We start from the raw sequence: 56267 nt of genomic DNA on the forward strand, positions 1-56267 counted from the left end.
CCGCGGCCGCGCGGGCCGGGCTGCCGCTGGCCCCCCACACCGTGCGGCGGCTCGCGGCCGCCGGGCCGCTGCCCGTGCCGTGGCCCGCCGAGGCGCGCGAGCGGCTCGTCACCCTGCTCGGCGCCGGCGAGCACACCGTCGCTGCCTGGGAGGCGCTGGAGTCGGAGGGCGTCGTCTCCCGGCTCCTGCCCGAGTGGGAGCGGGTCCGCCACCGTCCGCAGCGCAACGCCGTCCACCGCTGGACCGTCGACCGGCACCTCGTCGAGACCTGCGTCCGGGCCGCGGCCCTCGCGCGCCGCGTCGCCCGGCCGGATCTGCTGCTCGTCGCGGCGCTGCTGCACGACATCGGCAAGGGGAGCGACGGCGATCACTCGGTCGAGGGCGAGGCCGTCGCCCGGGACGTGGCCCTGCGGATCGGCTTCGCCGCCGAGGACGCGTCCGTCGTCGCCACCCTCGTCCGCCACCATCTGCTCCTCGTCGAGACCGCGACCAGGCGCGACCTCGACGACCCGGCGACGGTCCGCGCGGTCACCGACGCGGTCGCGGACACCGGGACGCTGGAGCTGCTCCACGCCCTCACCGAGGCCGACGCGCTGGCCACCGGGCCGGCGGCGTGGAGCGTCTGGCGGGCGTCGCTCGTGGACGGCCTCGTCCGGCGGGCCGGGGCGGTGCTCGCGGGCGAGCCGGTCGTGGAGCGGGCGGACGCGGCGCCGCCGATGGACGGCCGGCTGCGGCCGGCGGCGGCGGAGGCGCGGGCGTCCGGCGGGCCGGTGGTGAGGCTGTCCGCCCACGAGGACGGTGCCGAGCTGCTGCTCGCCGTGCCGGACCAGCCGGGCGTGCTCCCGGCCGCGGCCGGGGTTCTCGCGCTGCACCGGCTGACGGTGCGCGCGGCCGACGTACGGGCCGTGGACGGCGTTCTGCTGCTGCGGTGGCGGGTCGCGACGGAGTACGGCGAGCTGCCGGAGGCTTCCCGGCTGCGGAGCGATCTGGTCCGGGCGCTGGACGGCTCGCTGGACGTCGAGGCCCGGCTGGCGGAGCGCGAGGCCGCGTACGCGGGCCGCCGCCGGGGTGCCGTGCCCCCGCCCTCGGTGACCGTCGCGGAGGGCGGCTCGCGGTCGGCGACGGTGCTGGAGGTCCGGGCGGAGGACGCCCCCGGTCTGCTGTACCGGATCGGGCGGGCGTTGGAGGGGGCGGGGGTGTGGGTGCGGGGTGCGTATGTGTCGACGTTGGGTGGGAGTGTGGTGGATGCGTTCTATGTGACGGGGGCGGGTGGGGACCCGCTCGGGGAGCGGGAGGCGGTCGCTGTGGCGGGGGCGGTGGAGCGGGTGCTGGGGTGAGGGGGGTGTGCCCCGGTCCCGCCCTTTCACCGTTTCTTCCGGGGCTACGCCCCGGGCCCCGTATCGCGGCTTCGCCGCTTGTCCTCAAGTGCCGGACGGGCTGAATCAGCCCGTCCGGCACTTGAGGACACTGCCCGAAGGGCAGTTGGGGTCCGGGGTCTCCCCGGGGAAACGGTGAAAGGGCGGGACCGGGGCTCCCTCCATCCCGGGTGCGGATACCCTGGAGGGCGATTCCCACCCGCCCCCGACCCCGAGGACCGACGAGCGCCGTGTTCGATACCCTCTCCGACCGCCTGAGTGCGACGTTCAAATCCCTGCGCGGCAAGGGGCGGCTGTCCGAGGCGGACATCGACGCCACCGCCCGCGAGATCCGCATCGCCCTGCTCGAGGCCGATGTCGCCCTGCCGGTGGTCCGGGCCTTCATCAAGCAGGTGAAGGAGCGGGCGGGCGGCGAAGAGGTCTCCAAGGCCCTCAACCCGGCCCAGCAGGTCGTCAAGATCGTCAACGACGAGCTCGTCGGCATCCTCGGCGGCGAGACCCGCCGCCTCCGCTTCGCCAAGACCGCCCCCACCGTCATCATGCTCGCCGGTCTCCAGGGCGCCGGTAAGACCACCCTCGCCGGAAAGCTCGGTCTCTGGCTGAAGAAGCAGGGGCACAGCCCGCTGCTCGTCGCCTGTGACCTCCAGCGCCCCAACGCCGTCAACCAGCTGAGCGTCGTCGCCGAGCGCGCCGGCGTCGCGGTCTACGCGCCGCAGCCGGGCAACGGCGTGGGCGACCCGGTCCAGGTCGCCAAGGACTCGATCGAGTACGCCAAGTCCAAGGTCCACGACATCGTGATCGTGGACACCGCCGGCCGTCTCGGCATCGACACCGAGATGATGCAGCAGGCCGCGGACATCAAGGCCGTCGTCACCCCGGACGAGACGCTGTTCGTCGTCGACGCCATGATCGGTCAGGACGCGGTCAACACCGCCGAGGCCTTCCGCGACGGCGTGGGCTTCGACGGCGTCGTGCTCTCCAAGCTCGACGGCGACGCCCGCGGTGGTGCCGCGCTCTCCATCGCGCACGTCACCGGCAAGCAGATCATGTTCGCCTCCAACGGCGAGAAGCTGGACGACTTCGACGCGTTCCACCCGGACCGCATGGCGTCCCGCATCCTCGACATGGGCGACATGCTCACCCTGATCGAGAAGGCCGAGCAGACCTTCAGCCAGGCCGAGGCCGAGAAGATGGCGGCCAAGCTGGCGAAGGGCCCCAAGGAGTTCACGCTCGACGACTTCCTGGCGCAGATGGAGCAGGTCCGGAAGATGGGCAGCATCTCCAAGCTGCTCGGGATGCTGCCGGGCATGGGCCAGATCAAGGACCAGATCAACAACCTCGACGAGCGCGACGTCGACCGCACCGCCGCGATCATCAAGTCGATGACCCCGGCCGAGCGCCAGGACCCGACGATCATCAACGGCTCGCGCCGGGCCCGTATCGCCAAGGGTTCGGGCGTGGACGTCAGCGCCGTCAAGCAGTTGGTGGAGCGGTTCTTCGACGCGCGCAAGATGATGTCGCGCATGGCCCAGGGCGGCGGCATGCCGGGAATGCCGGGCCTGCCCGGCATGGGCGGCGGCGCGGGCAAGAAGAAGAAGCAGCAGAAGCAGGCCAAGGGCAAGCGCCAGAGCGGCAACCCGATGAAGCGCAAGGCCGAGGAGGCGGCGGCCGCCGCCCGCCGGGAAGAGGCCGCGGCCAACCCGCTGGGCCTGCCCTCTGGCGATGACGCCAAGAAGTTCGAACTCCCCGACGAATTCAAGAAGTTCATGGGCTGAGGTTCATGGAAAGAAAGCCCCCGGCCCGCCGCCGGGGGCTTTTCGCTGCCCGGCGCTACATCACGCGGGCGATGAGATAGCGGAACACATTCGGCATCCACACCGTTCCGTCCCCCCGCAGATAGGGGTGGACGGCCTCGGTGAGTTCCTTGGACACCTGCTCCTGGTCGGTGGTGCGCGCCGCCGCGTCGAACGCCCCCGTGGACAGCAGGCCGCGGACCGCGCTGGCCAGGTCGGCGTAGCCGTACGGGCAGGCCACCCGCCCCGAGCCGTCCGGCCTGAGGCCCGCCAGCCGGGCCAGGTCCTCCAGGTCGTCCCGGCCGTTGGGGCGCCAGTGCGCCGCGGTGGACATGGGGTCGGCGAGCCGGGCCGCGACCCGCAGGGCGCCCGAGGCGGCGCAGCGCTCGGGAGGGCCCCAGCCGGCCAGGACGACGGGCGCGCCGCGCCGGGCCCGGGCAGCGGCCCGGGCGAGGGCGGCCGCCATGTCGTGCGCGGTGCCGTCCGCGCAGTAGAGCGGGTCGAAGGCGGTGACCAGGGTGAACGGCGGATCGCCGGGGCCGGTGACGTCCTCGGGGGCGGTGCCGAGGCGGGCCGTCGCGGCGGCCGGGTGCGCCGCCAGCCGCTCGCGGGCGAGGTCGAGCCGGCGCTCGTCGGTGTCGATGCCGCAGACGCGGGCGCCGCGGGCGGCCGCCATCAGCAGGGCGAGGCCCGAGCCGCAGCCCAGGCTCAGCAGCCGGGTGGCCGTGCCGACTTCCAGTCGCTCGTGGACCGCTTCGTAGAGCGGAACGAGCATGCGTTCCTGGATTTCCGCCCAGTCGCGGGCCCGCGACCGGGGCGGCGACGGGGACGGCCGTTGCCGTCGCACGAGCGTAGGTGTCATCGCATGCGCCCCAATCCGCCGAAATTCGGTGTCCTGGCCGAAGTGCCGCCCCCCACGTGCTGTCGTGCGCGCTGCCGAACATCCCCCGGAGCCAGGGAACCCCGCATCCGCCCGCGAGTCCAGGGGCCAGGCGCGGATACGTTCCCGTCCGCCCGCGATGGCATGTGCCGCCGCACACCGCATGAGAGGAATACCCAGCCGCAAACCCTGAACGGGCCGGGAACGCGGGGTTGCGCGCAGGACGATTCACACTCGGCAGTGCGGGGCCCGTACCATTCGCACCATGGCAAAGGCTCCCATTCTCACTCCGCAGGCGGAAGACTTCCCGCGCTGGTACCAGGACCTGATCAACAAGGCCGAACTGGCTGACAACGGCCCGGTGCGCGGCACCATGGTCATCCGCCCGTACGGCTACGGGCTGTGGGAGCGCATGCAGCAGGAGATGGACGCCCGGATCAAGGACTCGGGCGCCTCCAACGCGTACTTCCCGATGTTCATCCCGCAGTCGTACCTGACGCGGGAGGCCGAGCACGTCGAGGGTTTCGCCCCGGAGCTCGCGGTCGTCACCCACGGCGGCGGCAAGGAGCTGGACGAGCCGGTCGTCGTGCGGCCGACCTCCGAGACCATCATCAACGAGTACTTCTCCAAGTGGGTGCAGAGCTACCGCGACCTGCCCCTGCTGATCAACCAGTGGGCCAACGTGGTGCGTTGGGAGATGCGTCCGCGCGTCTTCCTGCGGACCACCGAGTTCCTCTGGCAGGAGGGCCACACGGCGCACGCCACCTACGAGGACGCGCGCGACTACGCGGCGCGCATCCACCGCGACGTGTACTACGACTTCATGGTCAACGTGCTCGGCATCGACGTGGTGCTCGGCCGCAAGACGCCCAAGGAGCGCTTCGCGGGCGCGATCAACACCCTCACCCTCGAAGGGATGATGGGCGACGGCAAGGCGCTGCAGCTGGGCACCAGCCACGAGCTGGGCCAGAACTTCGCCAAGGCGTTCAACACCTCGTACCTGTCGAAGGACGGGCAGCAGGAGCTGGTCTGGCAGACCTCCTGGGGCGTCTCGACCCGCATGGTCGGCGGTCTGATCATGTCGCACGGCGACGACAGCGGTCTGCGCGTCCCGCCGCGCCTCGCGCCGGTCCAGGCCGTCGTCCTGGCGATCAAGGGCGACGAGGCCGTGCTCGCCAAGGTCCGCGAGATCGGTGACGTCCTCAAGGCCGCGGGCATCCGCGTCCAGGTCGACGACCGCACCGACACCCCGTTCGGCCGCCGCGCGGTGGACTGGGAGCTCAAGGGCGTCCCGGTGCGCATCGAGATCGGCCCGCGCGACCTGGAGAACGGCACCGCGATGCTGGCCCGCCGCATCCCCGGTGGAAAGGAGCCGGTGCGCATCGACGAGCTGGCCGCGCTGCTGCCCAAGGTCCTGGAGGAGGACCAGGCGCTGCTGCTGCGCCAGTCCCGCGAGCGCCGCGAGTCCCGCACCTCGGACGTGTCGACGCTGGAGCAGGCCGCCGAGGCCGCGCTCGCCGGCGGCTGGGCGCGTATCCCGTGGGCGACGCTGGGCGCCGAGGGCGAGGCGAAGCTGGCCGAGCAGGCGGTGACGGTGCGCTGCCTGGTCTCCGAGGACGGCGGCGTGCCGGACGCGGACGACGAGCCGGGCGCGATCGCGATCGTCGGCCGCGCGTACTGAGCCGGGGCGGGCCCGGGGGCGTCCCGGGCCCGTTGCTGACCCATGGGTCAGGTTCGCCCCGGGTTGGCGGGAGCGTACGGGTGGGTCTGCATAGAGCAGGATACTGACTGGTACGTGCAAAATATTTGGGATGGCCCGGTATCGGAACACCGGGCCGCCCCCACTCGTTGTCACGACGTGAGCACGACACCACCTGTTCTCGCCGCAGAGCTGGCGCAGGCGTGGGCCGACATTCAGCGGTTCCACCCCGAGCTGCCGGATCTCGCCGCGCCCGAATCGTTGATCGGGGAGTCGTCGTCCGCGTGCGGCGCCGAGCTCTCCTTCGAAAGGCTGCTGCACGAGGCAGTGCACGGCATCGCGGCCGCCCGCGGTGTCCGGGACACCTCACGTGCCGGCCGCTACCACAATCGCCGGTTCCTGGCGATCGCCGAGGAACTGGGGCTCGACCACAGCGACGAGCCGCATCCCAGCAGCGGCTTCTCCCTGGTCGTGCTCACCCCGGAGGCGCGCAAGCGCTACCGCCCGACCATGGACAGACTCCAACGGGCGCTCAAGGCGCACACGGTGGCCACCGCGGCCGACACCTCGCGCTCCTTCCGCGGCCCGGCCGCCCGGCACGGGTCCTCCGGCGGCGGGGTGCGGGTGAAGGCCGTGTGCGAATGCGGGCGCAACGTCCGCGTCGTGCCGTCCGTGCTCGCCCAGGCGCCGATCATGTGCGGCGGCTGCGGCCAGCCGTTCCGCATCCCCGAGGTGATGTCCGTGGGCTAGGGCCCGTGCCGACCCATCGGACACGCCCTGGGGCCGTGGCCCGGCCGTCCCGCGGGCGGCCGGACCCGGGTCGGCAGGGCCGGGAGCGTGTGGCACAATAGGGGGCTGTACTCGACAGTCGCACAGGACCCCTCTCTCCTCCGGCTGACGCGTCCATCGGGCACCCGAGTACCGCAACCCCACGTGGCATCTTGTTGTGCCCAACCACGTCAAGACCAGGAGACACCACTCCAGTGGCAGTCAAGATCAAGCTGAAGCGTCTGGGCAAGATCCGTTCGCCTCACTACCGCATCGTCGTCGCCGACTCCCGCACCCGCCGTGACGGCCGGGCCATCGAGGAGATCGGCCTGTACCACCCGGTGCAGAACCCCTCGCGCATCGAGGTCGACTCCGAGCGTGCCCAGTACTGGCTGAGCGTCGGCGCCCAGCCGACCGAGCCCGTCCTGGCCATCCTGAAGGTCACCGGCGACTGGCAGAAGTTCAAGGGTCTGCCGGCCCCGGCCCCGATGCTCGTGGCCGAGCCGAAGGACAAGCGCGCCGCGTTCGAGGCGTTCACCAAGGCCCTCGAGGCCAACGAGGCGAAGGGTGAGGCCATCACCCCGAAGGCCAAGAAGTCGGAGAAGAAGGACGAGGCCGCGGCCGAGTCCGCCGAGTCGACCGAGGCCTGAGCATGCTTGAGGAGGCCCTTGAGCACTTGGTCAAGGGCATCGTCGACAACCCCGACGAGGTGCAGGTGGCCTCGCGCAACCTGCGCCGCGGACGCGTGCTGGAGGTCCGGGTCCACCCGGACGACCTCGGCAAGGTGATCGGCCGTAACGGCCGCACCGCCCGCGCGCTGCGCACCGTCGTGGGCGCCATCGGCGGCCGTGGCATCCGCGTCGACCTCGTCGACGTGGACCAGGTCCGCTGACGAGCGGCAGAGCACCGGCACGGGCCGGGAAGGGATCTCCTTCCCGGCCCGTTGTCGTCTGTACAGAGACAGTGAGAAGGAACGAATCGTGCAGCTCGTAGTGGGCAGGATCGGCCGCGCCCATGGCATCAAGGGCGAGGTCACCGTTGAGGTGCGGACGGACGAGCCGGAGCTGAGGCTGGGGCCCGGGGCCGTGCTGCTGACCGATCCCGCGGCCAGGGGTCCCCTGACCGTCGAGAGCGGCCGGGTGCACAGCGGACGGCTGCTGCTCCGGTTCACCGGCGTCGCCGACCGCAACGCGGCCGAGGCGCTGCGCAACACCGTCCTGATCGCCGACGTGGACCCGGACGAGACGCCCGAGGACCCCGAGGAGTTCTACGACCACCAGCTCGTCGACCTGGACGTCGTCACCCTCGACGGTACGCCGGTCGGGCGGATCACCGAGATCGCGCACCTGCCGTCCCAGGACCTGTTCATCGTGGAGCGGCCGGACGGCGGCGAGGTGATGATCCCCTTCGTCGAGGAGATCGTCACGGAGATCGACCTGGACGAGCAGCGCGCGGTCGTGGACCCGCCGCCCGGGCTGCTCGACGCCGAGCGGGCCGAGGTGGCCGGGACCCGGGACGACGAGGGCGGCAAGTGATGCGGCTCGACGTCGTCACCATCTTCCCCGAGTACCTCGAACCGCTGAACGTCTCGCTCGTCGGCAAGGCCCGCGCCCGTGGGCAGCTCGATGTGCGCATCCACGACCTGCGGGAATGGACGCACGACAAGCACAACACCGTCGACGACACCCCCTACGGCGGCGGCCCCGGCATGGTCATGAAGCCCGAGCCCTGGGGCGAGGCGCTGGACGAGATCATCGCCTCGGGCCCGGAGGACGAGCGGCCCGTGCTGGTCGTCCCCACGCCCAGCGGCCGGCCGTTCACCCAGGAGCTGGCCGTCGAGCTCTCCGGCAAGCCGTGGCTGGTCTTCACCCCGGCCCGCTACGAGGGCATCGACCGCCGGGTCATCGAGGAGTACGGCGAGCGGCTCGACGTCCGCGAGGTCTCCATCGGCGACTATGTGCTCGCCGGCGGCGAGGCGCCGGTCCTCGTCATGGTCGAGGCCATCGCCCGGCTGCTGCCCGGCGTGCTGGGCAACGCCGAGTCGCACCGCGACGACTCCTTCGCGCCCGGTGCCATGGCGGACCTGCTGGAGGGGCCCGTCTACACCAAGCCGCCGGAGTGGCGCGGCCGGGGCATCCCGGACGTACTGCTCAGCGGCCACCACGGCAAGATCGCCCGGTGGTGCCGGGACGAGGCGTTCCGGCGCACGGACCGCAACCGGCCCGACCTGATCGAGCGCGCCGACCCGGCGTCCTTCGACAAGAAGGACCGCGAGATGCTCTCGATCCTGGGCTGGGCCCCGGGACCGGACGGCCGATTTGGGCGTACCGGTCCGGCCGTGGAAGAATGAGCCGTTGCCCTGCGCCCGGCGCGCGCCCCTGCCACAGGGGGACCGACGTCCGCCGGGGGTGACGGGCACCCCCTCGTTTTCCGTACGAATTCCGTCGATGACCTGTGGCATCGGCGAGGAAGGGACTCCCATGTCCTCCCTGCTCGACAACGTCAACTCCGCGTCGCTGCGCACCGACGTCCCGGCCTTCCGCCCGGGTGACACCGTCAACGTCCACGTCCGCGTGATCGAGGGCAACCGCTCCCGTATCCAGCAGTTCAAGGGCGTCGTCATCCGCCGCCAGGGCGCGGGCGTCAGCGAGACCTTCACGGTCCGCAAGGTCTCGTTCTCCGTGGGCGTCGAGCGCACCTTCCCGGTCCACAGCCCGATCTTCGAGAAGATCGAGCTCGTGACCCGTGGTGACGTCCGTCGCGCCAAGCTGTACTACCTCCGTGAGCTGCGCGGCAAGGCCGCGAAGATCAAGGAGAAGCGCGACAACTGAAGTTCCGTCCGGGGTCCCGGCCGGGCCGGATAGGCTCTCGGCCCGATGGACACCGACGTACAGCTTCCGGAGCGCGACCGCTCGCCCGACCCCGTACCGGGGGAGGGCGGGGGGTCGCGCTCCTCGCGCTTTCCGCAGCGTTTTCTGCGCCGGGCGTGGGGTTGGCTCGCGGGCGGCGGGCCGCTGCGCCGGACCGGGGTGCTGCTGGCCGGCTGCCTGGTCTGCGTGATGCTCGTCAGCAGCTATGTGGTGCAGCCCTTCGTCATCCCGTCCGGCTCGATGGAGAACACGCTCCGGGTCGGGGACCGGGTGCTGGTCAACAAGCTCGCCTATCGCTTCGGGGAGGAGCCGCGCCGGGGCGACGTGGTCGTCTTCGACGGCACCGGCTCGTTCGTCCAGGACCCGCCCTCCGAGAACGCGGTCACGGCGCTGGTGCGCAAGGCCGCCTCGTCCGTCGGCCTGATGGAGCCGTCGCCCACCTTCTACGTCAAGCGTGTGGTGGGGGTCGGCGGCGACCGGGTGGTCTGCGACGGCCGGGGACGGCTGACGGTCAACGGGCGGGCCGTGACCGAGGACTACCTCTTCCCCGGGGACACCGCGTCACGGGTGCCCTTCCGGGCCGTGGTGCCCGAGGGGCGGCTGTGGGTGATGGGCGACCATCGCAGCGCCTCCAGCGACTCCCGTGACCACCTGGGGGAGCCCGGCGGCGGGATGGTCCCGGTGGACCGGGTCGTCGGGCGGGCGGACTGGATCGGCTGGCCGTTCGGCCGCTGGACCTCGCTGGAGCGGCCGGCGGCCTTCGCGGACGTACCGGCGCCGCGGCCCGGCGCCGCGCACGGGTAGAGGGGGCCGGATTGGGGCACCGTGGCCGGGGACGTCGCCGGGGTACGGGCGTGCCCGCGGGGCCCGGGGGACGGGCGGAGCGGCGGCGGGCCGCCCGGCGGGTCCAGCGGCGGCGGCGCCGGTCGGTGCTGAAGGAGGCGCCGGTCCTGCTGGGCGTGGCGCTGCTGATCGCCCTGGTCCTCAAGACCTTCCTCGTCCAGGCGTTCGTCATCCCGTCGGGGTCGATGGAGCGGACGATCCGGGTGGGGGACCGGGTGCTGGTCGACAAGCTCACCCCGTGGTTCGGGGCCCGGCCGCACCGGGGTGACGTGGTGGTCTTCAAGGACCCGGGGAACTGGCTCGCGGACGAGGGCGCGGAGCGGGCGCCGGATCCGGTGCCGGTCCGGGAGGGCCGCCGGGCGCTGGCCTTCATCGGCCTGCTGCCCTCCGCGGACGAGCGCGACCTGATCAAACGGGTCGTCGCGGTCGGCGGGGACCGGGTTGCGTGCTGCGACCGGGGCGGCCGGGTCACGGTCAACGGGCGGCCGCTCGACGAGCCGTACGTCCACCCGGGGAACCCGCCGTCCGAGCTGGCGTTCGACGTTCGGGTGCCCGCCGGGCGGCTCTTCGTCCTGGGCGACCACCGCTCCGACTCGGCGGACTCGCGTTACCACCTGGACGATCCGGGACAGGGCACCGTCCCGGAAGGGCTGGTCGTCGGGCGGGCGATGGTGATCGCGTGGCCGGTGGGGCACTGGCGGGGGCTGACGGAACCGGCCGCGTACGCGGCGGCGGGCAGGGAGCGCCGCTTCCTGGCCGGGGGCCGTCGACCCGGGGCAAAGTGGGGCACTCGTGGAGGAGGGGGAAGGATCCCGACCCCTGAGGAACTCCCGCTCGTTAGGGAAGTGGCGGGCCTGCGCGGACGAGCGACAGGCGACGGCGCGGAGTGAGGAGTGGATGTGGGGGATGTGGCGGTCGGCGCCCGGTCCGGCCACGGTGAACCCGAGAAACGTCCGGAAGGGGCCGGCGGACCGGCCGCGGGCGGAGCGCCGGACGGATCCGTCCCTCCCGTGCCCCCGGTGCCCCGGGAATCCCCGGGCGGGACGCCGCCGGACGCCGGGTCCGGCCCGGTCCGGGCCGGCGAGGGGAACGAGGAGTCCGGGAAGCCCGGGGAGAAGGCCGAGGAGCCCAAGAAGCAACGATCCTTCTGGAAGGAGCTGCCGATCCTCGTCGGTGTGGCCCTCGTCCTCGCCCTGATCATCAAGACCTTCCTCGTCCAGGCGTTCTCCATCCCGTCCGAGTCCATGCAGGACACCCTGCAGAAGGGCGACCGGGTGCTGGTGGACAAGCTCACCCCGTGGTTCGGCTCCGAGCCCGAGCGCGGCGAGGTGGTCGTCTTCCACGACCCGGGCGGCTGGCTGAAGGGGGCCGCGGCCGAGGAGACCGGACCGGTCGCGAGCGGCGTCCAGAAGGTGCTCAGCTTCATCGGGCTGATGCCCTCCGCCGAGGAGAAGGACCTGATCAAGCGGGTCATCGCGGTCGGCGGGGACACGGTGGAGTGCAAGGGCGGCAACAGCCCCGTCGTCGTCAACGGCAAGGCCCTCGACGAGCCGTACATCTTCCCCGGCGACACCCCGTGCAGCGACAAGCCCTTCGGCCCGGTCAAGGTGCCCGAGGGCCGGCTGTGGGTGATGGGCGACCACCGGCAGAACTCGCTGGACTCGCGCTGGCACCAGGACATCGACCGGGGCACGGTCTCCGTGGACGACGTCGTCGGCCGCGCGATCGTCGTCGCCTGGCCGGTCAACCGGTGGGCCACCCTGCCGGTGCCCGGCACCTTCGACCAGCCCGGGATCAACGCCGCGGCCGCCGTGGCCCCGCCGGCGCTGGGCCTGGCGGGCGCGGTCCCGCTCGTGCTGTGGCACCGCCGCCGGCTCCTGACGGAACGGGCACCCGCGCGGGGCGGGGAACGCGCCCCGGCAGAGGGCTGAGAACGGGCCTCCGTACAGGGCTGACGCGGGTCAGTACCCCCGGGTAGTGTGCGGTCCGGGTGCTCGCCGGCACCCGGACCGATCGGCTACGCGGTGGGGGACGGGCATGGGCGGAGCGCAGCGCCGGGACGGCGGCCGCACGGGCAGAGTGCTGTCCGGGGCGGCCGTGGCCGTCGGCTGCGTGCTGTTCCTCGGCGGCTTTCTGTGGGGAGCGCTCGCCTACCGGCCCTACACCGTGCCCACGGACTCGATGACGCCCACCATCGCCCCGGGCGCCCGGGTGCTCGCCGAGCGCATCGACGGCGCCGAGGTGCACCGTGGTGACGTGGTCGTCTTCCAGGACGAGGTCTGGGGCGACGTCCCGATGATCAAGCGGGTGGTGGGCGTCGGCGGCGACACCGTGGCCTGCTGCGACCGGCAGGGCCGGATGACGGTCAACGGCCGTCCGGTCGAGGAACCGTATCTGCAGAACGCCGGACCCGCCTCGCCCACCGGCTTCTCCGCCACCGTGCCGAAGGACCAGCTCTTCCTTCTCGGCGACCACCGCGCGGACTCCGTGGACTCCCGCTCCCACCTCGCCAAGGACCAGGGCGCGGTGCCGCGGGGCGCGGTGAGCGCCCGGGTGGAGGCCGTGGCCTGGCCCACGGACAGCTGGGGCATGCTCGCCCGCCCCGGCTCCTTCGCCGCCCTGCCCGGCGGCACCTCGCGGCCCGGCCCGCTCAAGTGGCTGGTGGTCTCCGTCGTCGCGGGCGCGGCGCTCGTCCTGGGCGGCGCGGCGTACGGGCCGCTGGCCCGGCTGCTGACGCGGCTGCGGGCCGGGGCGGTGGTCCCGGATGGCTGAGCCGGGCGGGACGGACCCGCTGCGCAGGGCGGCCCGCGTGATCCTGCTCGACGACCGCGACCGCATCCTGCTCCTGCACGGCTACGAGCCCGGCGACCCGTCCGAGACCTGGTGGTTCACCCCGGGCGGCGGGCTGGAGGGCGACGAGGACTGGGAGGAGGCGGCCCGCCGGGAACTCGCCGAGGAGACCGGCATCACAGAGATCGAACTGGGCCCGCCGCTGTGGTGGCGCACCTGCTCCTTCCTCTTCGACGGCCGCAGGTGGGACCAGGAGGAGCACTACTTCCTGGCCCGCACCCGCCAGAGCGGCGTCTGGACCGGCGGGGGGACGGAGCTGGAGCGGCGCAGTGTGAACGGGCTGCGGTGGTGGAGCTGCGGGGAACTCCTGACCACCCATGAGACGGTGTATCCGACCAGGCTCGCCGGGCTGCTGCGCACGCTGCTCGACGAGGGTCCCCCGCCGGCGCCGGTCCGCCTGGAGACGGAGCGCGCCTGACGCACAATGGGGGGACGCACGGCTGAAGGGGAACATGCCATGAGCGCCGAGGACCTCGAGAAGTACGAGACCGAGATGGAGCTCAAGCTCTACCGGGAGTACCGCGACGTCGTCGGACTGTTCACATATGTGATCGAGACCGAGCGGCGGTTCTACCTCACCAACGACTACGAGATGCAGGTGCACTCGGTGCAGGGGGAGGTCTTCTTCGAGGTCACGATGGCGGATGCCTGGGTCTGGGACATGTACCGGCCCGCGCGGTTCGTCAAGCAGGTCCGGGTGCTGACGTTCAAGGACGTCAACATCGAGGAGCTGAACAAGACCGATCTCGACCTTCCGAGTGGCTGAGTTCTCCACAACCGGCGGGTAATCCACAGATCCAGGCCAAGATCCAAAACTTTTCCCGGGGTGCGTCACCGTCGGTGCCGGAGGTGGTGCCGGATGAACGCGCGACGGGCGCTCGGGCGCTATGGGGAGGACCTGGCGGCACGCCGGCTGACCGAGGCCGGGATGACGGTGCTGGCCCGCAACTGGCGGTGCCGCGAGGGCGAGATCGATCTCGTGGCGCTGGACGGCGACGCGCTGGTGGTGTGCGAGGTGAAGGCCCGCAGAGCCGGACCGGACACCGGGCAGCGTGCGGGGCCGTATGACGGGCCGCACACCGGGGCGTACGCCGGGCCGTACGAGCATCCGATGGCCGCCGTCACGCCGGCCAAGGCCGAGCGGCTGCGGCGGCTCGCCGGCCGCTGGCTGGAGCGGCACGGCGGACCGCCCCCGGGCGGGGTCCGCATCGATGTGGTGGGCGTCCTCCTGCCCGGCCGGGGCGCGCCCGAGGTCCAGCACGTCAGGGGGGTGGCGTGATGGGCTTCGCCCGTACCTGCTCGGTGGCCCTGGTGGGCGTCGAGGGCGTGGTCGTCGAGGTCCAGGCCGACCTGGAGCCGGGCGTCGCCGCCTTCAACCTCGTGGGACTGCCGGACCGCAGTCTGTCGGAGAGCCGTGACCGTGTGAGAGCCGCGATCGTCAACTCCGGTGCGGAATGGCCCCAGAAGAAGCTCACCGTGGGGCTGAGCCCGGCCTCCGTCCCCAAGGGCGGCAGCGGCTTCGACCTCGCCGTCGCCTGTGCGGTCCTCGGCGCGGCCGAGCGCATCGACCCCCGGGAGATCGCCGATCTGATGATGGTCGGGGAGCTGGGGCTGGACGGCCGGGTCCGCCCGGTCCGCGGCATCCTGCCCGCCGTGCTCGCGGCGGCCGACGCGGGGTACCGGCAGGTCGTCGTCCCCGAGTGCAGCGCGACGGAGGCGAAGCTCGTGCCCGGCGTCTCGGTGCTCGGCGTCCGCAGCCTGCGCCAGCTGATCGCGGTCCTCACGGACGAGCCCGTGCCCGAGGAGGAGCCGGTGGAGGCGGGCCGGCCCGATCCGCTGCTGGCCGGGCTGACCGTGCCCGGCGCGGGGGCGGGGCTCGCGTGCGACGGCCACGCGCCGGACCTCTCCGAGGTCGCCGGCCAGCACCGGGCCCGCCGGGCGCTGGAGGTCGCCGCCGCCGGCCGGCACCACCTCTTCCTGCTCGGCCCGCCCGGCGCCGGCAAGACACTGCTCGCCGAGCGGCTCCCCGGGATCCTGCCGTCGCTCACCCCCGAGGAGTCCCTGGAGGTCACGGCCGTGCACTCGGTCGCCGGGACGCTGCCCGCCGGGCAGCCGCTCATCGACCGGCCGCCCTACTGCGCGCCCCACCACTCGGCCTCCATGGCCGCCCTCGTCGGCGGCGGCTCGGGCCTTCCGCGGCCGGGCGCCGTCTCCCTGGCCCATCGCGGGGTGCTCTTCCTGGACGAGGCGCCGGAGTGCTCGCCGCGCGTCCTCGACGCCCTGCGGCAGCCCCTGGAGTCGGGCCAGGTGGTCGTGGCCCGCACCGGCGGGGTGATGCGGCTCCCCGCCCGGTTCCTGCTGGCCCTGGCCGCCAACCCCTGCCCGTGCGGCCGGCACGGCGTCGGCGGCGAGGGCTGCGAGTGCCCGCCGAGCACGGTGCGGCGCTACCAGGCCCGGCTCTCCGGCCCGTTGCTGGACCGGGTGGACCTCCGGGTGACGGTCGAGCCCGTGGCCCGCAGCGAACTCACCGCGGCCACCGTGCCCTCGGAGTCGACCGGGCAGGTCGCCGCCCGGGTCCTGGCCGCCCGCGAACGGGCCGCGGCCCGCCTGGCGGACACCCCCTGGCACACCAACAGCGACGTCCCCGGCCACGAACTGCGCACCCGCTGGCGCCCGGAGCCGGAGGCCCTCGCCGAGGCCGAGCGGGACATGGAGCGCGGCCTGCTGACGGCCCGTGGCCTGGACCGCGTCCTCCGCGTCGCCTGGACCCTGGCCGACCTCTCCGGCCGGGCCCGGCCCGGCGCCGAGGAAGTGCGCCACGCGCTGGAGCTGCGCACGGGGGTGCGGAGAGGGGCCGTCGCGGCAGGGGCGCTGCGATGAGGGGCGCGGGGGAGCGGTGGCCCCGTATGGGGAGGGCGTCATGAGCGGGTGCGGGGACGGGCCGGCGCAGGAGGAGCGGCTGGCCCGGGTGGCCCTGACGCGGCTGACCGAGCCGGGGGACGAGCGGGTGGGGCGCTGGGTACGGGAGTTGGGGGCCGCCCGGCTCGTGCGCGGGCTCACCGGGGCGGGGCCGCCGCCCCGAGGGGCCCGCGCCGAGCGGCTCGCCGGGTGCCGGGCCCGGGCCGTGTCCCTCGACCCGGAGCGCGACCTCGCCACCGCCGCCCGGCTCGGCGCCCGGTTCGTCTGCCCCGGCGAGCCCGAGTGGCCCACCCAGCTCGACGACCTGGGCGACGCCCGGCCGCTGGGCCTGTGGGTGCGCGGCCCGGCCGATCTGCGGCTGTGGGCGCTGCGGTCCGTCGCGGTGGTGGGTGCCCGGGCCTGTACGGACTACGGCTCGCACGTCGCGGCCATCCTCGGCGCCGGGCTCGCCGAGCGTGGCTGGGTCGTGGTCTCCGGGGCCGCGTTCGGGGTCGACGGGGCGGCCCACCGAGGGGCGCTGGCGGCCGGCGGGGCGACGGCGGCGGTGCTGGCCTGCGGGGTGGACGTGCCCTATCCGCGCGGGCACGCGCAGTTGATCGGACGGATCGCCGAACAGGGCCTGGTGGTGGCCGAGTTGCCGCCGGGCGGGCACCCGACGCGGAGCAGGTTCGTCCTGCGCAACCGCGTCATCGCCGCCCTGACCCGCGGCACGGTGGTCGTCGAGGCCGAGTACCGCAGCGGCTCGCTCGGCACGGCCCGCCGGGCGCGGGCCCTCGGCCGGCACACGATGGGGGTCCCCGGGCCGGTCACCTCAGGCCTCTCCGCGGGGGTGCACGAACTCCTGCGCGAGGGTGCCTGTCCGGTGACCGACGCCGACGAGATCGCCGAACTGGTGGGCGGGATGGGCGAGCTGGCGCCCGAGCGCCGGGGGCCGACCGTGCCCCGGGACCTGCTCGCGCCGGAGGCGGCCGCGGTGCTGGAGGCTGTCCCTGGCCCCGGCGGCGACACGGAGCACATCGCCCTCAACGCCGGTCTGAGCAGGGACAGAACGCTCGGGAGGCTCTACGAACTCCACGCCCTCGGTTTCATCGCGCGCCGGGGCGACCACTGGCGCCCTCTCGCCCCGGCGTCAACATCCGTCACCCGCAAGCCCCTCGGACGGCGCCCCTTCGTGCGGCGAGGCGGTACTTGACCTGGGGCGATCGGGTGAAAGGGTTAAGGCCATGACCGCGGAGGCCACCGGGCCCCGCGCGGGGGCGCCCCCATCGCCGGGCCCTGTACGGTCCCAGGACCCGGCAGCCGTCCGAGAGCACGAGCCGGCGGATCACGGCCGTGCGGACCGTAGGAGTCCCGTCGCACACCGCGGTGCACCCGCGCGGTGCACCCGTCTCGCTGCGCCACGGGATTCCGGCCCCGCGGAGTGATCCTGTCGCATCTGATCCACGTCACAGCAGAACGGCTCAAGACGACGAATGCCCCAGCAACCCTCCGGATCGGACCGCGCGCCGGTACCCCCCGCGGCGCGCGGAGCATCCCGCCCGCCCGCGCCCGCGACGCTCGACGAACTGTGGCGCTCGTACAAGGCATCGGGTGACGAACGGCTGCGGGAGCAGCTGATCCTCCACTACTCGCCGCTGGTGAAGTATGTGGCGGGCCGGGTCAGCGTCGGGCTGCCGCCCAATGTCGAGCAGGCGGACTTCGTCTCCTCCGGGGTCTTCGGACTGATCGACGCCATCGAGAAGTTCGACCCCGGGCGCTCCATCAAGTTCGAGACCTATGCGATCACCCGCATCCGCGGCGCGATGATCGACGAACTGCGGGCGCTGGACTGGATCCCCCGCTCGGTCCGGCAGAAGGCGCGCGCCGTCGAGCGGGCCTACGCGACGCTGGAGGCCACGCTGCACCGCACGCCCTCCGAGGCGGAGGTGGCGGCCGAGATGGACATCGGGCTCGACGAACTCCACGCCGTCTTCAGCCAGTTGTCGCTGGCCAACGTGGTGGCCCTGGAGGAGCTGCTGCACGTCGGCGGCGAGGGCGGCGACCGGCTGAGCCTGATGGACACCCTGGAGGACACCGCGGCGGACGACCCGGTGGAGGTGGCCGAGGACCACGAACTGCGCCGGCTGCTCGCCCGGGCCGTCAACACCCTCCCGGAGCGGGAGAAGACCGTCGTGACCCTCTACTACTACGAGGGCCTCACCCTTGCCGAGATCGGACAGGTGCTCGGCGTCACCGAGAGCAGGGTCAGCCAGATCCACACCAAGTCGGTGCTCCAGCTGCGGGCGAAGCTGGCCGACGTGGGGCGCTGAGCGGCGACGGGCGGGCGCTGAATCGTCCCTCCAGCGTCGTCCCGCACGGCGGGGGTCCGTAAAGTGGGAGCGTGCCCAGGATTCGAGCGGCCTCCGTGGCCGAGCACCGGACGATGCAGCGCGGCGCCTTGCTGGACGCCGCCCGCTCCCTGTTGTCCGAGGGCGGGACGGAGGCGCTCACCTTCCCCGCCCTCGCCGAGCGCACCGGCCTGGCGCGGTCCTCCGTCTACGAGTACTTCCGCTCGCGCGCGGCCGTCGTCGAGGAGCTGTGCGCGGTCGACTTCCCGGTCTGGGCGGCGGAGGTCGAGGACGCCATGAACCGGGCCGAGACGCCCGAGGCGAAGATCGAGGCGTATGTCCGGCGCCAGCTGGCGCTCGTCGGCGACCGCCGCCACCGGGCCGTCGTCGCGATCTCGGCCGGCGAGCTCGACGCGGGCGCCCGCGAGAAGATCCGGGCCGCGCACGGCGGGCTGGTCGCCCTGCTGGGCGAGGTGCTGATGGCCCTCGGCCACGAGGAGCCGCGGCTGGTCGCGATGATGCTCCAGGGTGTCGTCGACGCGGCGGTGCGGCGGATCGAGCTCGGTGTGGAGGAGCCGGGGAGGGTCGCGGAGGCGGCGGTGAGGATGGCGCTGGGGGGCGTGCGGGGGTGACTCCGCGGGGCGTGGGTTCTGCCCTGGTCCCGCCCCAACCCTTTTCCGCGGGGGCTGCGCCCCTGCGTCACCCCGCTTGCGCGCGGGCGCGCGCGAAGCTTTGCCCGCTGGCCCCCTGAAGCGCCCTGCGGACGCCGTCCTCAAACGCCGGACGGGCTGGGTGTGGGCCAGGGGCGAATCCAGCGGCAGCAGCCGGGACGGCCGGTGCCGGAGCAGGTGCAGCGGGTCCAGATACTCCCGCCCCCGCAGCAGCCCCCAGTGGAGGCACCCCTCCGTGCAGTGCCAGGGTCCCGCCTCCAGCTCCCCCAGCACCGTGCCCGCCGCCACCGCGTCGCCCCGGCGCACGCCGGCCCGTACCGGCTCGTAGGTCGTGCGCAGGGGCGGATCGCCCGTCCCCGTGAGCTCGACGGCCACCACCCCGCGCCCCGCGATCGTCCCCACGAAGGAGACGGTGCCGGGTGCGGCCGCCCGGACCGGTGATCCCGCCTCCGCGGCGAGATCGACGCCGCGATGCCCGCGGGCCCACCGCACCGGTGGTGGCTCCCAGCCCCGCACCACCTGCGGCGGGCCGCCCCCGGCCCCGGTGACCGGCCAGGCCCGGGAGGCGGCGGGCACGGCTCCGGGGCCAGGCCCGGGAGCCGTCCCCGCCCCCGCCGCCGTACCGCTCACCAGCCACCCGCCCAGCAGAGCAGCCAGCGCCCATCCCACGATCCGTACCCGTCGTCGCATGACGACCACCGTGGACCGACTCCCGCCTCCCGCGCGGATCTTGGCCCTGATCTGTGGATTACCCGCCGGTTGTGGACAAGGCCGTCACCCGGTCCTTCCCCGGTCCCGTACACTTCTCTTGGCGACCCGGGTGACCGGGTCGACTTCGCACGCCCCGCCATCGGCGCGTCAGACCCTTCCCGGGCAGCGCGGTGGCCGTGTCCCTCGGTCCGTGAGCGGCTCCTTCACCGGAGCGGTCCGCGGCGGACGCGCCGGGGCGTCAGGAGCGGCGGCCGCCCGGCCGCCGTGGAAACCGAGTATCACGAGGAGCGCGGCCATGGCCGTCGTCACGATGCGGGAGCTGCTGGAGAGCGGCGTCCACTTCGGTCACCAGACCCGTCGTTGGAACCCGAAGATGAAGCGTTTCATCTTCACGGAGCGCAACGGCATCTACATCATCGACCTGCTCCAGTCGCTGTCGTACATCGACCGCGCCTACGAGTTCGTCAAGGAGACCGTCGCGCACGGCGGCTCCATCATGTTCGTCGGTACGAAGAAGCAGGCCCAGGAGGCCATCGCCGAGCAGGCGACGCGCGTCGGCATGCCCTACGTCAACCAGCGCTGGCTGGGCGGCATGCTCACCAACTTCTCGACCGTCTACAAGCGCCTGCAGCGCCTGAAGGAGCTCGAGCTCATCGACTTCGAGGATGTGGCCGCCTCCGGCCTCACCAAGAAGGAGCTCCTGGTCCTCTCCCGCGAGAAGGCCAAGCTGGAGAAGACCCTCGGCGGCATCCGCGAGATGCAGAAGGTCCCCAGCGCCGTCTGGATCGTCGACACCAAGAAGGAGCACATCGCCGTCGGTGAGGCGCGCAAGCTCCGCATCCCGGTCGTCGCGATCCTCGACACCAACTGCGACCCGGACGAGGTCGACTACAAGATCCCGGGCAACGACGACGCGATCCGCTCCGTCACCCTGCTCACCCGCGTCATCGCCGACGCCGTCGCCGAGGGCCTGATGGCCCGCTCCGGCGTGGCCGAGGCCGGCAAGGGCGACAAGGCCGCGGGCGAGCCGCTGGCCGAGTGGGAGCGCGACCTCCTCGAGGGCGAGAAGAAGGCGGACGAGGCTCCGGCCGCCGCTGAGGCTCCGGCCGCTGCCGAGGCCGAGAAGCCGGCCGCGGACGCCGAGCAGGCCTGACCCGGCCGTGATGACGGCGGGGCCCCGTGAGGCCCCGCCGTCCCGGTGGATCCACGGCCGGGTCCCGTCCGCTGGACGGGAGCCGGCCGTCGTGGTGACCTCAAGACGGACCAGCCCTGCCGGATGCCGAGCGGCGCGGCGGGGCGTAGTGCACAAGAAGGATTTCAACGATGGCGAACTTCACCGCCGCTGACGTCAAGGCTCTCCGTGAGAAGACCGGCGCCGGCATGATGGACTGCAAGAAGGCGCTCGACGAGGCCAATGGTGACCTCGAGAAGGCCATCGAGATCGTCCGCGTCAAGGGCCTCAAGGGCGTCGCCAAGCGCGAGAGCCGCACCACCGAGAACGGTGCCGTCGCCTCCGTCATCGCCGGCGACAACACCTCCGGTGTCATCGTCGAGCTGAAGTGCGAGACCGACTTCGTCGCCAAGGGCGAGAAGTTCGTGGCCGTCGCCGACGCCCTGGCCGCCCACATCGCCGCGTCCGCCCCGGCGGACCTGGAGGCCCTGCTCGCCTCCGAGATCGAGGCCGGCAAGACCGTCCAGGCGTTCATCGACGAGGCCAACGCCACCCTGGGCGAGAAGATCGTCGTCGACCGCTTCGCGTACTTCGCCGGCGGCTTCGTCTCCGCGTACATGCACCGCACCGCCGCGGACCTGCCCCCGCAGGTCGGCGTCCTGGTCGAGCTGGACAAGGAGAACGCCGAGGTCGCCAAGGACGTCGCGCAGCACATCGCCGCGTTCGCCCCGAAGTTCCTCTCCCGCGACGAGATCCCGGCCGACGTCGTCGAGAACGAGCGTCGCATCGCCGAGGAGACCGCCCGCGCCGAGGGCAAGCCCGAGGCCGCGCTGCCGAAGATCGTCGAGGGCCGCGTCACCGGCTTCTTCAAGGAGTCGGTCCTGCTGGACCAGGCCTTCGCGAAGGACAACAAGAAGACCGTCCAGAAGATCCTGGACGAGGCCGGTGTCACGCTGAAGCGCTTCTCGCGCATCCGCGTCGGCGCCTGAGCCGCCCGGCAGGGCAGCGAACGACCTGCGACCCGCTAGGGTCGTACGCAGCCGACCGTCCACCGGCCGGCCGCTGATGTGACGAGGAGGCCATTGCCGCAGAGGGAACCGAAAGGACCCAACCGGCAATGGCCTTCTTCGTATGTGCACGAGGAGAACTCCAATGAATCAGGGTGCGGACGCGCGCGAGGCCGCCGACGACATGAACGCCGACCACGGGAAGCCCCGCCGGTTCCTGCTGAAACTGTCAGGTGAGGCCTTCGCCGGTGGCGGAGGACTCGGTGTCGACCCCGATGTCGTGCACGCCATCGCCCGGGAGATCGCCGCCGTGGTCCGCGAGGGCTACGAGATCGCCGTGGTCATCGGCGGGGGCAACTTCTTCCGCGGCGCCGAGCTCCAGCAGCGCGGCATGGACCGGGCCCGCTCGGACTACATGGGCATGCTCGGCACCGTGATGAACAGCCTCGCCCTCCAGGACTTCCTGTCCAAGGAAGGCGTGGAGACCCGGGTCCAGACCGGCATCACCATGGGCCAGGTCGCCGAGCCCTTCATCCCGCTGCGCGCCGTGCGCCACCTGGAGAAGGGCCGCGTCGTGATCTTCGGCGCGGGCATGGGCATGCCCTACTTCTCCACCGACACCACCGCCGCCCAGCGGGCCCTGGAGATTCACGCCGAGGCGATCCTCATGGGCAAGAACGGCGTCGACGGGATCTACGACTCGGACCCCAAGAAGAACCCGAACGCGGTCAAGTTCGACGCGCTCGAGTACGGCGAGGTGCTCTCCCGCGGCCTCAAGGTCGCCGACGCCACCGCCATCAGCCTGTGCATGGACAACAAGCTGCCGATCCTGGTGTTCGAGCTGCTCGCAGAGGGCAACATCGCCCGCGCCGTCAAGGGTGAGAAGATCGGCACGCTCGTGAGCGACCAGGGCACGCGGGACTGACACGCCCCGCAGCCGTCCGCCGCGCCCCATCGGTCGCCGGCGGACGGCAACTCCGGGCCGTGGGAAGACCTCGGCACGGGGATGGACAACCGCCTGCCGGTCGGACACCGTGCAGGAGAAGACGCGCGCAGGGGCGAGGCTCTGCTTACTGATAACACCAGGAGCACGTGGTGATCGAAGAGATCCTCCTCGAAGCCGAGGAGAAGATGGAGAAGGCCGTTGTGGTCGCCAAGGAGGACTTCGCGGCGATCCGCACCGGGCGTGCGCACCCGGCGATGTTCAACAAGATCGTGGCGGACTACTACGGTGCGCTGACGCCGATCAATCAGCTGGCGTCGTTCTCGGTGCCCGAGCCGCGTATGGCCGTGGTGACCCCGTTCGACAAGACCGCGCTGCGCAACATCGAGCAGGCCATCCGCGACTCTGACCTGGGCGTCAACCCCAGCAACGACGGCAATATCATCCGGGTGAACTTCCCCGAGCTCACCGAGGAGCGCCGCCGGGACTACATCAAGGTCGCCAAGGGCAAGGGCGAGGACGCGAAGGTCTCGATCCGCTCCATTCGCCGCAAGGCCAAGGACGCCCTGGACAAGCTCGTCAAGGACAAGGAGTCCGGCGAGGACGAGGTGCGCCGCGCGGAGAAGGAGCTCGACGACACCACCGCGAAGTACGTGGCGCAGGTGGACGAGCTGCTCAAGCACAAGGAAGCCGAGCTGCTCGAGGTCTGATGAACGACGCATCCTGGGGAACCCCGTCGCGCGCCGGGCAGTGGGGGGCCGCCGACCGGGTCCCCCCGTTCCCGGCGGGTCCCGTGGGCGAAGCGGCCGTGGCGGCGCAGACTCGCCCCATGCCGATCGTGCCCGACGCAGGCGGAGACCAGGACGACCGTGATCAGGGGGCCGCGCACCTCGGTGGCCCCCTGTTCCGCGACGAACGCGACCGAGGGGAGCCCGACATCCGGCCGCAGGAACCCGCCGCCCCCGCCCCCCAGGCGCCCAAGGCGGGCAAGAAGAGCGCGGGACGTGACCTGCGTGCCGCGATAGGGGTGGGACTGGGCCTCGGCGCGGTCATCGTCGCCTCGCTGTTCATCTACAAGCCCGTCTTCCTCGGTGTGATCGTGATCGCCGTGGTCGTCGGGCTGTGGGAGCTGACCTCGCGGCTCGCCGAGCGCAAGGGGATCAAGGCGCCCTTGGTGCCGCTCGCCATCGGCGGTGCGGCGATGACCGTCGCGGGGTACGTCAACGGCTCCGAGGGCGCATGGGTCGCCATGGCCTTCACGGCGCTGGCCGTGCTGGTGTGGCGGATGACCGAGCCGCCGGACGACTACCTCAAGGACGTCACGGCGGGCATCTTCGCCGCGTTCTACGTGCCGTTCCTGGCCACCTTCGTGGCCCTGATGCTGGCCGCGGACGACGGTGCCTGGCGGGTGCTGACCTTCCTGATCCTCACGGTGGTCAGCGACACCGGTGCCTACGCGGTGGGCTGGCGCTTCGGCAAGCGCAAGCTCGCGCCGCGCATCAGCCCGGGCAAGACCCGCGAGGGCCTGGTCGGCGCGGTGCTGTTCGCCATGGCGGCGGGCGCGCTGTGCCTGCAGTACCTGATCGACGGCGGGCAGTGGTGGCATGGTCTGCTGCTGGGCCTCGCGGTCGCGGTCAGCGCCACGCTGGGCGATCTCGGCGAGTCGATGATCAAGCGTGACCTGGGCATCAAGGACATGGGCCGGCTGCTGCCGGGCCATGGCGGGATCATGGACCGTCTGGATTCGCTGCTGCCGACGGCACCGGTCGTGTGGCTGTTGCTGGTGGTGTTCGTAGGCGCCTGAGCTGCGGTTTTTCCTCGACGGGGTCCGTCGTCCACAGGACGGCGGGCCCCGTCCGCGCATCTGCGACACTGGATGCATCATGCCTAAGCCCGGAGAACTGACTTTCGTCGCCCCCCGCGGAGCCAAGAAGCCCCCGCGGCACCTCGCCGACCTCTCGCCCGCCGAGCGCAAGGAGGCCGTCGCCGCCATCGGCGAGAAGCCCTTCCGGGCGAAGCAGCTGTCCCAGCACTACTTCGCGCGGTACGCCCACGACCCGGCCCAGTGGACCGACATCCCGGCCGCCGCGCGCGAGAAGCTCGCCGGCGAGCTGCTGCCGGAGCTGATGACCGAGCTGCGCACCATCTCGTGCGACGACGACACCACCCGCAAGACCCTGTGGCGTCTGCACGACGGCAAGCTCGTGGAGTCCGTCCTGATGCGCTACCCGGACCGGGTCACCATGTGCATCAGCTCCCAGGCCGGCTGCGGCATGAACTGTCCGTTCTGCGCCACCGGCCAGGCCGGGCTGGACCGCAACCTGTCCACCGCCGAGATCGTCCACCAGATCGTGGACGGCATGCGCGCCCTGCGCGACGGCGAGGTGCCCGGCGGCCCGGCGCGGCTGTCCAACATCGTCTTCATGGGCATGGGCGAGCCGCTGGCCAACTACAAGCGCGTCGTCGGCGCCATCCGCCGGCTGACCGACCCCGAGCCGGACGGCCTGGGCCTGTCGCAGCGCGGCATCACCGTCTCCACCGTCGGCCTCGTCCCGGCGATGCACCGCTTCGCCGACGAGGGGTTCAAGTGCCGCCTCGCCGTCTCGCTGCACGCCCCGGACGACGAGCTGCGCGACACCCTCGTCCCGGTCAACACCCGCTGGAAGGTCCGCGAGGTCCTGGACGCGGCCTGGGAGTACGCGGAGAAGTCCGGCCGCCGGATCTCCATCGAGTACGCGCTCATCCGCGACATCAACGACCAGGCGTGGCGCGGCGACCTCCTCGGCCGGCTCCTCAAGGGCCGCCGGGTGCACGTCAACCTCATCCCGCTCAACCCCACGCCGGGTTCGAAGTGGACGGCCTCGCGGCCGGAGGACGAGCGGGCGTTCGTCGAGGCGATCGCGGCCCACGGCGTGCCGGTGACCGTCCGGGACACGCGCGGCCAGGAGATCGACGGCGCGTGCGGCCAGCTGGCCGCCACGGAGCGCTGAGCCCCCGCACTGGTACGGTGCATTCGCACAAATGAACATTCCGACAGGGGAGCGCCTCGGCGCTGAGAGTGCGGCACGGCCCGCAGACCCTCGGACCTGATCCGGTTAGTACCGGCGTAGGGAGTCAGCACCACCATGAACACCACCCTCCGGCGTGCCCTGGGCGCGGCCGCCGTCGCCGCGCTCGCCCTCCCGGCGCTCGCCGCCTGCGGGAGCTCCGGCGGCTCGAAGGAGTCCGACGGCGGCAAGACGGTCACCCTGGTCTCGCACGACTCGTTCGTCGCCTCCAAGCAGGTGCTCGACGAGTTCACCAAGGAGACCGGCTACAAGGTCTCCGTGCTCAAGAGCGGGGACGCCGGGCGGGCGGTCAACCAGGCGATCCTCTCCAAGAGCCACCCCCAGGGCGACGTGTTCTTCGGCGTGGACAACACGCTGCTCTCCCGCGCGCTCGACAACGGGATCTTCGCCTCGTACGAGGCCAAGGGCCTGGACCGGGTCCCCAAGGACCTCCAACTCGACGCAGGCGAGCACCGGGTGACGCCGGTCGACACCGGTGACATCTGCGTCAACTACGACCGCGCCTACTTCGCGGACCACAAGCTGGACCCGCCGAAGACCCTCGACGACCTGGTGAAGCCGGAGTACAAGGGCCTGTTTGTCACCGAGAACTCCGCGACCTCCTCGCCGGGGCTCGCCTTCCAGCTGGCCACCGTCGCCAAGTACGGCGACGAGGGCTGGCAGGACTACTGGAAGAAGCTCAAGGAGAACGGCGTCGAGGTCGTCGACGGCTGGGAGCAGGCCTACAACAACCGCTTCTCCGGCTCCGCCGCCGGCCGGAAGGCCAAGGGTGACCGGCCGCTCGTCGTCTCGTACGCCTCCAGCCCGCCCGCCGAGGTGCTGGACATGAAGGACAAGCCCAAGGAGGGCCCGACCGGCGTCGCGACCGGGACGTGCTTCCGGCAGACCGAGTTCGCCGGGCTGCTCAAGGGCGCGAAGAACGCCGAGGGCGGCAAGGCGCTGCTCGACTTCCTGCTGAGCCGGAAGTTCCAGGAGGACATGCCGCTCAGCATGTTCGTCAAGCCGGTGAACCCGGACGCCAAACTGCCCGAGGTGTTCACCGCGTACGGCGCGAAGGTCGACTCGCCCTGGACGCTCGCCCCCGAGAAGATCGCGAAGAACCGCGACCAGTGGGTCAAGGCATGGTCCTCGCTCGTCCTGAAGTAGCCGCACCGAAGGCCCGGGGGACCCGGAGGACGGCGGTCCGGCTCGGGCTGATGGCCCTGCCGCTTGCCTTCTTCGGGGTCTTCTTCGCCTACCCGGTCGCCGCGATCGTCTCGCGGGGCCTGAAAGCCGACGGCCGTTGGCAGTTCGGCCGGATCGGCGAGGTGGTCACCGACCCGGCGACCGCCCATGTCCTGTGGTTCACCACCTGGCAGGCGGCCGCCTCCACGGCGCTCACGCTGGCGCTCGCGCTCCCCGGCGCATATGTCTTCGCGCGCTTCGACTTCCCCGGCAAGGCGCTGCTGCGGGCGGTGGTCACCGTCCCGTTCGTGCTGCCGACCGTCGTGACCGGCTCCGCGTTCCTGGCCCTGCTCGGCCGCGGCGGGCTGCTCGACGAGCTGTGGGGCGTCCGCCTGGACACCACGGTCTGGGCGATCCTGATCGCCCACGCCTTCTTCAACTACGCCGTTGTCGTACGGACCGTGGGCGGTCTCTGGGCGCAGCTCGACCCCCGGCAGGAGGAGGCCGCGCGGGTGCTGGGCGCCGGGCGGTTCGCCGCCTGGCGCCGCGTGACACTGCCCGCGCTGGCCCCGGCCGTGGCCGCCGCGGCGCTCATGGTCTTCCTCTTCACCTTCACCTCCTTCGGCACCGTGCAGATCCTCGGCGGACCGCGCTACGCCACGCTGGAGGTGGAGATCTACCAGCAGACGGCCGAGCTGCTCGACCTGCCGACGGCCGCGGTGCTCACCCTGGTGCAGTTCGTCGCCGTCGCCGTGCTGCTGCTGGTGCACGCCCGGACCGTGCGCCGGCGCGAAGCCACTCTGCGGCTGGTGGACGCGCGCCGTACCGCGCGCCGGCCGCGCGGGGCGGCCCAATGGGCGCTGCTGGCCGCCGTCCTGACGAGCGTGGTGCTGCTGGTCCTGCTGCCGCTCGTGGTGCTGGTGCTGCGTTCCTTCGACGGGCCGGACGGCTATGGCACGGTCTTCTACCGCGCCCTCGCCTCCGCCGGGGACAACGGCGGCACGTTCGTCGTCGCCCCGCTGGAGGCCATCGGCAACTCGGTCTCCTACGGCCTGGCCGCCACGGCGATCGCCGTCGTCGTCGGGGGACTCGCCGCGGCCGCCCTCACCCGGCGTGAGGGCTTCCTGGTCCGCGGCTTCGACGCGCTGCTGATGCTGCCGCTGGGCACCTCGGCGGTCACGGTGGGTTTCGGCTTCCTCATCGCCCTGGACGAGCCGCCGCTGGACCTGCGGACGTCCTGGATCCTCGTGCCGCTCGCCCAGGCGCTGGTGGGCGTGCCGTTCGTGGTCCGCACCATGCTGCCCGTGCTGCGCGCGGTCGATCCGCGGCTGCGGGAGGCCGCGGCGGTGCTGGGCGCGTCCCCGCTGCGGGCCTGGCGGGAGGTGGACCTGCCGATGGTCGGCCGGGCGCTGGCCGTCTCCGCGGGGTTCGCCTTCGCGGTCTCGCTGGGCGAGTTCGGGGCGACCGTCTTCATCGCCCGTCCCGACAGCCCCACGCTGCCCGTCGCCGTGGCCCGGCTGCTGGGCCGGCCCGGGGAGCTCAACTACGGGCAGGCGATGGCCCTCAGCACCGTTCTGATGCTGGTGTGCGCGGTGGCGCTGCTGGTGCTGGAGCGTGTACGCACCGACCGTACGGGAGAGTTCTGATGTTGCGCCTGCGGGGCGTCACCGTCCGCTTCGGCGACCGGACGGTGCTGGACGCGGTGGACCTCGACGTCGCCGGGCACGAGACCGTCTGCGTGCTCGGCCCGAGCGGCAGCGGCAAGTCCACGCTGCTGCGGGTCGTCGCCGGGCTCCAACCGGCGGACGCCGGGCAGGTGTTGCTGGAGGGCGAGGACCAGCGCGGGGTGCCGGTGCACCGGCGCGGGGTGGGGCTGATGTTCCAGGACCACCAGCTCTTCCCGCAGCGGGACGTGGCCGGGAACGTCGCCTTCGGGCTGCGCGCCCGGGGCGTCGGACGGGCGTCGGCCGCCCGTACGGTCGACGAACTGCTCGACCTCGTCGGCCTGCCCGGGGCCGGACGGCGGGCCGTAGCGGCCCTGTCCGGCGGCGAACAGCAGCGCGTGGCGCTGGCGCGGGCGCTGGCCCCCAGCCCGCGGCTGCTGATGCTCGACGAGCCGCTGGGGCAGCTCGACCGGAGCCTGCGCGAGCGGCTCGTCGTCGAACTGCGTTCGCTGTTCGGCCGGTTGGGTACGACGGTGCTGGCCGTGACGCATGACCAGGGAGAGGCGTTCGCCCTCGCCGACCGTGTGGTGATCATGCGGGACGGGCGGATAGCGCAGACCGGGACGCCGCTGGAGGTCTGGCGGCGGCCGGCCTCGGAATTCGTGGCCCGGTTCCTCGGGTTCGAGAACGTGGTCCGGGGGACGGTGGGCGGCGGCGTCGCCGACACGGTGTGGGGGAAGGTGCCGGTGCCGGAGGGGACGGCGGAGGGGGCGTGCGGGGTGCTGGTGCGGCCGGGGGGTGTGCGGTTCGCGCCGGACGGCGCGTTGGCGTGCGAGGTCGTGTCCCGGACGTTCCGGGGGGACCATGTCGCGGTGCGACTGCTTCCGGTGGGCGGGGGGCCCGAGTTGGAGGCGTCGTGCGCTTTGGGCGACGCGCCGGAGGCGGGTGTGCGGGTGCGGGTCGCTTTCGCCGCTGAGGACGTGGTGGTTCTCCCCTAGCCCTCCCCCAGAGGGGGCACCCCCATTTCACCGTTTCTTCGCGCTCCGCGCGGGTGCAACGCGGCTGCGCCGCGTTCGTCCTCAAACGCCGGACGGGCTGGATTTCGCGCCCGGCGCGAACCCAGCCCGTCCGGCGTTTGAGATCAACGCGTCGGCGCAGGCTCCGGTTTGCCCGCTTCGGCCGCCGCGGGCGTCACCCCATGGCTGTCCGGCTCGCCGTACCACGCCACCGCGACCGCTCCCGCCACCGCGAGGATGAAGCCCAGCACGGCCATCCACGCGTACCCGTGCCGCGACGCGTCGCCGAGCAGCAGCACGCCGATGATGCCGGGCAGGATCGTCTCGCCGACGACGAGCGCCGCCGTCGCGCCGTTGACCGAGCCGATCTGCAGGGCGACCGTGTGCAGGTACATGCCGACGATGCCGGAGATGAGGATCGCGTACAGCGCCGGGTCGGCGAGCAGGGACGGGATGTCGAAGGGGTCGATGCCGTCGAGGATGCGGACGCCGACGCCGATGGCGCCGAAGCCGAGGCCGGAGAGCAGACCGGCCAGGATGGCCGCCTTGGAGCCCATCACACGGACGGCGAGGGTGCCGCCGCCCATCAGTACGACGGAGATGACCAGCAGCCACCAGTGCGTGGAGCGCGACGTCTCGCCGCTGCCCTCGTGGCCGGCGGCCGTGGCCAGCAGGACGAGCGCGGTGCAGACGACGGCTATCGAGGCCCACTCGGGCCGCTTGAGCCGGATGCCCAGCATCTTGACGCTGAGCAGCGCCGTGACGATGAGGTTGGCGCTGATGACCGTCTGGGAGAGGAAGAGCGGCAGCATGCGCGCGGCGAGCGCACCGAGGCCGAAGCCCAGGAAGTCCAGCACCGTACCGACCATGAACTCCCAGGTGACGGCCGCCTTCGCGGTGGAGGACAGGCTCGGTCCGCCGTGCTGGGTCACCCCGGTCGTGCTGGCCTTCGCGGCCTCCCGGAGCGCCGATTTGCGGGACCCCACGGCCTGTAGGACGGATCCCGTGCCGTAGCACGCCGAGGCCGCGACAGCCGTGACAAGGCCGATGATCACCAATAGCTCCGTTCGCCTGAATGAGCGCCTGCTCCTGATGCAGACGAACAAAACGGCCCCGAAGTTGCTTCGGGTCAAGAAGTGGTCAAGAAAACAGTGCGGAAAGGGCGCGCGGACCATGCCGCGCGCCCTGACGCCCCCTCAGCCGCCCGTCCGGTTCACCTCAGCAGCGGCAGCGCCGTCAGCTCGGCGATCACCCAGGTCAGCGGCGCCAGCACGGCGACCAGCACGGTCGTCCGCACGGCCGCCGCCCCGCGCAGCAGCGAGGCGGGGATCCCCAGCCGCAGCAGCGCCGTCGTGGTCTCGGACCGGATCTGCCGGGCGTCCAGCGCGGCGGTGATCGCGGTGGCCGTCACACAGGCCATGACCACGGCCGCCCCCAGCCCGGTGAGCGGGCCGAACGGCCGCGGTCCGGAGGGCTCCCAGGCGGCGCCGTACAGCTCGGCGGCGGCGAGCGCGCCCGAGGCGACCGCGCACAGGACGCCCAGCGGGCGTCCGATGCGCGTCGCGGTGTCCTGGAGCATCCGCCCGGCCAGCAGCCGCACCGGCCCCGGCCGCCCGGCCGCCACGGCCACCCCGCACCAGTGCGTCAGCCCCGGACCGGCCAGCACCAGGCCCAGCGAGGCCAGCAGCCAGCCGCCCAGCAGCCCGGGGGAGGCGGCGCCGTCCCGGCCGGGCAGCGCGAGCAGCCTGCCCGGCTCGGGGGCCGGCGCGTGCCCGACGTACGCCTCCAGCGCCAGGCCCATCGCGATGACGGCCGTGCCCCAGGGCAGACCGGCGTACGACGGCCGGTCGGGGGCCGGCGGGGCCGGCGCGGGACCGGCCTCCCCGCCCCCGGAGTGCGCCCCGCGCCGGCGCGGCTCGCGCGGACGCAGCGCGAGCGCGCAGGTGCCGGCGCCCACGACGGGCAGCAGCCCGAGGAGGGTCAGCGTCCCGGCCCACGGCAGCGCGTGCCCGCCGTCCAGCAGCCTCTTCGCGGTGCCGCTCAGCGGCGTCCCGCCGAGGTCTCCGCGCAGCTCCAGATAGACGAGGAGCGCGGCGCCGCTGCCCACGGCGCAGGACAGGGCCGTCGAGCCGGCCGCGAGCAGCGAGAGCCGCACCGGCCCCAGCCCGAGCGCGTCCAGCCCGTCGCGGGGCCGGGTGGCCGGGTCGGTACGGGCCACGGCCAGGGCGAACTGCACGGTCGCCGCGAACGGCACCGCGCACCACAGCAGCCGGACGACCGACTCCTCCGGCTGTTCCGGGTGCGCCACCGCATACCCGAGCGAGCACAGCAGCAGGAAGCCGACCCCCGCCGCGGCGACCGTGACCAGCACGCGCCGCAGCAGGACGAGCGGGTGCGCGCCGCGGGCTAGGCGGAGACTGAGCACGCGGCCCTGCCCTCCCCGTCGGGCGCGTCCGGTGCGGGGATGGCGCCGCCCCGGCGGCCGTCGGCGAGGCCGACCGCGCGGTCGGCGAGAGCGGCGCTCTCGTCGTCCAGCGTCGCCATGACGACGGTGATCCGGTGCGACCGCGCCGCCGTCGTGAGGGTCCGCAGGACCTGGGCCCGGTCGGCGCTGTGCAGCGGCGCGGCCGGATCGTCCGCGAAGACGACGGTGGGCTCGCAGGCCAGGGCGCGGGCGATGGCGATGCGCTGGCACTGCGCGCGGGAGAGCGTGCCCGGCCGTTTGCGGGCGCAGTCCCCGACGTCCAGGCGCTCCAGCCACTCCGCCGCCGCCTGCTTGGCCGCGCGGTGGCCGCTGCCGCGGACCAGCAGCGGCAGGGCCGCGTTCTCCCAGCCGGTCAGCTCCGGGACGAGGTGCGGCGCGCTGTCGATCCAGCCGAACCGCTCCCGGCGCAGCCGTTCGCGGGCGGGGCGGGAAAGGGTGTGCACGGGCGCGCTGTTGAACCACACCTCGCCCGCCTCCGGCACGAGCTGGCCGGAGAGGCATTTCAGGAGCGTGGTCTTCCCCGACCCGCGTGGTCCGGTGACCGCGAGGACCTCGCCTTCGGGGACGCCGATGGAGACGCCTGCGAGGGCGGGGGAACCGTTGTAGGAGTAGTGCAGGCCGCGTGCCCAGAGCACGTCGTTGTCCGGCGGGGCCACCATTTCGAGCACACCTCTGGTCGCTGGAGGGTCCGTTCCCCTGTCCGGGTGAACGAACCGGGGGCCGTTGGGTCACTGGCACCGTACGGAACGGGGATCATGGCCCCGCCCCAGGCTCGGCGCGCAAGTGCCCCACTTTCCTCCCATCGGGCTCATCGCGCGAGGGTGCGAAGGGGGTGGAGCGGCGGGGCTACCGATGGGTGGGCGCGAACATCCGGAGCACGGCCGGGAGCACCACCACGGACGGGCCCCGCGCGCCCAGCGCCGCCGCCAGGTCCGCGCCCAGCCGCTCCGGCGCGCTGCGCACGGCCGGGACGCCGAACGACTCGGCGAGGGCGACGAAGTCCGGGCGGGCCAGCTCGGTGCCGGACGCCGCGCCGAAGGCGTCGGTCATGTACTCCCGCAGGATGCCGTAGCCGCCGTCGTCGACGATCAGCCAGGTGACCGGCAGGCCGTACTGCCGGGCGGTGGCCAGTTCGGCGATCGAGTACATCGCCCCGCCGTCGCCGGAGACCGCCAGCACCGGACGGGTCCGGTCGGCCGCGGCGGCGCCGAGGGCGGCCGGGAAGGCATAGCCGAGGCCGCCGGCGCCCTGGGCGGAGTGGAAGGGGCCGGAGCGCGGGTCGAAGGCGGACCAGGCCCAGTAGCCGAGGATCGTCATGTCCCAGAAGCTCGGGGCGTCGTCGGGGAGGGCGGACCGGACGGCGGCCAGCACCTCCTGTTCGAGGCCCAGGTCCTGCGCCGCGATGCGGGCACCGACGCGTTCCAGCAGCGCGCGGGCGCGGTCCGCGCCGTCGCCCGGGGCGCGCGCCGTGACGGCCGCCGCCAGCGCCTCCAGCGCGGGGCGCGCGTCGGCGTGGAGGGCGAGGGCGGGGTGGTTGGCCTCCAGCTTGCCGAGGTCCGCCTCGATCTGGACGAGCCGGCCGCGCGGGGCGAACGTGTGGTAGTTGGAGGAGAGTTCGCCGAGCCCCGAGCCGGCGACCAGCAGCACGTCGGCGTCCTCCAGGAACGCCGTGGTGTGCCGGTCCTCCAGCCACGACCCCAGGGACAGCGGGTGGTCCCCGGGGAAGGCGCCCTTGCCGCCGAAAGTGGTGGCCACCGGGGCGTCCAGCTTCTCGGCGAGCGCCCGGAGCGCGCCCTGGGCGCCGCTGCGCACGACGCCGCCGCCGGCCAGGACCGCCGGCCGCCGGGCCGCGTCCAGCAGCGCCGCGGCCTCCTCGGTCAGCTCCGGCCGGGGCGGCAGCGGCCGGGGGACGCCGTCCAGGGCGCGCACCGGCGGCACGGGGGCCGGGGAGAGCAGGACGTCCTGGGGGATCTCCACCCACACCGGGCCCGCGGGCGCCTCCAGCGCGGAGCGCCAGGCGGCGGCGAGTGCGGAGGGGATCTGCGCGGCGGAGCGGACGAGGTGGACGCTCTTGACGACATCGCGGAACGAGGCCTGCTGGTCGCGGAGTTCGTGCAGATGGCCCCGGCGGGTGCCGCCGGGGCCGGCCGTCGGCACCTGGCTGGAGACGCCCAGCACGGGGGCGGACGCGGCGGCGGCCTCCTGGAGCGCGGCCAGCGTCATCAGCGCGCCCGGCCCGGTCGACACCAGCAGGGGGGTGACGCAGCCGGTGACGCGGGCGTGGGCGTCGGCGGCGAAGCCGGCATTGTTCTCCATGCGCAGGCCGACGTAGTCCAGGTCCGAGCGCCGCAGGGCGTCGAAGAGGGCCAGGGCGTGCTGGCCCGGCAGGCCGAAGACGGTGCCCGCGCCGAGGGCGGCGAGGGATTCGACGACGAGATCGCCGCCGGTGCGGGGCGGGGTGCTCATGGGGGTGCGTGCCTTTCGTCGGGGCGGGGGCGGTCCGCCGGCCAGGCGCCGCCGCCAGGCGGCCAGAACCGCGGCGTCCGTCGGCCGGGTCGGCGCGCTGACCGTGACAAGCGGCGAGCGACGCCGAAACTCCGTACAGGATCGGTTCGTTGGCCAGGACGCCGTACGCGGCCATCAGCGCCACGACCGTCACCCCGCCCGCCGCGACGGCGGCCAGCGCTCCCGGCCCGGTGGGGCGGGCGAACTGGCCTGCCTCGCATCTCCGTTGCGCAGGACGTGCCGGCGTACGGCAGGACCCCGCGCACCGCCGACGAAGCGCGCGGGGTCCCGTCCCCGGGGGAGGCGTCAGATCTTCGTCCACGCCTCCGTGAGGACGCCGCGGACGATCTGCTCGATCTCGTCGAAGGTGTCCTGGCCGGCGGTCAGCGGCGGGGAGAGCTGGATGACCGGGTCGCCGCGGTCGTCGGCCCGGCAGTACAGCCCGTTCTCGAAGAGCTTCTTGGACACGAAGCCGTAGAGCAGCCGCTCGCACTCCTCCGGGGTGAACGACTCCTTGGTGGCCTTGTCCTTGACCAGCTCCACGCCGTAGAAGAAGCCGTTGCCGCGGACGTCGCCGACGATGGGCAGGTCGTTCAGCTTCCGCAGGGTGGCCAGGAACGCCGCCTCGTTGTCGAGCACGTGCCGGTTGAGGCCCTCGCGCTCGAAGAGGTCGAGGTTGGCGAGCGCGACCGCGGCCGAGACCGGGTGGCCGCCGAAGGTGTAGCCGTGCAGGAAGGTGTTGGTGCCCTTGAAGAACGGCTCGGCGATCCGGTCGGAGACGATCGCGGCGCCGATCGGGGAGTAGCCCGAGGTCATGCCCTTGGCGCAGGTGATGATGTCCGGGACGTAGCCGAACTTGTCGCAGCCGAACATCGTCCCGAGCCGGCCGAAGGCGCAGATGACCTCGTCCGAGACCAGCAGCACGTCGTACTGGTCGCAGATCTCGCGCACCCGCCGGAAGTAGCCGGGCGGCGGCGGGAAGCAGCCGCCCGCGTTCTGCACGGGCTCCAGGAAGACGGCGGCGACCGTGTCCGGGCCCTCGAAGAGGATCTGCTGCTCGATCTGGTCGGCGGCCCAGCGGCCGAACGCCTCCGGGTCGTCCCCGTGGATCGGCGCGCGGTAGAAGTTGGTGTTGGGCACCTTGTGCGCGCCGGGGACCAGGGGCTCGAACGGGGCCTTGAGCGCGGGGAGTCCGGTGATGGACAGGGCGCCCTGCGGGGTGCCGTGGTAGGCGACGGCCCGGGATATCACCTTGTACTTGGTGTGGTTGCCGGTGAGCTTGTGGTACTGCTTGGCCAGCTTCCAGGCCGTCTCGACGGCCTCGCCGCCGCCCGTGGTGAAGAAGACCTTGTTGAGGTCGCCGGGCGCGTAGTGGGCCAGCCGCTCGGCCAGTTCGATCGCCTTGGGGTGGGCGTAGCTCCACACCGGGAAGAAGGCCAGCTCCTGCGCCTGCTTGTGGGCGGCCTCGGCCAGTTCGGCGCGGCCGTGGCCGGCCTGGACCACGAACAGCCCGGCGAGGCCGTCGAGATAGCGCCTGCCCTTGTCGTCGTAGATGTAGGTGCCCTCGCCGCGCACGATGGTCGGCACGGGGGCGTTCTCGTACGAGGACATGCGGGTGAAGTGCATCCACAGGTGGTCGTACGCGGTCCGGGAATGCTGGGTCTGGTCCTGGCTCACGGCTATCGGGTTCCCCATGTATAGGTCTGTTTGCGGAGCTTGAGGTAGACGAAGCTCTCGGTGGAGCGCACGCCCGGGAGCGTGCGGATGCGCTTGTTGATCACGTCCAGCAGGTGTTCGTCGTCCTCGCAGACGATCTCGATGAGGAGATCGAACGAGCCGGCGGTCACCACCACGTACTCCACCTCGTCCATCGCGGTCAGGGCGTCGGCGACCGGATCGAGGTCCCCGTCGACGTTGATGCCGACCATCGCCTGGCGCCGGAAACCCACGGTGAGCGGGTCGGTGACGGCGACGATCTGCATCACTCCCTGGTCGAGCAGCTTCTGCACGCGCTGCCGGACGGCCGCCTCGGAGAGGCCCACGGCCTTGCCGATCGCCGCGTAGGGGCGGCGGCCGTCCTCCTGGAGCTGCTCGATGATCGCCAGGGAGACGGCGTCGAGGGGCGGCGCGCCGTGGGCGCCCTTGGGTTCTGCGCTACGAGTGGCCACGGCCCCACCATGCATGAGGAGTCCGCCGTGAAGCAAGCCCTTGACCCATGAAATTCGTTGTTGGACGGTCGTTCGAGAACTGATTCCGTCGTCCCGGCCGGTTGGGTATATCGAAAGCGTGGCATTCCTGGCTAGGCTGGGCGTCTCACCCGTCGGACATCTCACAGGAGAGGTGCACACCGTGACCACCGAGCCGCGCCGTCTGCGCAACTACATCAACGGGGAGTTCCGGGACGCCGCGGACGGGAGGACGACCGACGTGGTCAACCCGGCCACGGGAGAGGTGTACGCCACCGCCCCGCTGTCCGCCGCCGCGGACGTGGACGCCGCCATGGCCGCCGCCGAGGCCGCCTTCCCCGCCTGGCGGGACCTGGTGCCGGCCGAGCGCCAGAAGGTCCTGCTGAAGATCGCCGACGCGATCGAGGCGCGGGCCGAGGAGCTCATCGCCACCGAGTCGGAGAACACCGGCAAGCCGCTCGCGCTCACCCGCAGCGAGGAGGTGCCGCCGATGGTGGACCAGATCCGCTTCTTCGCGGGCGCCGCCCGGCTGCTGGAGGGCCGTGCGGCCGGCGAGTACATGGAGGGGATGACGTCCATCATCCGGCGCGAGCCGGTGGGCGTCTGCGCGCAGGTCGCGCCGTGGAACTACCCGATGATGATGGCAGTGTGGAAGTTCGCCCCGGCGTTGGCCGCGGGCAACACCGTCGTCCTCAAGCCCTCCGACACCACGCCGGCCTCCACGGTCCTGCTCGCCGAGATCATCGGCGGGGTGCTGGAGGAACTCGGCCACTCCAAGGGCGTGTTCAACGTCGTCTGCGGCGACCGCGACACCGGCCGGCTGATGGTCGAGCACCCGGTGCCCGCCATGGCCTCCATCACCGGCTCCGTGCGCGCCGGGATGCAGGTCGCCGAGTCCGCCTCGCGCGACCTCAAGCGGGTGCACCTCGAACTCGGCGGCAAGGCGCCGGTCGTCGTCTTCGAGGACGCCGATCTCGCCAAGGCCGTCGAGGACATCGCGGTCGCGGGCTACTTCAACGCCGGCCAGGACTGTACGGCCGCGACGCGCGTGCTCGTCCACTCCTCCGTCCACGACGAGTTCGTCACCGCGCTCGCCAAGGCCGCGGCCGACACGAAGACCGGCCTGCCGGACGACGAGGACGTGCTCTACGGGCCGCTCAACAACGCCCACCAGCTCGCCCAGGTCAAGGGCTTCGTCGAGCGGTTGCCCGCGCACGCGAAGGTCGAGACCGGCGGTCACCAGGTCGGCGAGAAGGGCTACTTCTTCGCCCCCACCGTCGTCTCCGGGCTCCGGCAGGACGACGAGGCGATCCAGAAGGAGATCTTCGGCCCGGTGATCACCGTCCAGTCCTTCACGGACGAGGACGAGGCCGTCGCGCTCGCCAACGGCGTCGAGTACGCGCTGGCGTCCTCGGTGTGGACCAAGGACCACGCACGGGCCATGCGGATGTCGAAGCGGCTCGACTTCGGCTGTGTGTGGATCAACACCCACATCCCGCTGGTCGCGGAGATGCCGCACGGCGGCTTCAAGAAGTCCGGCTACGGGAAGGACCTGTCGGCGTACGGGTTCGAGGACTACACGCGGATCAAGCATGTGATGACGTCGCTGGGCTGAGCGGCGTCGGCGCGGGCTCCGGGGCATGCCGTGTCCCGGGGTCCGCGTTTATCGTTTGACCGTGCGGCTGCGCGCGTGTGTGCGTGTGGTGGGGAGGAGCGGCACGATGACAGTCGAACTGACGGACAGGATCGACGTGGCCGACAGCGGTGATGACCTCAGCCTCGATGACATGTTCGACCTGCTGGAGCGCATGCCAGTCCCCGAGGGCTACAAGGTCGAGATTGTCAGGGGGGCTGTCTATATGTCGCCGCAGCGCCGTACGCACTGGAAGATCATCCGCAGTGTCATGCATCAGCTTGAGGACCGGTTCGGTCGGGACGCCGAGATCAACTCCGATGTGCGTATCGATTTCCCGGGATACATGAACGGATTCTGTCCTGACCTCGCCAAGATCGCCGATGGCGCTGTGGCCGATCATAAGGACAGGTTCCCGCCGAGTGATGTCGAACTCATCGTGGAGGTCATCTCCAGGGCGACCGCGGCGAACGACTACGGGGACAAGAAGCAGACGTACGCCGAGGCAGGTGTGCCCGTCTACGTGATCGTGGATCCGTACACGGCGCGTTGCCACGCCTTCATGTCTCCGAAGAACGACGACTATCACAGTGCGCTCACCGTTGACTTCGGGGAGCCTCTCGACCTCACCTGCACGTCGCTCGGGCTGACGATCTCCACCGACAAGTTCCCCCGCGACTGACCTCGCCGGTATCATCGGCGGCCGCTCCCGACCCGTACGCCCCCGCTGCCGCCGATTGCGAGAAGCCCTTGAGATCCCTGTCCCGCCGCTCTCTGCTGCGCGCGCTGGGCGCGGGTGCGGGGGCCGCTGCGCTCGCCGGATGCGGGGTGCCCGCCGCGTATATCGCGCCAGGGGACCGCGCCGCGCAGGATCGTTCCGCCGGTGACCGGCGGCTCGTCTTCGCCAACTGGCCGCTCTACATCGACACCGACGAGGAGCACCCCGGGCGCCGTCCCACGCTGGACGAGTTCGAGCGGCGCAGCGGCGTCTCGGTGAAGTACACCGAGGAGATCAACGACAACGACGAGTTCTTCGGGAAGATCGGTCCCGCCCTGATGAACCATCAGGACACCGGGCGCGATCTGATCGTGGTCAGCGACTGGATGTGTGCGCGCTACGTCCGCCTGGGCTGGGTCCAGGAGATGGACCGGGCCGCCCAGCCGAACGTCGCCCGGAACCTCGACCCGCTGCTGCGCAAGCCCTCGTTCGACCCCGGGCGGCGGCACTCCGTCCCCTGGCAGTCCGGCATCACCGGCATCGCCTACCACCGCAAGAAGCTCGGCCGCGAGATCCGGCGCACGGCGGACCTGTGGAAGGACGACCTGCGCGGGCGGGTCACGCTGCTGGCCGGGATGGACGAGGCGTTCTCGCTGCTCATGCAGGGGAACGGGGCGGACGTCACGCGCTGGACCGCGGACGACTTCCACCGGATGACCGACCAATTGCGCCGGCTCGTGGGTCGGCGGCACATCCGCCGGTTCACCGGCAACGACTACATCAAGGAGCTGTCGTCCGGGGACGTGCTCGCCTGCCAGGCGTACTCCGGGGACATCATCCAGCTCCAGGCCGACAACCCCGACATCGAGTTCGTGGTGCCGGAGGAGGGGGCGGAGCTCTGGGCGGAGAGCCTGATGATCCCGGACCTGGCCCGGCACAAGGCGAACGCGGAGCGGCTGATCGACTTCTACTACCGGCCCGAGGTGGCGGCGAAGCTGGCCGCTGCGGTCAACTATGTGTGCCCCGTGCCGGCGGCGCGCGAGGTCCTCGCGTCCTCCAAGGACAAGGAGACCGCGGAGCTGGCGGAGAATCCGCTGATCTTCCCGACGGAGGGGATGCGGGAGCGGCTGGCGACGGCGCGGGACATGACGGCCAAGGAGCGGCCGGGGTTCTTGAAGGAGTGGAACGAGATCGTGGGGCTGTGAGGGGGGTTTGCCCCTGGCCCGCCCTTTCACCGTTTCTTCCGGGGCTGCGCCCCTGCGCCCCGGCGGGGGCTGCGCCCCCTGCACCCCTGCTTCCGGGGCTCTGCCCCTGGCCCCCGTTTGTCGCGGCTTCGCCGCTCGTCCTCAAGCGCCGGACGGGCTGGAGTGCGCGCCCGCGCCTGAAATCCGCACGCCTGAAATCCTCACGCGGGAAATCCGGCCCGGGCGCATAAACCAGCCCGTCCGGCGCTTGAGGACTGGGGGTGCCCCCTCTGGGGGAGCCCGGAGGGCGCTTCGGGGGGCCAGGGGCGCAGCCCCGGTCAAGGCCCGGCAGGCGCAGCCCGAGCGGGGGCCAGGGGGCGGAGCCCCCGGTGGGGCGCAGGGGCGAAGCCCCGCCCACCCGCGCGCGGCAGCGCGCCAGCGGGGTGGCGCAGGGGCGCAGCCCCTGCGGGAAACGGTGAAAGGGCGGGGCAGGGGCACTTACACCCCCACCAGCCCCCGCAGCACCCGCACCCGATTCGTCGTGATCGAGTCCACCCCCGCCCGCGCCAGCCGCCGCATCGTCCACGTCGTGTCCGCCGTCCACGCGGACACGAGGTATCCGTCCGCGTGGTTGCGCGCGACCAGTTCCGGAGTCACCAGGCCGAAGCGGTAGTTGAGCCATCGCGGCGTCACCGCCGCGAGGAGGGCGGGGCGCGGCGGGGTGAGCGTCGTCCACGTCAGGGCGATCTCCGCCTCGGGGTCCGCGCGCCGGACCTCCCACAGGGAAGGGGTCGCACCGCACCAGGAGACCCGTCCGCCGGCCCCCGCGGCGTGCACCGCCGCGACGGCGGCGCCGGCCGCCGCGGGGTCGGGGAGGTCGAGGAACAGCTCGCCGGAACCGTCCGCCAGGGCGAGGGCCTCGGCCAGGGTCGGTACCCCGCCGCCGGTCAGGGAGCGCAGCTCCTCGGCCGTGACGGAGGAGAGCATCCGGCGGTGGCCCCACAGCCGTTCCAGCGTCGCGTCGTGCAGCAGCACCGGCACCCCGTCGCGGGTGAGCCGGACGTCGATCTCCACCGTCGGCGCCCCGGCCCGCCATGCGGAGCGGATCGAGGGCAGGGTGTTCTCACGGTGGACGTACGGGTCGCCGCGGTGGGCGACGGCGCGGATCGCCATGGCCTTAAGCCTGCCAGCTCGCCGTGTAGGCGTCGATCTCCGCCGTCAGCGCGGCCTTGCCGCCCGCGTCGAGGAACGACGCCTCGACGGCGTTCTTGGTGAGGTCCGCGACGCCCCGGGCGTCGAGGTCCAGCAGGCGGGCGGCGACCGCGTACTCGTTGTTGAGGTCGGTGCCGAACATGGGCGGGTCGTCGCTGTTGATCGTCACCAGGACGCCCGCGGCGGCCATCTCCCTGACCGGGTGCCGGTCGATGTCCTCGACGGCCCGGGTGGCGAGGTTGGAGGTCGGGCAGACCTCCAGCGGGATGCGGTGCTCGGCGAGGTGCTCCAGCAGGCGCGGGTCCCGGACGGCGCTGGTGCCGTGGCCGATGCGCTCGGCGCGCAGCTCGGTCAGGGCGTCCCAGATCGTCTGCGGGCCCGTGGTCTCCCCGGCGTGCGGCACGCTGTGCAGCCCGGCGGCGATGGCGCGGTCGAAGTAGGGCTTGAACTGCGGGCGGGGGACGCCGATCTCGGGCCCGCCGAGGCCGAACGAGACCAGGCCCTCGGGCCGCAGGTCGCAGGCGATCCGGGCGGTCTCCTCCGCCGCCGCCAGGCCCGCCTCGCCGGGGATGTCGAAGCACCAGCGCAGCATGACGCCCAGTTCGGTCTCGGCCGCCTTGCGGGCGTCCTCGATGGCCTCGACGAAGGCGGCGTCGGGGATGCCGCGCCGCACCGAGCTGAAGGGGGTGACGGTCAGCTCGGCGTAGCGGATGTTCTGCCGCGCCATGTCGCGGGCGACCTCGTAGGTCAGCAGCCGGACGTCCTCCGCGTCGCGGATGAGGTCGACGACCGACAGGTAGACCTCGATGAAGTGCGCGAAGTCGCGGAAGGTGAAGAAGTCCGCCAGGGCCTCGGGGTCGGTGGGCACGGGGGAGTCGGGGTGGCGGGCGGCCAGCTCGGCGACGATGCGCGGGGACGCGGAGCCGACGTGGTGCACGTGCAGCTCGGCTTTGGGCAGTCCGGCGATGAACGGGGCGAGTACGGACATGCGGGCCTCCAGGGCCGGTTCGTTCGGCGGGTGCGGATCATCGTATGTGCGGCGTCCGTACCGCCGTACGGAGGCCGTAGCATGACAGGACAGCTACTGGGAGGGTCATGTCCGAGACGGGCAGTGCGCAGCCGGGGCCCCGGGAGGACCGCGACCCCTGGGCCCCGCCGGAGCGGCGGGTGCCGCTCGGCAAGGGCGGGGACGGAGAGCGTCCGGCCGCCCCGCCGGTGACGCCGCCGGCCGCCCCCGCGGCCGTGCCGCCGCCCCGTCCGGAGGGCGGCGTGCCGCCCGTGCCCCCGGCGCCGACGGGCCCGGGCACCCCGAGCGCCTACCGCCCCGCCGGGTACGGGCCCTACGCGGGCCCGCCGCCCGGCCACCCGCAGGGCGCGCCGTACCCGGGCTACGGCTCCATACCCCCGTACGGTCAGGGCGGCTACCCGGGAGCGCCCTACGGGCAGCTCTGGCCGGCCCCGCCCCAGGTGCCCAACAACGGCTTCGGCACCGCGGCGATGGTGCTCGGCATCGTGGGCGTGGTGCTCTCGTTCACCATGGTCTTCGGCATCGTCCTCGGGGTGCTGGCGGTCGTCTTCGGCGCCATCGGGCGGGCCAAGGTCACCAAGGGCGAGGCGTCCAACCGGGGTGCGGCCACGGCCGGACTGATCCTCGGCTCCCTCGCGCTCCTGCTGTCGGTGCTGATGATCGTGCTGGTGGCCATCGCCCCCGACCCCGACCGGCACCGGTCCCGTGACGACTACGACGACGATCCGGGCGGCACCTACCGCACCTCCGTCTCGGCGCCGCTCGCCCCGGCCCCGGCGAGCCGCTGACGCGCCTCCATCAGCGCGAAGCCCAGGAGATTCAGGCCCTGCCAGCGGGCGGGGTCGTCGGCCCCCTCGTCGGCGGCGGCCAGGCCTATGCCCCAGACCCGGTCCAGTGGACTGGCCTCCACCAGCACGCGCTCCCCGGTGCCCAGCAGATACTCCGTCAGCTCCGGGTGGGCGGCGAACTTGTGCACGCTGCCCTCGACGACGAGGGCGAAGCGGTGGCGCCGCCACTCCTCCTCGTCGAAGCCGCGCACCGTGCGCCCGGCGTCCTTGGCCTGCTTGGGGTGGCCCGCTGCCAGCACCCGGGCCTCGGCCTCCGCGTCGGCGAAGAGCCGGGCCTTTCCGGCCATCATCCAGTGCTCCGCCGTCGGATAGGCCACCCCGTCCACCGTGAAGGGCGAGGGCCACCACTGGCTGAAGCAGCCGGGCCCCACGCCTCCGTCGCGCCGGGGCCGGTGGCCCCAGAAGTGGACGTACTTCGGCCGCTCGCCGCGCTCCACCGCGGCCGTCAGCTCCTCGACGGAACGCGCCAGATGCGCGGTCCGCCCGGCCCGCCCGGTCAGGATCTCCCCCGTGTGTGTCATGGCAGCCATTCTGGCAGCGGGCACTGACAACGGAGAGTGATTATCCGGAGCGCCGCCCCCGCCTCCCGGTCATGGTCATAACATTGCCCGGCGTATATCCAACGAGGGGATCCACAACTTTGTCCGGCTACGGTCAGAATCCTTACGGCCCGCCTTCGCCGCAGCAGCCGCAGCAGCCCCCGCAGCAGCCCGGCTACGGCTACCCGGCCGCCAACAGCGCGCCTTACCAGGGCGGTTACCCGACCGCCCCGCCGGTCCAGCCGTACGGCGCGGCCCCGTACCCGCCGGCGCAGCCCAGCAACGGCATGGGCACCGCCGGTCTGGTCACCGGCCTCATCGGCGCGATCTGCAGCGCGGTCGTGTTCCTGTGGTTCTTCGGGATCATCCTGGGCATCCTGGGCATCGTCTTCGGCGGGGTCGGCCGCTCCAAGGTCAGCAAGGGCGAGGCGACCAACCGCGGCGCCGCGACCGCGGGCATCGTCCTGGGCATCCTGGGCCTGATCCTGCCGCTGGTCTATCTGGCCATCGCGGCCGCCATCGGGTCGAGCATGGTCTGAGGGGCGGGCATGCTCTGAGGGTCGGGCATGCTCCGACCCCGCCCGCCGCGGACCTCGCCCGCCGCAACCCGCGCAAGCGCTGATTCCGTCGCAGAGCCAAATCTCTGCGACGGAATCTCTTGTTGTGGGGCCACTCCTCTGCCAGGATCGGCGATCACATCCGGCAGGAGCAACGCCTGTCCCCGAGCCCGTACGGCCGGTGGAGGAGGTGAGCGATGCGGCACCCGCACGACCCGGGCGCGACCTCCCGCGTCCGTATGTCACTGTTATGTGCTCTACGCCCCCACACCTCTGGATCCACACCCATGACAGCAACCGCCCCGAGCGGCAGCGGCACCGACGTGTGCCTCGCCGGGATCAGCAAACGGTACGGCTCCTTCACCGCCGTGCACCCGCTGGACCTCACGGTCCCCGCGGGATCCTTCTTCGCCCTGCTCGGGGCCTCCGGCTGTGGCAAGACCACCACCCTGCGCATGATCGCCGGCCTGGAGGAGCCCTCCACCGGCACCGTCGTGCTCGGCGGCACGGACGTGACCGCCCTCCCCCCGTACAAGCGGCCGGTCAACACCGTCTTCCAGAGCTATGCGCTCTTCCCCCACCTCGACATCTTCGAGAACGTCGCCTTCGGGCTGCGCCGCCGGGGCGTCAAGTCCGTGAAGAAGCAGGTCGGCGAGATGCTCGACCTCGTCCAGCTGGGCGAGCTGGCCCGGCGCCGGCCGCACGAGCTCTCCGGCGGCCAGCAGCAGCGCGTCGCCGTGGCCCGCGCGCTCATCAACCACCCCCGCGTCCTCCTGCTCGACGAGCCGCTGGGTGCCCTGGACCTCAAGCTCCGCCGTCAGATGCAGCTGGAGCTCAAGCGCATCCAGACCGAGGTCGGCATCACCTTCGTGCACGTCACCCACGACCAGGAGGAGGCCATGACGATGGCCGACACCGTCGCCGTCATGAACGCCGGCCGGGTCGAACAGCTCGGTGCGCCCGCGGACCTCTACGAGACCCCGCGCACCACGTTCGTCGCCAACTTCCTGGGCACCTCCAACCTCATCACCGCCGAGGTCCTCGACGCAGCGGGTTCCGACCTCGTGCTGCGCGCCGCCGGCACCAAGCTCGCGCTGCCCGCCGACCGCTGCCCGCTCGCCGCCCGTACCGGCGACAAGCTGCTCCTCGGCATACGGCCGGAGAAGATCACCCTCACCCACGCCGACGACGCCGACACCGTGCCCGCCGGGCGCAACCGTGTCCGCGGCCGCATCGCCGCGTCGAGCTTCATCGGCGTCTCCACCCAGTACATCGTCGACAGCCCGGTCGCCGCGGGCTCCTCCGGCCTGTCCGTCTACGAGCAGAACATCGAGCGCGACCCCCGCCTCGTCCCCGGCGCCGAGGTGCTCCTGCACTGGAACCCGGGCCACGGCTTCGGGCTGGACGCCGCCCAGCGCATCGAGGCCGGCACGGACGTCGACCTGGGGGAGGGGCCCTCGTGACGACGACCGCCACCGCCCCCGCTCCCGCCGCCGCACCCGCCCGCCGCGGCCGCCTCGTCCCCTACTGGCTGCTGCTCCCCGGCATCCTCTGGCTGCTCCTCTTCTTCGTCGCACCCCTCGTCTACCAGGCATCGACCTCCGTGCAGACCGGGTCGCTGGAGGACGGCTTCCAGGTCACCTGGCACTTCGCCACCTACTGGGACGCCCTGGCCCAGTACTACCCGCAGTTCCTGCGCTCCGTCGGCTACGCGACCGCCGCGACCGTCCTCTGCCTGCTCCTCGGCTATCCGCTCGCCTACCTCATCGCCTTCAAGGCGGGCCGCTGGCGGACCCTGCTCATGGTGCTGGTCGTCGCGCCGTTCTTCACCAGCTTCCTCATCCGCACCCTGGCCTGGAAGACGATCCTCTCCGACGGCGGCCCCGTCGTCTCCGCGCTCGACACGCTGCACGTCCTCGGCCTCACCGACGCGCTCGGCGTCACCGAGGGGCACCGGCTGCTCGCCACCCCGCTCGCCGTCGTCTGCGGCCTCACCTACAACTTCCTGCCCTTCATGATCCTGCCGCTCTACACCTCCCTGGAGCGGATCGACGGGCGGCTCCACGAAGCGGCCGGCGACCTCTACGCCCGCCCCCTGACCACCTTCCGCCACGTGACCTTCCCGCTGTCCATGCCCGGCGTCGTCGCCGGCACGCTGCTCACCTTCATCCCCGCCACCGGTGACTACATCAACGCCGAACTGCTCGGCTCCCCGGACCAGAAGATGATCGGCAACGTCGTCCAGTCCCAGTTCCTGCGCGTCCTGGACTACCCGACCGCCGCCGCCCTGTCCTTCATCCTCATGGCCGCGATCCTGGCCATGGTCACGGTCTACCTGCGCCGCGCCGGGACGGAGGACGTCGTCTGATGGCCGCCGTCCGCCCGCTGCGCTGGCTGCGCCGCAACCTCGTCGTCCTCGCCGGTCTGGCCACCCTGGCCTATCTGCTGCTGCCCAACGTCGTCGTCACGGTCTTCTCGTTCAACAAGCCCAACGGCCGCTTCAACTACGAGTGGCAGCGCTTCTCCACGGACGCCTGGACCCACCCCTGCGACGTCGACGGGCTGTGCGGCTCGCTCTCGCTCAGCCTCTGGATCGCGCTGTGGGCCACCCTCGGCGCCACCGTGCTCGGCACCGCCGCGGCCTTCGCGCTGGCCCGGTACCGCTTCCGGGCCCGCTCCTCGGTCAGCAGCCTGGTCTTCCTGCCCATGGCGATGCCCGAGGTCGTGATGGCCGCCTCGCTCGCCACGCTCTTCCTCAACACCGGTGTCAGCTTCGGCTTCTGGACGATCCTCGTCGCCCACATCACCTTCTGCCTGAGCTTCGTCGTCACCGCCGTCAAGGCCCGGGTGACGAGCATGGACCCGCGCCTGGAACAGGCCGCCCAGGACCTCTACGCCAGCCCGCTGCAGACCTTCCTGCGCGTCACGCTGCCCATCGCCGCCCCCGGCATCGCCGCGGGAGCACTGCTGTCCTTCGCGCTCTCCTTCGACGACTTCATCATCACCAACTTCAACGCCGGCTCCACCGTGACCTTCCCCATGTACGTCTGGGGAGCGGCACAGAGGGGCACGCCCGTTCAGATCAATGTCATCGGGACCGCGATGTTCGTCATCGCCGTGATGTGCGTTCTCGCTGGCCAGCTTGCCGGGAGACGCCGAAGAAGGAGCTGAGACCATGGCCGCCCGTGCCATGAACCCTGCCCGAGCACTCTCCGACACCACCCTGCGCCCCTACTGGCTCGACGACCCCGGGCGGCCCGACCCCCGCCCCGCCCTCGTCGGCGACGAGCACTGCGACCTGCTCGTCGTCGGCGGCGGCTACTCCGGGCTGTGGACCGCCCTCAACGCCAAGGAACGCGACCCCGCCCGCGACGTCGTCCTCATCGAGGGCGAGGAGTGCGGCTGGGCCGCCTCCGGCCGCAACGGAGGCTTCTGCGCCGCCTCCGTCACCCACGGCACCGGCAACGGCCTCGCCCGCTGGCCCGACGAGATAGGCCTCCTGGAGGACCTCGGCCGCCGCAACCTGGACGGCATCGAGGCCGCCCTCGAACGCCACGGCATCGACTGCGACTTCGAGCGCACCGGCGAGATCGAGATCGCCACCGCCCCGCACCAGGTGGACGAACTCCGCGAGACCGCCGACGAGTTCGCCGCCCACGGCCTCACCGGCCACACCTACCTCGACCGTGACGCGATGCGCGCCGAGGTCGACTCCCCGACCTTCCTCGCCGGCCTCTGGGACCGCACCGGCGTCGCCATGCTCCACCCGGCGAAGCTGGCCTGGGGTCTCAAACGGGCCTGCCTTACGGCCGGGGTCCGGCTCTACGAGCACACTCCCGGCAGCGAACTGTCCTCGCGCGGCACCGGCGTCGCCCTCCGCACTCCGTACGGGCGGGTCTTCGCCCGACAGGCCGCGCTGGCCACCAACGCGTTCCCCTCCCTGGTCAAGCGCCTGCGCCCGTACATCGCGCCCGTCTACGACTACGCACTCGTCACCGAACCGCTGACCGAGGAGCAGCTGGCGGCCGTCGGGTGGAGGCGGCGGCAGGGGCTGAGCGACTACGCCAACCACTTCCACTACTTCCGGCTGACCGCCGACCGCCGTGTCCTGTGGGGCGGTTACGACGTCGTCTACCACTACGGCAGTGAGATCCGGGCCGAGTACGACCACAACCCGGATACGTACCGGCGCCTCGCCGAGCACTTCTTCCGCTGTTTCCCGCAGTTGGAGGGCGTGCGCTTCTCGCATGCGTGGGGCGGTGTCATCGACACCTGCTCCCGCTTCTCGGCTTTCTTCGGCACCGCGCACGGCGGGCGCGTCGCCTACGCGCTGGGCTACACCGGGCTGGGGGTCGGGGCGACGCGCTTCGGCGCGGACGTCATGCTCGACCTGCTCGCCGGGGAGCGGACGGAGCGCACGGAGCTGGAGATGGTCCGCACCAAGCCGCTGCCGTTCCCGCCGGAGCCCGTGCGGTCCGTGGGCATCGGTCTCACCCAGTGGTCGATGACGCGCGCCGACGAGAACGGCGGGCGGCGGAACCTGTGGCTGAAGGCGATGGACAAGGTCGGGCTCGGCTTCGACAGCTGAGAACCGGCTTCCTAAGTCGCGTCATGACCGGCTGCCCGCCCCCTCTCATCCGTGTACGCACACGACGGGACGCTTTGGAGGCGGCAGATGGGCAGCGGTGTTACGGGGAGCGGGCGGAGCGCGGTGGAGTGGCTGGCCTCGGCCGCGCCCGACCCCCGGGCCTGCCGGCGGCAGTGGCAGCGGGACCCCTTCGGGGTCGTGCTGCTGCCCGCCGGACGGCTCTGGGACGTGCTCGTCGTCCCCGCCGCGCTCGGCCGCCCCGCCGCGGAGCTGCTCTCCCGGCGGACGCGCCGCCCCGGCCCGGTGCTCTGCGACGAACGGGCCGGCCGGGTCGGCTTCCTCGTCCCGCCGGGGACGGCGGGGCGGTGGGTGGGGACGGGGGTGCGGGGGGTCGGGGCCGGGGGGTGGGTGGTCGTTCCGCATCCGCTGCGGGGGCGTTCTCCGGTGCGCTGGCTTGTGCCGCCCGATGGGTCGGGGGTGCTGACGGATCCGGTGGGGTTGGAGGGGGCGTTGCATCGGGTGGTCGGGGGGTGAGTTTTTCCCCCATCCCGCCCCTTCCCGGAACCGGGGGCTGAAGCCCCCGGGCCCTGGCGGGGGCTTCAGCCCCCTGGGCCGCTGTCCTCAGGCGCCGGACGGGCTGGATAGCCCGTCCGGCGCCTGAGGACGAGCGGCGGAGCCGCGATACGGGGTCCGGGGCGGAGCCCCGAAGCAGGGGTGCAGGGGCGCAGCCCCCGCTCACCGCGCGGAGCGCGGTGCCGGGCCCCGGGGCGGAGCCCCGGAAGAAACGGTGAAAGGGCGGGGCCGGGGCACAAACAGCAGCACACCCGCCACACACCACGCCCCCACCACATCCAACGGCCAGTGATACCCGCACCGCACCAGCCCGACCCCCACCGCGACATTCAGCACGGCGTACCCCGCCGCCCAGACCCACCACCCGCGCCCGGCGGCGAGCAGCAGCACCACCAACCCGTACGCCACCGCCGCCGTCGCCGCATGCCCCGACGGGAAATAGCCGCCCGGCCCCATCCCCGGCGGCCCGGGACGGGCGATCCACAGCTTCAGGGGGACCACGAGCGCCGGTACCACCGCCATGCACAGGCACGCCGCCAGCGCCTGCCGCCACGTACGCGTACCGCGCCACACCGCCCACCCGCAGGCCGCGAGCAGCACCGGCACGGCGACGGACGCGTTGCCGAGGTCGGCCAGGAAGCGGGCGACGGCGGAGGGGGAGATCAGTGCCGCGCCCAGCCGCTCGTCGAGCGCGCGCAGCGGACCGTGCGTGACGATCTGCCAGGCGATCAGGGTGAAGAGGACCGGTAGCAAAAGGAGGAGAAGAGCCGGCGGCCCCGGAACAGGGGGGGTGGTTCCGGAGCCGCCGTCCCGGCCGGTGCACCGCGCGCCCCGGGGGGTGTGGGGCGGGCGGTCGTCCGATCCGTGAGGATTCCCGGGGCCCGGAGCCCCGGTGGTGTGCACGAGGGCACGGCCGCGCAGGCGCTGGGGAAGCACCGGCGGGGCGGCGTCCGCGTGGTTCCGCGGACGGGATGTCTCACTCATCCGCAGAAACCGTACGGCAGCGGAAGCGGCGGGTGGTAGCCGTGTCACCCCTCCACCACCCGCCCCGCACATGTTCTTCACGCACGGATGTGCAGGACCGTACGGCCCGGCTCACAGCCCGGCGAAGGCCGCCTCGATGATGTCCAGACCCTCGTTGAGCAGGTCCTCGCCGATGACCAGCGGCGGCAGGAACCGCAGCACGTTGCCGTAGGTGCCGCAGGTCAGGACCAGCAGCCCCTCCGCGTGGCAGGCCTTGGCGAGCGCGGCGGCGGCCTCGGGGTGGGCCTCCTTCGTCGCCGGGTCCTTGACCAGCTCGATCGCGATCATCGCGCCGCGGCCCCGGATGTCGCCGATGACCGGGAACTTCTCCTGCATGGCGGCGAGGCGGCCCTTCATGACCTCCTCGATGCGCTTGGCCTTCGCGTTGAGGTCCATCTCGCGCATGGTCTCGATGGCGCCGAGCGCGGCCGCGCAGGCCACCGGGTTGCCGCCGTAGGTGCCGCCGAGGCCGCCCGGGTGGGCGGAGTCCATGATCTCGGCGCGGCCGGTGACCGCGGCGAGCGGCAGACCGCCCGCGATGCCCTTGGCCGTGGTGATCAGGTCCGGGACGATGCCCTCGTCCTCGCAGGCGAACCACTGGCCGGTGCGGCAGAAGCCGGACTGGATCTCGTCCGCGACGAAGACGATGCCGTTGTCCTTGGCGAACTGCGCGATGCGCGGCAGGAAGCCCTTGGCCGGCTCGATGAAACCGCCCTCGCCCAGCACCGGCTCGATGATGATCGCGGCGACGTTGTCGGCGCCGATCTGCTTGGTGATCTGGTCGATGGCCTGGGCCGCGGCCTCGGGGCCGCAGTTCTCCGGGCCGGTGGGCCAGCGGTAGCCGTAGGCCACCGGCACCCGGTAGACCTCGGGGGCGAACGGGCCGAAGCCCTGCTTGTACGGCATGTTCTTGGCGGTGAGCGCCATCGTCAGGTTGGTGCGGCCGTGGTAGCCGTGGTCGAAGACGACGACCGCCTGGCGCTTGGTGTGCACGCGGGCGATCTTCACCGCGTTCTCGACGGCCTCGGCGCCCGAGTTGAACAGCGCCGACTTCTTGGCGTGGTCACCGGGGGTGAGCTCGGCGAGCTGCTCGCAGACCGCCACGTACCCCTCGTAGGGGGTGACCATGAAACAGGTGTGGGTGAAGTCGGCGAGCTGCGCCGTCGCCCGGCGCACCACGGCCTCGGCGCTGTTGCCGACCGAGGTCACGGCGATGCCGGAGCCGAAGTCGATCAGCGAGTTGCCGTCCACGTCCTCGATGACGCCACCGCCCGCACGGGTGGTGAACACCGGGAGCGTCGAGCCGACGCCGGCGGCCACGACGGCGCTGCGGCGGGCCTGGAGCTCCAGCGACTTCGGGCCGGGGATCGCGGTGACGACGCGGCGCTCCTGGGGGAGGGACGGGCCTCCGGTCAGTTCGGTCATGAGGGGCTCCCGGGGGAAGAACGCGGACTTTTGGTCGCAGGCTAGGGCGGGCTCCCGTACCTCGGCATGTTCCGTTCGGGAGAAGTCGCCCGCGTCCCTTGTCCGTACCGGACATGGCACGGGGCGCGGCACGCCCGTGCGCCGATCGCGCCCGGGCGTGCCGGAGACGCTGAACTCCCCGCTCCCGCCCACTAGATTGACCCGGGGACACTTCGGACGCGCGCGTGGCAGAGGGCGGGCGAGGGGGCGAGGGGCAGCGATGGACATCGAGCGCACGTACGACGCGTCGGCGGAACGCGAGGACGCCTCCGCGACACCACGCGACGGGCGGCCGCTGCACCGGGCCGTGCCGCCGGCCCGGTCGTCGGCCGGGTCGTCGGCCGGGTCGCCGCACCCGGCGGCCGTCCCGCCCCGTCCGTCCGCGCCTCCGCCGTCCGTGCCCCCGGCGCCGGCCGCTCCGCCGCGGGAGGACGCCCCCGACCCGGACGGGCCGCCGCCCGGCGCCCCGTTCCTCGCCTGGCTGCGCACCCCGCGGCCGGAGGCGGCGCCCGGGGTGTGGGCCTTCGCCCACCGGCCCAGGCCCGCCGAGGAGCCCGTCAGGGTGCCCGCCCGGCAGCTGCTCGGCGGCGCGCTGATCGCGCTGCTGTCCTGCTGGCTGCTGTGGTCGCTGCTGTGGAACAGCTTCCTCGGCGGCCTGTGGATGTGGCCGCTGTTCAATTTCACCGCCGAGTCCTGGCGCAGCGGCATGACCTTCGTCGTCCTCTCGTACGGCTACTACGCGCTGACCGCCGCCGTCCTGCTGTTCTTCTTCGGCCGCCTCGGGCGCTGGCCCGAGGTCTGGCGCCGCTGGGGCGCGCCCCTGGTGCGCCGCCTGTGGGACGACGGGGGAGAGCCGCCGCCCGTCGCCCCCGCGCCCCGGGAGGACCCCGCCGAGTGGCCGCGGCTGCGGGCCGCCGGGGCGCACGACGCCGCCGACCGGCTCGCCGCCGACGCCCGCGCCGGGCTGATGAACGACGTCGACCACGCCCGCATCGACCGCGCCTGGCAGGCCGCCACCGCCCGGCCGGACCGGCTCGCCGCCTTCACCGACACCGTCCTGCGGCACGGCGCCGCCGCCTGCCCGCACCCCTCGGGCGCCCGCGACCTGGCCGTCCGCACCGCCCGCCACGACCTCCTCGCCCGGCAGGTGCGGATCGGCACCGCCGCCGACGACCGCCGCAACCCCTGGGCGCACCGCGGCACGGGCTGCGCCCTCGGCCCGGGGCTGCTGGGCACGTCCCTGCTGGCCGTCGGCCCGCCCGGCAGCGGGAAGACGGAGCGCCTGGTGCGGCCCGTCCTGGAGTCGCTCTGCCTCCAGGCGCTGGCCGGGCGGGCGGCCGTCGTCGCGGTCGGCGCGGCGGGGGCGGACCTGGCGCCGGACGCCGCCTTCGACGTCGTGGTGAAGATCGGCCGCCCCGACTCGGAGTACGACCTCGACCTCTACGGCGGCACCGACGACCCGGACGAGGCCGCCGGGGTCCTCGCCGAGGGCCTCGTCGGCGACCTCGCCGGGACGCGGCCCGAGGCCGACGGGCGCCGCGCCGCCACCGCCCTCGCCCAGCTCCTCGGCCCCTACCGCGCGGCCCATGGCCGCTTCCCCTCCGTCCCCGAGCTGCGCGAGCTCCTCGACGGCGCCCCGAGGGCGCTCGGCGCCCTGCGCGCCGTGCTCACGGCCGACGGCCAGGACGGACTGCTGCGCGAACTCGACGCCCGCGAGCGGCAGACCGGACGCCCGGGCGACGTGGCCCCGCTGCTCGCCGACCGGCTCGCCCTGCTGGACCGGCCCGCCTTCGCCGGCTTCTTCGACACTGCCCACCCCGGGCGCACCTTCTCCCTGCGCACCCTCGAACACCCGCTGCGCGTCCGTGTCGACCTGCCCGAGCGCGGCCACGCCGAGGCGTCGCGGATGCTCGCCCGGCTGGTGCTCGCCCAGTTCACGGAGTGCGCGGCGGGCCGCGCCGACCGGTCGCTGTTCGCCTGTCTCGTCCTCGACGACGCCACCTCGGCCGTCACCGCCGAGTCCGTCCGCGGCCTGCAGCGGCTGCGCTCCGCCCACGCGGGCGCCCTCCTCACCCTGCGGACGCTCGACGACGTCCCCGAGGCCCTGCGCGGGCCGCTGCTCGGCTCGGTCGGCTGCCGGATGGCCCTCTCCGGGGTGACGACCTGGGACGGGGCGCTGTTCGCCGAGGTCTGGGGCAAGGAGTGGGTCGAGACGCGGGACGTGACGGACCGGCAGGTCGTCGCCCACGACCCGTTCTCCCGCAGCATGCACGTCCTGCGCCGGCTGATCAGCGGCCGGGCGGTCACCGCCCAGTCCGTCACCGTCCGCACCGTCGAGCGCGAGCGCTGGTCCGCCTCCGAGCTGGCCCACTCGGTCCCCCCGGGGCACGCGGTGCTCTCCGTGACGTCGGTGGGAGGCGCGGCCGCGCCGCCGGTGCTGGTCGATCTGTGCAGGTGAGGGGCCTGGGTTACCAGGGTTTACGCCGCTGGGGCAGAATTGGCGGCAGTCGTTCATACGGAACGGCAGTGTCGCGACCCCCAGGATCCATGCCTCCCACCCTCGCCTCGCTCGTCCACCACTCCGCGCTCAAGCTGACCGTGCTCGCGGGCGGGGACCGGCTGGACGTCCCCGTCCGCTGGGCCCACGTCAGCGAGCTGGCGGACCCCGTGCCGTGGATGGAGGGCGGCGAACTGCTGCTCACCACCGCCATGAAGATCGACGCGGCGGACCCGGGCACCGTCCGGCCCTACGTCCGGCGGCTGGTGCGGGCCGGGGTGGTCGGCCTCGGGTTCGCCGTGGGCGTCAATTACGAGCAGACGCCGCCCGCGCTCGTCGACGCCGCCGCGGAGGCGGGCCTCCCGCTGCTGGAGGTGCCCCGCCGCACCCCCTTCATCGCCATCAGCAAGGCCGTCTCCGCGGCCATCGCCGCCGAGCAGTACCGGGCCGTCACCGCCGGCTTCGAGGCCCAGCGGGAGCTGACCCGGGCCGCCCTCGGGGCGGACGGACCCGCCGGGGTGCTCGCCCGGCTCGCCGGGTACCTCGACGGGTGGGCCGCCCTCTACGACGCCTCCGGCGCGGTCGTGGCCGCCGCGCCCGAGTGGGCCACCCGCCGCGCCTCCCGCCTCGGCCCCCAGGTCGAGCGGCTGCGCGAACGGTCCGCCCCCGCGAGCGCGGTCGTCGCCCCCGAGGAGGGCGAGGACCGGGTCGAGCTCCAGTCCCTCGGCACCGGCCGGCGCGCCCGCGGCGTCCTCGCCGTCGGCACCGGCGCGCCGCTCGGCACCTCCGAGCGCTACGCCGTCAACTCCGCCGTCGCCCTCCTCACCCTCGCCACCGAGCGCTCCCGCGCGCTGCACCGGGCGGAACAGCGCCTGGGCGCGGCGGTCTGGCGGATGCTGCTGTCCGGCCAGGCGGACCACGCGCGGGACGTCGCCGGCGAGCTGTACGGGGCGCTCCTCGACGCGCCGTTCCGGGTGCTGGTGGCGGAGCCGGCGCCGGTGCCGGAGGAGGCGGAGCCCGTGGCCGATCCGCTGGCCGGGCTGGCCGACGCGGTGGAGACCGCGGCGAGCCGGGCGGCGGAGGCGGTGCTCGCCGTTCCCGAGGGGGAACGCCTCGTCGTCCTCGCGCCGGACGGGGGCGCGGCGGTGGCCGCCTGCACGGAGTTCACGGAGTCCGGCGGTGTGGTGCTCGGGCTCTCCGCACCCGCCGGGCCGTCCGCGACCGCGGCCGCCTTCCGCCAGGCCGAGCAGGCGCTCGCCGTCGCGCGGCGGCGCGGGCGCGTGCTGGTCGAGCACGAGGACGTCGCGGCGGGGTCGGTGCTTCCGCTGCTCGCGGACGATGCGGTGCGGGCGTTCGCGGACGGGCTGCTGCGCGCCCTCCGCGCCCATGACGCCACCGGGCGTGGCGACCTGGTCGCCTCGCTGCGGGCGTGGCTGTCCCGGCACGGGCAGTGGGACGCGGCGGCGGCCGACCTGGGCGTGCACCGGC

At 72.9% G+C, this 56267-nt stretch carries 52 protein-coding genes, 2 pseudogenes and 1 riboswitch (2 of these 55 cut by a window edge); of the genes and pseudogenes, 41 read left to right on the forward strand and 13 right to left on the reverse strand.

The window, feature by feature from the left end; translation table 11 throughout:
* Both AB8735_RS26915 and ffh read left to right on the forward strand, forming a co-directional pair.
* Nucleotides 1–1337: the 3' portion of a [protein-PII] uridylyltransferase gene (locus AB8735_RS26915; protein ID WP_372409929.1), read on the forward strand. Its footprint begins 1081 nt before the window's first position; the window shows 1337 of its 2418 coding nt (coding positions 1082–2418); its start codon lies beyond the left edge, outside the window; the stop codon is at nt 1335–1337.
* 269 nt (nt 1338–1606) lie between these two features.
* A complete protein-coding gene (gene ffh, locus AB8735_RS26920) occupies nt 1607–3151 on the forward strand; it encodes a signal recognition particle protein (protein ID WP_344030773.1) in 1545 nt (514 codons plus the stop codon).
* Between the two features lie 55 nt (nt 3152–3206).
* Here ffh and AB8735_RS26925 read toward each other — a convergent pair whose 3' ends face one another.
* Nucleotides 3207–4031 carry a class I SAM-dependent methyltransferase gene (locus tag AB8735_RS26925; protein WP_372409931.1) on the reverse strand — a complete coding sequence of 275 codons (825 nt, stop codon included), beginning with the start codon at nt 4029–4031 and terminating at the stop codon, nt 3207–3209.
* Between the two features lie 283 nt (nt 4032–4314).
* Here AB8735_RS26925 and proS point away from each other — a divergent pair, with 283 nt between their 5' ends.
* From proS to AB8735_RS27015, 18 genes and pseudogenes are all read left to right on the forward strand, one after another.
* Nucleotides 4315–5730, forward strand: a complete 1416-nt coding sequence (gene proS, locus AB8735_RS26930) for a proline--tRNA ligase (protein WP_344030769.1) — start codon at nt 4315–4317, stop codon at nt 5728–5730.
* A 177-nt stretch (nt 5731–5907) separates the two neighbouring features.
* Nucleotides 5908–6498: a hypothetical protein gene (locus AB8735_RS26935; RefSeq protein ID WP_344030767.1), complete on the forward strand. Its 591-nt coding sequence runs from the start codon at nt 5908–5910 to the stop codon at nt 6496–6498.
* 233 nt (nt 6499–6731) lie between these two features.
* A complete protein-coding gene (gene rpsP / locus AB8735_RS26940; RefSeq protein ID WP_344030765.1) occupies nt 6732–7166 on the forward strand; it encodes a 30S ribosomal protein S16 in 435 nt (144 codons plus the stop codon).
* A 2-nt stretch (nt 7167–7168) separates the two neighbouring features.
* Nucleotides 7169–7408: an RNA-binding protein gene (locus tag AB8735_RS26945; protein WP_020868149.1), complete on the forward strand. Its 240-nt coding sequence runs from the start codon at nt 7169–7171 to the stop codon at nt 7406–7408.
* 88 nt (nt 7409–7496) lie between these two features.
* The gene (gene rimM / locus AB8735_RS26950; protein ID WP_344030762.1) at nt 7497–8051 is read left to right on the forward strand and encodes a ribosome maturation factor RimM; all 555 of its coding nucleotides are present in this window, start codon (nt 7497–7499) and stop codon (nt 8049–8051) included.
* Complete coding sequence (trmD, locus tag AB8735_RS26955) at nt 8051–8866, forward strand: tRNA (guanosine(37)-N1)-methyltransferase TrmD (RefSeq protein WP_372409934.1); 816 nt, start codon at nt 8051–8053, stop codon at nt 8864–8866. The genes rimM and trmD overlap by 1 nt, the downstream gene beginning before the upstream one ends.
* 130 nt (nt 8867–8996) lie before the next feature.
* Complete coding sequence (gene rplS / locus AB8735_RS26960; protein WP_344030757.1) at nt 8997–9347, forward strand: 50S ribosomal protein L19; 351 nt, start codon at nt 8997–8999, stop codon at nt 9345–9347.
* Between the two features lie 45 nt (nt 9348–9392).
* Nucleotides 9393–10190 carry a signal peptidase I gene (gene lepB, locus AB8735_RS26965; protein ID WP_372409936.1) on the forward strand — a complete coding sequence of 266 codons (798 nt, stop codon included), beginning with the start codon at nt 9393–9395 and terminating at the stop codon, nt 10188–10190.
* An 11-nt stretch (nt 10191–10201) separates the two neighbouring features.
* A pseudogene (gene lepB, locus AB8735_RS26970) lies at nt 10202–11166 on the forward strand (signal peptidase I); the annotation flags it as partial.
* Complete coding sequence (gene lepB / locus AB8735_RS26975) at nt 11138–12160, forward strand: signal peptidase I (protein WP_372411920.1); 1023 nt, start codon at nt 11138–11140, stop codon at nt 12158–12160. The pseudogene lepB (AB8735_RS26970) and the gene lepB (AB8735_RS26975), both read left to right, overlap by 29 nt.
* A gap of 106 nt (nt 12161–12266) precedes the next feature.
* Nucleotides 12267–13001 carry a signal peptidase I gene (gene lepB, locus AB8735_RS26980; protein ID WP_372409938.1) on the forward strand — a complete coding sequence of 245 codons (735 nt, stop codon included), beginning with the start codon at nt 12267–12269 and terminating at the stop codon, nt 12999–13001.
* Complete coding sequence (locus tag AB8735_RS26985; RefSeq protein WP_344030752.1) at nt 12994–13497, forward strand: NUDIX hydrolase; 504 nt, start codon at nt 12994–12996, stop codon at nt 13495–13497. Before lepB (AB8735_RS26980) ends, AB8735_RS26985 begins: the two co-directional genes overlap by 8 nt.
* 39 nt (nt 13498–13536) lie before the next feature.
* Nucleotides 13537–13845, forward strand: a complete 309-nt coding sequence (locus AB8735_RS26990; protein WP_344030750.1) for a DUF2469 domain-containing protein — start codon at nt 13537–13539, stop codon at nt 13843–13845.
* Between the two features lie 93 nt (nt 13846–13938).
* On the forward strand, nt 13939–14358 hold the full coding sequence (locus tag AB8735_RS26995; RefSeq protein WP_344030748.1) for a YraN family protein: 420 nt from the start codon (nt 13939–13941) through the stop codon (nt 14356–14358).
* Entirely contained in the window at nt 14358–15959 is a 1602-nt protein-coding gene (locus tag AB8735_RS27000) for a YifB family Mg chelatase-like AAA ATPase (protein WP_344030746.1), read from the forward strand. The genes AB8735_RS26995 and AB8735_RS27000 overlap by 1 nt, the downstream gene beginning before the upstream one ends.
* A 40-nt stretch (nt 15960–15999) precedes the next feature.
* On the forward strand, nt 16000–17190 hold the full coding sequence (dprA, locus tag AB8735_RS27005; protein ID WP_372409940.1) for a DNA-processing protein DprA: 1191 nt from the start codon (nt 16000–16002) through the stop codon (nt 17188–17190).
* A 280-nt stretch (nt 17191–17470) separates the two neighbouring features.
* On the forward strand, nt 17471–18307 hold the full coding sequence (gene whiG, locus AB8735_RS27010; RefSeq protein ID WP_344030742.1) for an RNA polymerase sigma factor WhiG: 837 nt from the start codon (nt 17471–17473) through the stop codon (nt 18305–18307).
* 95 nt (nt 18308–18402) lie between these two features.
* On the forward strand, nt 18403–18957 hold the full coding sequence (locus AB8735_RS27015) for a helix-turn-helix domain-containing protein (protein ID WP_344030847.1): 555 nt from the start codon (nt 18403–18405) through the stop codon (nt 18955–18957).
* A 282-nt stretch (nt 18958–19239) separates the two neighbouring features.
* On the opposite strand, the pseudogene AB8735_RS27020 reads toward AB8735_RS27015, so the two are convergent.
* Nucleotides 19240–19686, reverse strand: a pseudogene (locus tag AB8735_RS27020) (peptidoglycan DD-metalloendopeptidase family protein); the annotation flags it as partial.
* 316 nt (nt 19687–20002) lie between these two features.
* Between AB8735_RS27020 and rpsB the strand changes: the two are divergent.
* The 9 genes from rpsB (at nt 20003) to AB8735_RS27065 (ending at nt 29722) form a co-directional block, all read left to right on the forward strand.
* Complete coding sequence (gene rpsB / locus AB8735_RS27025; RefSeq protein WP_344030740.1) at nt 20003–20860, forward strand: 30S ribosomal protein S2; 858 nt, start codon at nt 20003–20005, stop codon at nt 20858–20860.
* 170 nt (nt 20861–21030) lie between these two features.
* Nucleotides 21031–21867 (forward strand): translation elongation factor Ts, encoded by an 837-nt coding sequence (gene tsf / locus AB8735_RS27030; RefSeq protein ID WP_344030738.1) that lies wholly within the window; start codon nt 21031–21033, stop codon nt 21865–21867.
* Nucleotides 21868–22030: 163 nt separating this feature from the next.
* Nucleotides 22031–22810, forward strand: a complete 780-nt coding sequence (gene pyrH, locus AB8735_RS27035) for a UMP kinase (RefSeq protein WP_344030736.1) — start codon at nt 22031–22033, stop codon at nt 22808–22810.
* A gap of 170 nt (nt 22811–22980) precedes the next feature.
* The gene (frr, locus tag AB8735_RS27040; protein ID WP_344030733.1) at nt 22981–23538 is read left to right on the forward strand and encodes a ribosome recycling factor; all 558 of its coding nucleotides are present in this window, start codon (nt 22981–22983) and stop codon (nt 23536–23538) included.
* The gene (locus tag AB8735_RS27045) at nt 23538–24632 is read left to right on the forward strand and encodes a phosphatidate cytidylyltransferase (protein WP_372409944.1); all 1095 of its coding nucleotides are present in this window, start codon (nt 23538–23540) and stop codon (nt 24630–24632) included. Before frr ends, AB8735_RS27045 begins: the two co-directional genes overlap by 1 nt.
* Before the next feature lie 79 nt (nt 24633–24711).
* Nucleotides 24712–25818: a 23S rRNA (adenine(2503)-C(2))-methyltransferase RlmN gene (gene rlmN, locus AB8735_RS27050; RefSeq protein ID WP_372409945.1), complete on the forward strand. Its 1107-nt coding sequence runs from the start codon at nt 24712–24714 to the stop codon at nt 25816–25818.
* A 35-nt stretch (nt 25819–25853) separates the two neighbouring features.
* A riboswitch (TPP riboswitch) is annotated at nt 25854–25958 on the forward strand.
* A complete protein-coding gene (locus tag AB8735_RS27055) occupies nt 25954–27042 on the forward strand; it encodes a thiamine ABC transporter substrate binding subunit (protein WP_372409947.1) in 1089 nt (362 codons plus the stop codon). It overlaps the preceding riboswitch by 5 nt.
* 50 nt (nt 27043–27092) lie before the next feature.
* Entirely contained in the window at nt 27093–28706 is a 1614-nt protein-coding gene (locus AB8735_RS27060; RefSeq protein WP_372409949.1) for an ABC transporter permease, read from the forward strand.
* Nucleotides 28703–29722 (forward strand): ABC transporter ATP-binding protein, encoded by a 1020-nt coding sequence (locus tag AB8735_RS27065; RefSeq protein ID WP_372411921.1) that lies wholly within the window; start codon nt 28703–28705, stop codon nt 29720–29722. Before AB8735_RS27060 ends, AB8735_RS27065 begins: the two co-directional genes overlap by 4 nt.
* 143 nt (nt 29723–29865) lie before the next feature.
* On the opposite strand, the gene AB8735_RS27070 is transcribed toward AB8735_RS27065, so the two are convergent.
* From AB8735_RS27070 to AB8735_RS27095, 6 genes are all read right to left on the reverse strand, one after another.
* Nucleotides 29866–30795 carry a hypothetical protein gene (locus AB8735_RS27070; RefSeq protein ID WP_372409950.1) on the reverse strand — a complete coding sequence of 310 codons (930 nt, stop codon included), beginning with the start codon at nt 30793–30795 and terminating at the stop codon, nt 29866–29868.
* A gap of 158 nt (nt 30796–30953) precedes the next feature.
* Nucleotides 30954–32165, reverse strand: a complete 1212-nt coding sequence (locus tag AB8735_RS27075; RefSeq protein ID WP_372409952.1) for a hypothetical protein — start codon at nt 32163–32165, stop codon at nt 30954–30956.
* Entirely contained in the window at nt 32147–32884 is a 738-nt protein-coding gene (locus AB8735_RS27080; RefSeq protein WP_372409953.1) for an ABC transporter ATP-binding protein, read from the reverse strand. Before AB8735_RS27080 ends, AB8735_RS27075 begins: the two co-directional genes overlap by 19 nt.
* Nucleotides 32885–33071: 187 nt before the next feature.
* The gene (locus AB8735_RS27085; RefSeq protein ID WP_372409955.1) at nt 33072–34691 is read right to left on the reverse strand and encodes a thiamine pyrophosphate-binding protein; all 1620 of its coding nucleotides are present in this window, start codon (nt 34689–34691) and stop codon (nt 33072–33074) included.
* 345 nt (nt 34692–35036) lie between these two features.
* A complete protein-coding gene (locus tag AB8735_RS27090; RefSeq protein ID WP_344030706.1) occupies nt 35037–36425 on the reverse strand; it encodes an aspartate aminotransferase family protein in 1389 nt (462 codons plus the stop codon).
* Nucleotides 36410–36898 carry an Lrp/AsnC family transcriptional regulator gene (locus tag AB8735_RS27095; protein WP_372409957.1) on the reverse strand — a complete coding sequence of 163 codons (489 nt, stop codon included), beginning with the start codon at nt 36896–36898 and terminating at the stop codon, nt 36410–36412. The genes AB8735_RS27090 and AB8735_RS27095 overlap by 16 nt, the downstream gene beginning before the upstream one ends.
* Nucleotides 36899–37079: 181 nt before the next feature.
* On the opposite strand from AB8735_RS27095, the gene AB8735_RS27100 reads away from it, so the two are divergent.
* From AB8735_RS27100 to AB8735_RS27110, 3 genes are all read left to right on the forward strand, one after another.
* A complete protein-coding gene (locus AB8735_RS27100) occupies nt 37080–38531 on the forward strand; it encodes a gamma-aminobutyraldehyde dehydrogenase (RefSeq protein WP_344030699.1) in 1452 nt (483 codons plus the stop codon).
* Nucleotides 38532–38637: 106 nt separating this feature from the next.
* On the forward strand, nt 38638–39231 hold the full coding sequence (locus AB8735_RS27105; protein WP_372409959.1) for a Uma2 family endonuclease: 594 nt from the start codon (nt 38638–38640) through the stop codon (nt 39229–39231).
* Between the two features lie 77 nt (nt 39232–39308).
* On the forward strand, nt 39309–40472 hold the full coding sequence (locus tag AB8735_RS27110; RefSeq protein WP_344030843.1) for a spermidine/putrescine ABC transporter substrate-binding protein: 1164 nt from the start codon (nt 39309–39311) through the stop codon (nt 40470–40472).
* Between the two features lie 477 nt (nt 40473–40949).
* On the opposite strand, the gene AB8735_RS27115 is transcribed toward AB8735_RS27110, so the two are convergent.
* Together AB8735_RS27115 and AB8735_RS27120 are read right to left on the reverse strand one after the other, a co-directional pair.
* Nucleotides 40950–41624, reverse strand: a complete 675-nt coding sequence (locus AB8735_RS27115) for a glycerophosphodiester phosphodiesterase (protein WP_372409960.1) — start codon at nt 41622–41624, stop codon at nt 40950–40952.
* Nucleotides 41625–41628: 4 nt separating this feature from the next.
* Nucleotides 41629–42651: an adenosine deaminase gene (locus tag AB8735_RS27120; RefSeq protein ID WP_372409963.1), complete on the reverse strand. Its 1023-nt coding sequence runs from the start codon at nt 42649–42651 to the stop codon at nt 41629–41631.
* A 107-nt stretch (nt 42652–42758) separates the two neighbouring features.
* Here AB8735_RS27120 and AB8735_RS27125 point away from each other — a divergent pair, with 107 nt between their 5' ends.
* Nucleotides 42759–43478 carry a DUF4190 domain-containing protein gene (locus AB8735_RS27125; protein ID WP_372409964.1) on the forward strand — a complete coding sequence of 240 codons (720 nt, stop codon included), beginning with the start codon at nt 42759–42761 and terminating at the stop codon, nt 43476–43478.
* On the opposite strand, the gene AB8735_RS27130 is transcribed toward AB8735_RS27125, so the two are convergent.
* Nucleotides 43427–44059 carry an NADAR family protein gene (locus AB8735_RS27130; protein WP_372409965.1) on the reverse strand — a complete coding sequence of 211 codons (633 nt, stop codon included), beginning with the start codon at nt 44057–44059 and terminating at the stop codon, nt 43427–43429. The genes AB8735_RS27125 and AB8735_RS27130 overlap by 52 nt on opposite strands.
* 71 nt (nt 44060–44130) lie before the next feature.
* Here AB8735_RS27130 and AB8735_RS27135 point away from each other — a divergent pair, with 71 nt between their 5' ends.
* From AB8735_RS27135 to AB8735_RS27160, 6 genes are all read left to right on the forward strand, one after another.
* The gene (locus AB8735_RS27135) at nt 44131–44616 is read left to right on the forward strand and encodes a DUF4190 domain-containing protein (RefSeq protein WP_372409966.1); all 486 of its coding nucleotides are present in this window, start codon (nt 44131–44133) and stop codon (nt 44614–44616) included.
* 305 nt (nt 44617–44921) lie between these two features.
* Complete coding sequence (locus AB8735_RS27140) at nt 44922–46097, forward strand: ABC transporter ATP-binding protein (RefSeq protein WP_344030677.1); 1176 nt, start codon at nt 44922–44924, stop codon at nt 46095–46097.
* Nucleotides 46094–47002: an ABC transporter permease gene (locus tag AB8735_RS27145; RefSeq protein ID WP_344030674.1), complete on the forward strand. Its 909-nt coding sequence runs from the start codon at nt 46094–46096 to the stop codon at nt 47000–47002. Before AB8735_RS27140 ends, AB8735_RS27145 begins: the two co-directional genes overlap by 4 nt.
* Entirely contained in the window at nt 47002–47805 is an 804-nt protein-coding gene (locus tag AB8735_RS27150) for an ABC transporter permease (RefSeq protein ID WP_344030671.1), read from the forward strand. Before AB8735_RS27145 ends, AB8735_RS27150 begins: the two co-directional genes overlap by 1 nt.
* Before the next feature lie 4 nt (nt 47806–47809).
* Nucleotides 47810–49222 carry an NAD(P)/FAD-dependent oxidoreductase gene (locus AB8735_RS27155; RefSeq protein WP_372409970.1) on the forward strand — a complete coding sequence of 471 codons (1413 nt, stop codon included), beginning with the start codon at nt 47810–47812 and terminating at the stop codon, nt 49220–49222.
* 87 nt (nt 49223–49309) lie between these two features.
* The gene (locus tag AB8735_RS27160; protein WP_344030665.1) at nt 49310–49756 is read left to right on the forward strand and encodes a bifunctional DNA primase/polymerase; all 447 of its coding nucleotides are present in this window, start codon (nt 49310–49312) and stop codon (nt 49754–49756) included.
* Nucleotides 49757–49957: 201 nt separating this feature from the next.
* Here AB8735_RS27160 and AB8735_RS27165 read toward each other — a convergent pair whose 3' ends face one another.
* Both AB8735_RS27165 and gabT read right to left on the reverse strand, forming a co-directional pair.
* Nucleotides 49958–50548, reverse strand: coding sequence for a phosphatase PAP2 family protein (locus AB8735_RS27165; RefSeq protein WP_372409972.1), 591 nt, complete (start codon nt 50546–50548; stop codon nt 49958–49960).
* Nucleotides 50549–50890: 342 nt separating this feature from the next.
* Nucleotides 50891–52243, reverse strand: a complete 1353-nt coding sequence (gene gabT / locus AB8735_RS27170) for a 4-aminobutyrate--2-oxoglutarate transaminase (RefSeq protein WP_372409973.1) — start codon at nt 52241–52243, stop codon at nt 50891–50893.
* Between the two features lie 259 nt (nt 52244–52502).
* Here gabT and AB8735_RS27175 point away from each other — a divergent pair, with 259 nt between their 5' ends.
* Both AB8735_RS27175 and AB8735_RS27180 read left to right on the forward strand, forming a co-directional pair.
* Nucleotides 52503–54740: an ATP-binding protein gene (locus tag AB8735_RS27175; protein ID WP_372409974.1), complete on the forward strand. Its 2238-nt coding sequence runs from the start codon at nt 52503–52505 to the stop codon at nt 54738–54740.
* Nucleotides 54741–54829: 89 nt separating this feature from the next.
* Nucleotides 54830–56267 carry the 5' portion of a PucR family transcriptional regulator gene (locus AB8735_RS27180; RefSeq protein WP_372409975.1) on the forward strand. It continues 125 nt past the right edge of the window, so the window shows 1438 of its 1563 coding nt (coding positions 1–1438); it begins with the start codon at nt 54830–54832; the stop codon falls past the right edge of the window.

Origin of the sequence: Streptomyces luteireticuli, assembly GCF_041519305.1 — a bacterium.
In the GTDB taxonomy this organism is placed as follows: domain Bacteria; phylum Actinomycetota; class Actinomycetes; order Streptomycetales; family Streptomycetaceae; genus Streptomyces; species Streptomyces luteireticuli.

Bases quoted from the DNA above. Each gene is read 5' to 3' on its own strand.
- AB8735_RS26925 (WP_372409931.1), bottom strand. From the start codon at position 4,031: ATGACACCTACGCTCGTGCGACGGCAACGGCCGTCCCCGTCGCCGCCC.
- proS (WP_344030769.1), top strand. From the start codon at position 4,315: ATGGCAAAGGCTCCCATTCTCACTCCGCAGGCGGAAGACTTCCCGCGC.
- AB8735_RS26945 (WP_020868149.1), top strand. From the start codon at position 7,169: ATGCTTGAGGAGGCCCTTGAGCACTTGGTCAAGGGCATCGTCGACAAC.
- trmD (WP_372409934.1), top strand. From the start codon at position 8,051: ATGCGGCTCGACGTCGTCACCATCTTCCCCGAGTACCTCGAACCGCTG.
- rplS (WP_344030757.1), top strand. From the start codon at position 8,997: ATGTCCTCCCTGCTCGACAACGTCAACTCCGCGTCGCTGCGCACCGAC.
- lepB (WP_372409936.1), top strand. From the start codon at position 9,393: ATGGACACCGACGTACAGCTTCCGGAGCGCGACCGCTCGCCCGACCCC.
- lepB (WP_372409938.1), top strand. From the start codon at position 12,267: ATGGGCGGAGCGCAGCGCCGGGACGGCGGCCGCACGGGCAGAGTGCTG.
- AB8735_RS26985 (WP_344030752.1), top strand. From the start codon at position 12,994: ATGGCTGAGCCGGGCGGGACGGACCCGCTGCGCAGGGCGGCCCGCGTG.
- AB8735_RS26990 (WP_344030750.1), top strand. From the start codon at position 13,537: ATGAGCGCCGAGGACCTCGAGAAGTACGAGACCGAGATGGAGCTCAAG.
- AB8735_RS26995 (WP_344030748.1), top strand. From the start codon at position 13,939: ATGAACGCGCGACGGGCGCTCGGGCGCTATGGGGAGGACCTGGCGGCA.
- AB8735_RS27000 (WP_344030746.1), top strand. From the start codon at position 14,358: ATGGGCTTCGCCCGTACCTGCTCGGTGGCCCTGGTGGGCGTCGAGGGC.
- dprA (WP_372409940.1), top strand. From the start codon at position 16,000: ATGAGCGGGTGCGGGGACGGGCCGGCGCAGGAGGAGCGGCTGGCCCGG.
- whiG (WP_344030742.1), top strand. From the start codon at position 17,471: ATGCCCCAGCAACCCTCCGGATCGGACCGCGCGCCGGTACCCCCCGCG.
- rpsB (WP_344030740.1), top strand. From the start codon at position 20,003: ATGGCCGTCGTCACGATGCGGGAGCTGCTGGAGAGCGGCGTCCACTTC.
- tsf (WP_344030738.1), top strand. From the start codon at position 21,031: ATGGCGAACTTCACCGCCGCTGACGTCAAGGCTCTCCGTGAGAAGACC.
- pyrH (WP_344030736.1), top strand. From the start codon at position 22,031: ATGAATCAGGGTGCGGACGCGCGCGAGGCCGCCGACGACATGAACGCC.
- AB8735_RS27045 (WP_372409944.1), top strand. From the start codon at position 23,538: ATGAACGACGCATCCTGGGGAACCCCGTCGCGCGCCGGGCAGTGGGGG.
- rlmN (WP_372409945.1), top strand. From the start codon at position 24,712: ATGCCTAAGCCCGGAGAACTGACTTTCGTCGCCCCCCGCGGAGCCAAG.
- AB8735_RS27055 (WP_372409947.1), top strand. From the start codon at position 25,954: ATGAACACCACCCTCCGGCGTGCCCTGGGCGCGGCCGCCGTCGCCGCG.
- AB8735_RS27060 (WP_372409949.1), top strand. From the start codon at position 27,093: ATGGCCCTGCCGCTTGCCTTCTTCGGGGTCTTCTTCGCCTACCCGGTC.
- AB8735_RS27080 (WP_372409953.1), bottom strand. From the start codon at position 32,884: ATGGTGGCCCCGCCGGACAACGACGTGCTCTGGGCACGCGGCCTGCAC.
- AB8735_RS27085 (WP_372409955.1), bottom strand. From the start codon at position 34,691: ATGAGCACCCCGCCCCGCACCGGCGGCGATCTCGTCGTCGAATCCCTC.
- AB8735_RS27090 (WP_344030706.1), bottom strand. From the start codon at position 36,425: ATGGGGAACCCGATAGCCGTGAGCCAGGACCAGACCCAGCATTCCCGG.
- AB8735_RS27105 (WP_372409959.1), top strand. From the start codon at position 38,638: ATGACAGTCGAACTGACGGACAGGATCGACGTGGCCGACAGCGGTGAT.
- AB8735_RS27115 (WP_372409960.1), bottom strand. From the start codon at position 41,624: ATGGCGATCCGCGCCGTCGCCCACCGCGGCGACCCGTACGTCCACCGT.
- AB8735_RS27120 (WP_372409963.1), bottom strand. From the start codon at position 42,651: ATGTCCGTACTCGCCCCGTTCATCGCCGGACTGCCCAAAGCCGAGCTG.
- AB8735_RS27125 (WP_372409964.1), top strand. From the start codon at position 42,759: ATGTCCGAGACGGGCAGTGCGCAGCCGGGGCCCCGGGAGGACCGCGAC.
- AB8735_RS27130 (WP_372409965.1), bottom strand. From the start codon at position 44,059: ATGACACACACGGGGGAGATCCTGACCGGGCGGGCCGGGCGGACCGCG.
- AB8735_RS27135 (WP_372409966.1), top strand. From the start codon at position 44,131: ATGGTCATAACATTGCCCGGCGTATATCCAACGAGGGGATCCACAACT.
- AB8735_RS27140 (WP_344030677.1), top strand. From the start codon at position 44,922: ATGACAGCAACCGCCCCGAGCGGCAGCGGCACCGACGTGTGCCTCGCC.
- AB8735_RS27150 (WP_344030671.1), top strand. From the start codon at position 47,002: ATGGCCGCCGTCCGCCCGCTGCGCTGGCTGCGCCGCAACCTCGTCGTC.
- AB8735_RS27155 (WP_372409970.1), top strand. From the start codon at position 47,810: ATGGCCGCCCGTGCCATGAACCCTGCCCGAGCACTCTCCGACACCACC.
- AB8735_RS27160 (WP_344030665.1), top strand. From the start codon at position 49,310: ATGGGCAGCGGTGTTACGGGGAGCGGGCGGAGCGCGGTGGAGTGGCTG.
- gabT (WP_372409973.1), bottom strand. From the start codon at position 52,243: ATGACCGAACTGACCGGAGGCCCGTCCCTCCCCCAGGAGCGCCGCGTC.
- AB8735_RS27175 (WP_372409974.1), top strand. From the start codon at position 52,503: ATGGACATCGAGCGCACGTACGACGCGTCGGCGGAACGCGAGGACGCC.